This is a genomic window from Corynebacterium sp. 335C (assembly GCF_053525695.1).
Genome location: NZ_JASTTB010000002.1, coordinates 1 through 56,423 on the forward strand (window position 1 = coordinate 1; position 56,423 = coordinate 56,423).

The 56,423-nt window shown below is 74.0% G+C and carries 48 protein-coding genes, 1 tRNA gene and 1 pseudogene (1 of these 50 running past the window's edge); 23 read left to right on the plus strand and 27 right to left on the minus strand.

All coding sequences use genetic code 11. From position 1 onward, the window contains the following. Positions 1-379 precede the first annotated feature (379 nt). Positions 380-1,564 (minus strand): aminotransferase class I/II-fold pyridoxal phosphate-dependent enzyme, encoded by a 1,185-nt coding sequence (locus QQS41_RS07010; protein ID WP_448852009.1) that lies wholly within the window; start codon positions 1,562-1,564, stop codon positions 380-382. Between the two features lie 49 nt (positions 1,565-1,613). On the opposite strand from QQS41_RS07010, the gene QQS41_RS07015 reads away from it, so the two are divergent. After that, positions 1,614-2,816 (plus strand): alpha/beta hydrolase, encoded by a 1,203-nt coding sequence (locus tag QQS41_RS07015; protein WP_448852010.1) that lies wholly within the window; start codon positions 1,614-1,616, stop codon positions 2,814-2,816. 88 nt (positions 2,817-2,904) lie between these two features. Here the strand turns inward: QQS41_RS07015 and QQS41_RS07020 are convergent, their stop codons facing one another. From QQS41_RS07020 to QQS41_RS07030, 3 genes are all read right to left on the minus strand, one after another. Then, on the minus strand, positions 2,905-3,540 hold the full coding sequence (locus QQS41_RS07020) for a DUF3239 domain-containing protein (RefSeq protein WP_448852011.1): 636 nt from the start codon (positions 3,538-3,540) through the stop codon (positions 2,905-2,907). 116 nt (positions 3,541-3,656) lie between these two features. Beyond that, complete coding sequence (locus tag QQS41_RS07025) at positions 3,657-5,345, minus strand: DNA repair helicase XPB (RefSeq protein WP_448852012.1); 1,689 nt, start codon at positions 5,343-5,345, stop codon at positions 3,657-3,659. 193 nt (positions 5,346-5,538) lie between these two features. Next, a complete protein-coding gene (locus tag QQS41_RS07030; protein ID WP_448852013.1) occupies positions 5,539-7,905 on the minus strand; it encodes a helicase-associated domain-containing protein in 2,367 nt (788 codons plus the stop codon). 73 nt (positions 7,906-7,978) lie between these two features. Between QQS41_RS07030 and QQS41_RS07035 the strand changes: the two genes are divergently transcribed. Further along, a complete protein-coding gene (locus QQS41_RS07035) occupies positions 7,979-8,164 on the plus strand; it encodes a hypothetical protein (protein WP_448852014.1) in 186 nt (61 codons plus the stop codon). Between the two features lie 352 nt (positions 8,165-8,516). On the opposite strand, the gene QQS41_RS07040 is transcribed toward QQS41_RS07035, so the two are convergent. Then, a complete protein-coding gene (locus QQS41_RS07040) occupies positions 8,517-9,212 on the minus strand; it encodes a transglycosylase family protein (protein ID WP_448852015.1) in 696 nt (231 codons plus the stop codon). A 484-nt stretch (positions 9,213-9,696) separates the two neighbouring features. Between QQS41_RS07040 and QQS41_RS07045 the strand changes: the two genes are divergently transcribed. Further along, on the plus strand, positions 9,697-10,140 hold the full coding sequence (locus tag QQS41_RS07045) for a cold-shock protein (RefSeq protein ID WP_448852016.1): 444 nt from the start codon (positions 9,697-9,699) through the stop codon (positions 10,138-10,140). Positions 10,141-10,265: 125 nt separating this feature from the next. Here the strand turns inward: QQS41_RS07045 and QQS41_RS07050 are convergent, their stop codons facing one another. Continuing rightward, on the minus strand, positions 10,266-10,787 hold the full coding sequence (locus tag QQS41_RS07050; protein WP_448852017.1) for a DUF2771 family protein: 522 nt from the start codon (positions 10,785-10,787) through the stop codon (positions 10,266-10,268). Between the two features lie 96 nt (positions 10,788-10,883). Then, positions 10,884-11,819, minus strand: a complete 936-nt coding sequence (locus QQS41_RS07055) for a glutaminyl-peptide cyclotransferase (RefSeq protein ID WP_448852018.1) — start codon at positions 11,817-11,819, stop codon at positions 10,884-10,886. A 14-nt stretch (positions 11,820-11,833) separates the two neighbouring features. On the opposite strand from QQS41_RS07055, the gene QQS41_RS07060 reads away from it, so the two are divergent. Then, entirely contained in the window at positions 11,834-12,562 is a 729-nt protein-coding gene (locus tag QQS41_RS07060) for a DUF3027 domain-containing protein (RefSeq protein ID WP_448852019.1), read from the plus strand. Positions 12,563-12,697: 135 nt separating this feature from the next. Here QQS41_RS07060 and QQS41_RS07065 read toward each other — a convergent pair whose 3' ends face one another. Beyond that, positions 12,698-13,051 carry a DUF2530 domain-containing protein gene (locus tag QQS41_RS07065; RefSeq protein ID WP_448852020.1) on the minus strand — a complete coding sequence of 118 codons (354 nt, stop codon included), beginning with the start codon at positions 13,049-13,051 and terminating at the stop codon, positions 12,698-12,700. A 99-nt stretch (positions 13,052-13,150) separates the two neighbouring features. On the opposite strand from QQS41_RS07065, the gene QQS41_RS07070 reads away from it, so the two are divergent. Beyond that, the gene (locus tag QQS41_RS07070) at positions 13,151-14,653 is read left to right on the plus strand and encodes an NCS2 family permease (RefSeq protein WP_448852021.1); all 1,503 of its coding nucleotides are present in this window, start codon (positions 13,151-13,153) and stop codon (positions 14,651-14,653) included. A 10-nt stretch (positions 14,654-14,663) separates the two neighbouring features. Then, the gene (locus QQS41_RS07075; protein WP_448852022.1) at positions 14,664-15,569 is read left to right on the plus strand and encodes a TrmH family RNA methyltransferase; all 906 of its coding nucleotides are present in this window, start codon (positions 14,664-14,666) and stop codon (positions 15,567-15,569) included. A gap of 194 nt (positions 15,570-15,763) precedes the next feature. Here QQS41_RS07075 and QQS41_RS07080 read toward each other — a convergent pair whose 3' ends face one another. From QQS41_RS07080 to serC, 3 genes are all read right to left on the minus strand, one after another. After that, positions 15,764-16,663 carry a DUF6928 family protein gene (locus QQS41_RS07080; protein ID WP_448852023.1) on the minus strand — a complete coding sequence of 300 codons (900 nt, stop codon included), beginning with the start codon at positions 16,661-16,663 and terminating at the stop codon, positions 15,764-15,766. Positions 16,664-16,720: 57 nt separating this feature from the next. Beyond that, positions 16,721-17,716 (minus strand): septation protein SepH, encoded by a 996-nt coding sequence (sepH, locus tag QQS41_RS07085; RefSeq protein ID WP_448852024.1) that lies wholly within the window; start codon positions 17,714-17,716, stop codon positions 16,721-16,723. A gap of 197 nt (positions 17,717-17,913) precedes the next feature. Beyond that, on the minus strand, positions 17,914-19,053 hold the full coding sequence (serC, locus tag QQS41_RS07090; RefSeq protein WP_448852025.1) for a phosphoserine transaminase: 1,140 nt from the start codon (positions 19,051-19,053) through the stop codon (positions 17,914-17,916). Positions 19,054-19,774: 721 nt separating this feature from the next. On the opposite strand from serC, the gene QQS41_RS07095 reads away from it, so the two are divergent. Together QQS41_RS07095 and QQS41_RS07100 are read left to right on the plus strand one after the other, a co-directional pair. Beyond that, the gene (locus QQS41_RS07095) at positions 19,775-21,070 is read left to right on the plus strand and encodes a citrate synthase (RefSeq protein WP_448852026.1); all 1,296 of its coding nucleotides are present in this window, start codon (positions 19,775-19,777) and stop codon (positions 21,068-21,070) included. A gap of 177 nt (positions 21,071-21,247) precedes the next feature. Beyond that, positions 21,248-21,607, plus strand: coding sequence for an FKBP-type peptidyl-prolyl cis-trans isomerase (locus QQS41_RS07100; protein WP_448852027.1), 360 nt, complete (start codon positions 21,248-21,250; stop codon positions 21,605-21,607). A gap of 199 nt (positions 21,608-21,806) precedes the next feature. Here QQS41_RS07100 and QQS41_RS07105 read toward each other — a convergent pair whose 3' ends face one another. Further along, complete coding sequence (locus tag QQS41_RS07105; RefSeq protein ID WP_448852028.1) at positions 21,807-23,300, minus strand: carboxyl transferase domain-containing protein; 1,494 nt, start codon at positions 23,298-23,300, stop codon at positions 21,807-21,809. Between the two features lie 156 nt (positions 23,301-23,456). On the opposite strand from QQS41_RS07105, the gene QQS41_RS07110 reads away from it, so the two are divergent. Genes QQS41_RS07110 through QQS41_RS07120 form a run of 3 tightly spaced genes read left to right on the plus strand, consistent with a single transcriptional unit; the run spans position 23,457 to position 25,935 of the window. Beyond that, on the plus strand, positions 23,457-24,401 hold the full coding sequence (locus QQS41_RS07110; RefSeq protein WP_448852029.1) for a nucleoside hydrolase: 945 nt from the start codon (positions 23,457-23,459) through the stop codon (positions 24,399-24,401). Next, entirely contained in the window at positions 24,398-24,955 is a 558-nt protein-coding gene (locus tag QQS41_RS07115) for a hypothetical protein (protein ID WP_448852030.1), read from the plus strand. The genes QQS41_RS07110 and QQS41_RS07115 overlap by 4 nt, the downstream gene beginning before the upstream one ends. Then, entirely contained in the window at positions 24,952-25,935 is a 984-nt protein-coding gene (locus tag QQS41_RS07120; protein ID WP_448852031.1) for a ribokinase, read from the plus strand. Before QQS41_RS07115 ends, QQS41_RS07120 begins: the two co-directional genes overlap by 4 nt. Before the next feature lie 172 nt (positions 25,936-26,107). Here QQS41_RS07120 and QQS41_RS07125 read toward each other — a convergent pair whose 3' ends face one another. From QQS41_RS07125 to QQS41_RS07140, 4 genes are all read right to left on the minus strand, one after another. Further along, positions 26,108-27,385 (minus strand): ABC transporter permease, encoded by a 1,278-nt coding sequence (locus tag QQS41_RS07125; RefSeq protein ID WP_448852032.1) that lies wholly within the window; start codon positions 27,383-27,385, stop codon positions 26,108-26,110. After that, positions 27,382-28,299 (minus strand): ABC transporter ATP-binding protein, encoded by a 918-nt coding sequence (locus QQS41_RS07130; RefSeq protein WP_448852033.1) that lies wholly within the window; start codon positions 28,297-28,299, stop codon positions 27,382-27,384. Before QQS41_RS07130 ends, QQS41_RS07125 begins: the two co-directional genes overlap by 4 nt. A gap of 79 nt (positions 28,300-28,378) precedes the next feature. Further along, on the minus strand, positions 28,379-28,984 hold the full coding sequence (locus QQS41_RS07135) for a hypothetical protein (protein WP_448852034.1): 606 nt from the start codon (positions 28,982-28,984) through the stop codon (positions 28,379-28,381). Position 28,985: 1 nt separating this feature from the next. Next, complete coding sequence (locus QQS41_RS07140; RefSeq protein ID WP_448852035.1) at positions 28,986-29,252, minus strand: helix-turn-helix transcriptional regulator; 267 nt, start codon at positions 29,250-29,252, stop codon at positions 28,986-28,988. Between the two features lie 332 nt (positions 29,253-29,584). Between QQS41_RS07140 and QQS41_RS07145 the strand changes: the two genes are divergently transcribed. From QQS41_RS07145 to QQS41_RS07185, 9 genes are all read left to right on the plus strand, one after another. Continuing rightward, on the plus strand, positions 29,585-31,195 hold the full coding sequence (locus tag QQS41_RS07145) for an FMN-binding glutamate synthase family protein (RefSeq protein ID WP_448852036.1): 1,611 nt from the start codon (positions 29,585-29,587) through the stop codon (positions 31,193-31,195). A gap of 139 nt (positions 31,196-31,334) precedes the next feature. Then, entirely contained in the window at positions 31,335-32,177 is an 843-nt protein-coding gene (locus tag QQS41_RS07150; RefSeq protein WP_448852037.1) for an aldo/keto reductase, read from the plus strand. 177 nt (positions 32,178-32,354) lie between these two features. Beyond that, complete coding sequence (locus QQS41_RS07155) at positions 32,355-32,783, plus strand: hypothetical protein (protein ID WP_448852038.1); 429 nt, start codon at positions 32,355-32,357, stop codon at positions 32,781-32,783. Between the two features lie 74 nt (positions 32,784-32,857). Further along, positions 32,858-33,649, plus strand: a complete 792-nt coding sequence (locus QQS41_RS07160) for an enoyl-CoA hydratase (RefSeq protein ID WP_448852039.1) — start codon at positions 32,858-32,860, stop codon at positions 33,647-33,649. An 85-nt stretch (positions 33,650-33,734) separates the two neighbouring features. After that, complete coding sequence (locus tag QQS41_RS07165) at positions 33,735-36,260, plus strand: HAD-IC family P-type ATPase (RefSeq protein WP_448852534.1); 2,526 nt, start codon at positions 33,735-33,737, stop codon at positions 36,258-36,260. A gap of 276 nt (positions 36,261-36,536) precedes the next feature. Further along, entirely contained in the window at positions 36,537-36,911 is a 375-nt protein-coding gene (locus tag QQS41_RS07170; RefSeq protein ID WP_448852040.1) for a DUF485 domain-containing protein, read from the plus strand. Between the two features lie 3 nt (positions 36,912-36,914). Next, positions 36,915-38,567: a solute symporter family protein gene (locus QQS41_RS07175; protein ID WP_448852041.1), complete on the plus strand. Its 1,653-nt coding sequence runs from the start codon at positions 36,915-36,917 to the stop codon at positions 38,565-38,567. A gap of 192 nt (positions 38,568-38,759) precedes the next feature. Then, positions 38,760-39,932, plus strand: a complete 1,173-nt coding sequence (gene gcvT, locus QQS41_RS07180; RefSeq protein WP_448852042.1) for a glycine cleavage system aminomethyltransferase GcvT — start codon at positions 38,760-38,762, stop codon at positions 39,930-39,932. Next, entirely contained in the window at positions 39,929-41,095 is a 1,167-nt protein-coding gene (locus QQS41_RS07185) for an aminomethyltransferase family protein (protein ID WP_448852043.1), read from the plus strand. Before gcvT ends, QQS41_RS07185 begins: the two co-directional genes overlap by 4 nt. Positions 41,096-41,287: 192 nt before the next feature. Here the strand turns inward: QQS41_RS07185 and QQS41_RS07190 are convergent, their stop codons facing one another. Both QQS41_RS07190 and QQS41_RS07195 read right to left on the minus strand, forming a co-directional pair. Beyond that, a complete protein-coding gene (locus QQS41_RS07190; protein ID WP_448852044.1) occupies positions 41,288-41,605 on the minus strand; it encodes a hypothetical protein in 318 nt (105 codons plus the stop codon). A gap of 192 nt (positions 41,606-41,797) precedes the next feature. Next, positions 41,798-42,328, minus strand: coding sequence for a hypothetical protein (locus QQS41_RS07195; protein WP_448852045.1), 531 nt, complete (start codon positions 42,326-42,328; stop codon positions 41,798-41,800). 452 nt (positions 42,329-42,780) lie between these two features. Here QQS41_RS07195 and QQS41_RS07200 point away from each other — a divergent pair. Continuing rightward, positions 42,781-44,549: pseudogene (locus QQS41_RS07200) on the plus strand (BCCT family transporter). 48 nt (positions 44,550-44,597) lie between these two features. Here the strand turns inward: QQS41_RS07200 and QQS41_RS07205 are convergent. Then, positions 44,598-44,670 (minus strand) — tRNA-Arg (locus QQS41_RS07205). Positions 44,671-44,740: 70 nt separating this feature from the next. On the opposite strand from QQS41_RS07205, the gene cobF reads away from it, so the two are divergent. Next, a complete protein-coding gene (gene cobF, locus QQS41_RS07210) occupies positions 44,741-45,511 on the plus strand; it encodes a precorrin-6A synthase (deacetylating) (protein WP_448852046.1) in 771 nt (256 codons plus the stop codon). A gap of 74 nt (positions 45,512-45,585) precedes the next feature. Here the strand turns inward: cobF and glpK are convergent, their stop codons facing one another. From glpK to QQS41_RS07250, 8 genes are all read right to left on the minus strand, one after another. Further along, complete coding sequence (gene glpK, locus QQS41_RS07215; protein ID WP_448852535.1) at positions 45,586-47,100, minus strand: glycerol kinase GlpK; 1,515 nt, start codon at positions 47,098-47,100, stop codon at positions 45,586-45,588. A gap of 207 nt (positions 47,101-47,307) precedes the next feature. Continuing rightward, a complete protein-coding gene (locus tag QQS41_RS07220) occupies positions 47,308-47,712 on the minus strand; it encodes a hypothetical protein (protein ID WP_448852047.1) in 405 nt (134 codons plus the stop codon). Between the two features lie 187 nt (positions 47,713-47,899). Then, positions 47,900-49,678 (minus strand): acetyl/propionyl/methylcrotonyl-CoA carboxylase subunit alpha, encoded by a 1,779-nt coding sequence (locus QQS41_RS07225; RefSeq protein ID WP_448852048.1) that lies wholly within the window; start codon positions 49,676-49,678, stop codon positions 47,900-47,902. Positions 49,679-50,044: 366 nt separating this feature from the next. Then, positions 50,045-50,974, minus strand: a complete 930-nt coding sequence (locus QQS41_RS07230) for a sulfurtransferase (protein WP_448852049.1) — start codon at positions 50,972-50,974, stop codon at positions 50,045-50,047. A gap of 138 nt (positions 50,975-51,112) precedes the next feature. Further along, positions 51,113-51,784 carry a Maf family protein gene (locus QQS41_RS07235; protein WP_448852050.1) on the minus strand — a complete coding sequence of 224 codons (672 nt, stop codon included), beginning with the start codon at positions 51,782-51,784 and terminating at the stop codon, positions 51,113-51,115. A gap of 216 nt (positions 51,785-52,000) precedes the next feature. Beyond that, positions 52,001-52,252: an acyl-CoA carboxylase subunit epsilon gene (locus tag QQS41_RS07240; RefSeq protein WP_448852051.1), complete on the minus strand. Its 252-nt coding sequence runs from the start codon at positions 52,250-52,252 to the stop codon at positions 52,001-52,003. Further along, positions 52,249-53,877: an acyl-CoA carboxylase subunit beta gene (locus QQS41_RS07245; protein ID WP_448852052.1), complete on the minus strand. Its 1,629-nt coding sequence runs from the start codon at positions 53,875-53,877 to the stop codon at positions 52,249-52,251. Before QQS41_RS07245 ends, QQS41_RS07240 begins: the two co-directional genes overlap by 4 nt. A gap of 270 nt (positions 53,878-54,147) precedes the next feature. After that, positions 54,148-55,782: an acyl-CoA carboxylase subunit beta gene (locus tag QQS41_RS07250; RefSeq protein ID WP_448852536.1), complete on the minus strand. Its 1,635-nt coding sequence runs from the start codon at positions 55,780-55,782 to the stop codon at positions 54,148-54,150. Positions 55,783-56,235: 453 nt separating this feature from the next. Here QQS41_RS07250 and QQS41_RS07255 point away from each other — a divergent pair, with 453 nt between their 5' ends. Next, a protein-coding gene (locus QQS41_RS07255; RefSeq protein ID WP_448852053.1) for a biotin--[acetyl-CoA-carboxylase] ligase crosses the window boundary here: on the plus strand, positions 56,236-56,423 show its 5' portion. The gene runs 649 nt beyond the window's last position; 188 of the gene's 837 nt are visible here — the first part of the coding sequence; its start codon is at positions 56,236-56,238; its stop codon lies off the right edge, out of view.

The window sequence follows — 56,423 nt, forward strand, 5'->3', positions numbered from 1 at the left end:
AGCCTGCCAGCGCCGATGGTACTGCACTCGGGAGGGTGTGGGAGAGTAGGTCACCGCCGACAATTTAAATTTCATGTTGGAGGGTCGGGAATCCTTGGTTCAGCTTCGGCTGGGCCGGGGGTTCCCGGCCCTCCTATTTTGCGTGCAGCGCGTTTTCGGCGCCGCGCCTGCCGGACACAAGCTCATTGCGGTGTCCTGCCGACATGAGGTGCCCTTGCCGGAGCAGATGACGAGGAGTTTGTCGGCCACCCTCCTCCGTGCAGCGGCCGCGGCTCAACTGAGTGCCCCCTCCGCCGAAAGGAACCGCCCGGCCGGCCCGTCATCGGGGCCCTCCGGGCGGCGTCACCGGGGGAGGGGAGCGTCGTCACGCACCGCGGCGTCAGCCGCGCACGCGCTCCAGATGCTCCTCGAGGCGGTCGAGCGCCTCCTCCATCGACTCGCGCTTCTTGCAGAAGGCGAAGCGGATGCCGTGGCGCCACCGCTCGTCCTCCGGGTCGTCCACGAACGCGGAGACGGGGATGCCCGCCACGCCCGCGGCCTCCGGCAGCGCCAGGCACGCCTCCATCGCCGACCCGTAGCCCAGCGGTCGGCCGTCGGCGACGACAAAGTAGCCGGCCTCGGCGCCGAGGACGTCGATGCCCATGCCGCGCAGGCGCTCCAGCAGGTAGTCGCGGTTGCCCTGCAGCGTCTCGCGGAGGTCGGCGATCCAGTCGCCGCACTCCGTCAGGCCCTTCGCCACCGCAGGCTGGACGGGGCCGCAGCCGACGCACGTGATGAACTGCTTCGCCGCGACGATGCCCTCCACGAGGTCCGCCGGCGCCAGCGCCCAGCCGGTCTTCCAGCCCGTGACGTTGAACGTCTTCGCGGCGGACGACACGACGATGGACCGCTCGCGCATCCCCGGCTGGTCGACGATGGAGCGGTGCACGCCGCCGTCGTAGATGAGGTGCTCGTAGACCTCGTCGGAGAACACGATGGCGTCCGCGCGGCGCGCGGCGTCGGCGATCGCGGCGAGGTCCTCGTCGTGAAGCACGGTGCCGGTGGGGTTGTGCGGGGAGTTGACGATGATCATCGCCACGTCATGCTCCTCGACGACGCGGGCCATCGCCTCGCGGTCCAGGCGCCACGACTCCTCGCCGCGCACGAGCGGCACGGACACGTGCTTCGCGCCGGCCAGCACGACGGCGGCGAGGTACGAGTCGTAGTACGGCTCGATGAGCACGATGGTCTGGCCGGGCTCCACGAGGCCGAGCAGCGCGGCGGTGATGGCCTCCGTCGCGCCGACGGTGACGACGCACTCCGTCTCCGGGTCGTAGACGTGGCCCAGGCGGGCGGCGCGCTCGGCGCAGATCGCCTCGCGCAGCACGGCGTGGCCGGTGTCCGGCGGGTACTGGTTGTTGCCGTCGGCGATCTGGCGGCGCGCCTCCTCGAGGACGGGCGCGGGGCCGTCGAAGTCGGGGGCGCCCTGGCCGAGGTTCACGGCGCCGTGGGTGCGGGCCAGGTTGCTCATGGTCGAGAAGATGGTCTCGCCGAGCGGGCGGAGTCGGGCGACGGTTCTGGTCATGTCACCGCATCGTACGGGGTGCGTCCGGGTGCTCCGTACAATGGCCGCCATGACCGACGGATTCACGCCCATCACGACCGACGACCAGCGGCTGCGGCAGCTGGTCGACTACCTGGAGGAGCACGTCACGGCGTTCGCCCCCGGGGCGGTCGCCGGGTTGCCGCCGCGCCCCGCCGACGGGGCGTCCGCCGCGGAGCTGTCGGCGTGGCGTGACGACGTCGCGGCCGCCCGGGCGGAGGCCAACCGCACCGTCGCGCGCCAGGACGACGCGGTGGTGCATGCGGCGATGCTCGTGCTCGGCGCGGGCCTGAACCACACGCTGCCGTTCACCGCCTACGGCCGTCCCGGCACGTCGTGGCGCGGCGTCTCCATCTCTGTGCCGGCGGAGCCGTCGTGGGCGGTGCCCGCGCTGCGCCGCGCGGACGGGGGCGAGGACGACCTCCCCGTCGCCGCGCCGCCGGCCGGCGTGGAGCCCGTCCCCGCCGTCGCCGCCACCGTCTACGTCCCGGAGCAGCCGACGGGCGCCGCGGTCGTGGCCGCGCACGGCGGCGGCTGGTGGATGGGCGACGGCGACGTCCGCGACACCTGCTTCGGCCCCGACTGCGCGGCGCTGGCGGAGCGCTCCGGCGCCGTCGTCGTCGACGTCGACTACCGCCTCGCCCCGGAGCACCCGCTGCCGGCGGCCGTCGCGGACCTCACCGCCGCGGTCGACTGGGTGCGCGCGAACGCGGACGAGCTCGGCGTCGACCCGTCGTCCATCGTCCTGTGGGGCGTGAGCTCCGGCGGCCACGCCGCGGCGCTGGCGGCGCTGACGGGCGCGGACGTCGCCTCCGTGGCGCTGACCATGCCCGCCCTCGATCTGCGCGGCGACGACCGCGCGGCGGCGCTCGCGGAGCTGATGTTCGGCGCGCCCGCCGACCCGGCGTCGGCCGCCGCGTCGCCGGTGGTCGCCGACGTCTCCGCGCTGCGCCGCGTCCACGTGCAGACCGCGTCGCATGACGACGTCGCCCGCGGCGGCGCCGAGTTCGCCGACGCCGTCCGCGCCGCCGGCGGGGAGGCGACGACGGCGGAGTTCCTGGCCACCCACATGGTCACGGCCCCGGCGGAGCGGCGCCGCCGCATCACCGATCTGGCCCGCCACGTCATCGACGTCGCCGGCGTGCCGCGCGAGGTGCCGGAGGACCCGGCCGGCGAGTACGACAAGGAGGCCGTCGACCGCGCCAACGAGGAGTCCTGGGGCCGCGGCCGCTAGGCCGGGGCGGCGGACGTCGTCACGCGAAGAGACGCCGGCCGCGCGCACCCCGCAGGTGCGCGCGGCCGGCGTCGGCGCGCGGGGCCGGCTACAGCTCCAGCAGCCCGCGGCGGGTGCCCCTGACCTCCGGGGCGCGCTCGGCGAGCGACTGCAGGCGCAGCCAGTCGTCGCGCGGGATCTCGGCCTCCGCGGCGGCGATGACCTTCTTGTCGCGGGTGCCCCACGCCAGCGGCACCGGCGTCACCTCGTCCCACACCTCGCCGCCGGCGGCGTGGCGGCCCGACACCGCGACGGACGGCACGCGGGCGCCGGTGCGGCGCGGCACGCCGGGGATGGAGGTGACGGTGCGCACCGCCAGCGCCGGGCGGGGCCGGTCGCCCTCGGCGGCGACGTCGACGAGGGCCAGCAGCGTCATGTCGCGTGGGTTCACCTCCGCGACGAGCGCGGGCGCCAGGGGCCAGCGGTCGTAGAGCTCCTGCGGGGTGCCGATCTGCTTCGGCAGCGCCACCAGCACGTACAGGCAGGACAGCGCGAAGAGGGCGAGGATCGCGGCGGCGATCCACGTCCACACGCCGGAGCCCCACAGCGCCACCACGGCGACGGCGGCGGCGATGGACAGCACCGCCATGATGGCGGCGGAGGTGCGCAGCCGGCGGCTGTCGCGGAAGTACTCGTTGGTGGCCTTCGCGTGGGCCTCGTCGACGGTGAAGCGGAAGCCGTCCATGGGGTGCGGGTCCTTCCCGGGGTCGCGGTGGTGGCGGTCGTGGAGCGGGCGGCGGCGCGGCGGCCGGAGCGGCGTGGCGATGCCCCGGGCCGGCGGCCGGCGCGCCGCCGCGGGGCCTAGGCCCCGTCGATGGCGTCGCCGGGCAGGGACGGGCCCAGCAGCTCGTCGGCGTCGACGATGCGGTAGGCGTAGCCCTGCTCGGCGAGGAAGCGCTGGCGGTGCGCCGCGTACTCGGTGTCCAGCGTATCCCGGCTGACGACGGAGTAGAACACGGCGCCGCCGCCGTCGGCCTTGGGGCGTAGGAGGCGTCCGAGGCGCTGCGCCTCCTCCTGGCGGGAGCCGAAGGTGCCGGAGACCTGGATGGCGACGGACGCCTCGGGCAGGTCGATGGAGAAGTTCGCGACCTTCGACACCACGAGCGTGGAGATCTCCCCGGAGCGGAACGCCCCGAACAGCTCCTCGCGCCGCCTGTTGCTGGTGGAGCCGTCGACGACGGGGGCGCCGAGGGCCTCGCCGAGCTCCTCGAGCTGGTCGAGGTAGGCGCCGATGATGATCGTCGGCTCGCCGGCGTGGCGGTCGACGAGGCGGCGGACGACGGGCAGCTTCGTGGCGGCGCAGGCGGCGAGGCGGTAGCGGTCGGAGGCCTCGGCGGTGGCGTAGACCATGCGCTCGGATTCGGTCATGGTGACGCGGACCTCGACGCATTCGGCGGGGGCGATCCAGCCCTGGGCCTCGATGTCCTTCCAGGGGGCGTCGTAGCGCTTGGGGCCGATGAGGCTGAAGACGTCGCCCTCGCGGCCGTCCTCGCGCACGAGGGTGGCGGTGAGGCCGAGGCGGCGGCGGGACTGGAGGTCGGCGGACATGCGGAAGACGGGGGCGGGCAGGAGGTGGACCTCGTCGTAGATGATGAGGCCCCAGTCGCGGGAGTCGAACAGCTCGAGGGCCCGGTACTCGCCCTTCGTCTTGCGGGTGACCACCTGGTAGGTGGCGATGGTGACGGGGCGGATCTCCTTCTTCTCGCCGGAGTACTCGCCGATCTCCTCCTCGGTGAGGGTGGTGCGGCGCAGCAGCTCGTCGCGCCACTGGCGGCCTGCGACGGTGTTGGTGACCAGGATGAGGGTGGTGCGCTGGGCGTCGACCATGGAGGCGGCGCCGACGAGGGTCTTGCCGGCGCCGCAGGGCAGGACGACGACGCCGGAGCCGCCCTCGCGGAAGGAGTCGGCGGCGTGGCGCTGGTAGTCGCGCAGCTCCCACTCGTCGCCGGCGGAGACGTCCCAGGCGATGGCGTGGGCCTCGCCGTCGACGTAGCCGGCGACGTCGCGGGCGGGCCAGCCGACCTTGAGCAGCTCCTGCTTGACGCGGCCGCGTCCGGAGGGGTGGACGGTCCAGGTGTCGCCGTCGATCCGCTCCCCGAGCATGGGGCGGATCTTCTTGTGCCGGACGATCTCGGCGAGGACGGCGGGGTCGGAGGACTCGAGGACGAGGCCGTGGGCGGGGTGCTTGGCCAGGGTGAGGCGGCCGTAGCGGTCCATGGTCTCGGCGACGTCGACCAGCAGGGGCTGGGGGACGGGGAAGCGGGAGTACGTCTCGAGGACGTCGACGACCTGCTCCGCGTCGTGCCCGGCGGCGCGGGCGTTCCACAGCGCGAGGTTGGTGATGCGGTAGGTGTGCACGTGCTCGGGGGCGCGCTCGAGCTCCGCGAAGGGGGCGAGCGCGGCGCGGGCGGCGTCGGCGTCGCGGTGCGCGGTCTCCAGCAGCACCGTCTTGTCGGACTGGACGATGAGCGGTCCGTCGCCGAACGTCACGGTCAATCACCTCTCACGGGGTCGTGGGGCCGCGGTGCGCGGCGGTCGTGGCCCGGGTCGGGCCGAACCTCCATTATGGCGCCCGCCCGCGGGGCGCGTCGAGGTGCCCGCGTCCGTCCGCCGTGCGCGTCATGCGTGACGACGTCCGCACGCGCTGCGGTCCGCCGCCCGACGGAGCCGTCGCCGGCCGCCGCTAGTCGGCGGGCTCGACCTCGGTGACGCGGTGGAGGAGGAAGCGCAGGACGTCGCCGCCGGCGGGGTCGATGGCGTCGACCTGCCCGCCGGTGACGGTGACGGGGCGGACGCGGCGGCGGGCGGCGCGGCCGTTGCGGTCGACGTAGCCGATGATGACGTCGCGGCCGGCGCGGGCGGAGCGCTGGAGCAGGGCCTGGGCGGCGGCGCCGGTGGCGGGGTCGTCGTCCATGCCGATGCGGCCGGAGCCGTCGCCGGCGGCGCGGTCGCCGCGGCGCAGGGCCTCGAGGGCGCGGGAGACGGGGCCGTCGTCGGCGCGGTGGTCGGGGGCGGGCCGCCGGGGCGGATCCTCGACGCGGCAGGGGGCGGGGGAGAGGTCGAGGGTGGCGCCGCCGGCGTCCTCGGCGACGGCGGCGTGGCCGGCGGCGCGCAGCGCGTCGATGAGGCGCGCGGGCGCGACGGGGGAGACGACGACGGTGTCGGCGATGCGGCGCAGGCCGAGCGCCTCGGCGACGGGGGCGGCCATGACGGCGGCGAGCAGCGCGGCGTCGTCGCAGCGCAGGTAGGAGGAGGCGGGGCCACCGCGGAGGCGGCCGTGGCGCCGGGCGACGTCGTCGATCAGGTAGGTGAGCGACTGGGGGACGTCGCCGAAGGAGCGGTCGACGAGGAAGGAGTGGATCTCCGCGGCGGTCATGCCGCCGTCGAGGGCGGCGCGGACGGAGTCCTCGGTGACGCGGTGGACCGTCGCCAGGCCCTGGGACTCGGGCTCGGCGAAGCGGGCGAGCGGGCCGGTGAGCTCGGGGCCGGCGGGACCGGGCACGAGGATGGTGAGGTCGGCCTGGGGGATGAGGATGGTCGTGGGCGCGGGCAGGAGCGGGGCGAGAGCGTCGGCGAGCTCGTCGCCGCGGGCGTCGCGGGCGGCGCGCCAGGCGGCGGAGGCGGCGACGGCGTCGCCGTCGCGGACGGCGAGGCCGAGGGCCACGAGGTCGTCGACGGCGCCGCGCAGCACGGCGGCGGGGGTGCGCACGGCGACCAGGGGCCGGCGGCGCAGCAGTTCGCCGGCGGGGTCGGCGAGCGCCTCGCCGGGGTCGAGTTCGCCGCACAGCAGGTCGCCGAGGACGCCGCGCAGCCGCGGCAGCCCGGCCCGGGTGGCGCCGGCGGTGAGCAGCATGACGGTGCGGCCGTCGGGGCCGGGGGCGCCGACGCGCCAGGGCGCCTGCTCGGAGGAGCGGAGGCCGTCGACGAGCATCGCCCAGCGGGCGGGGTCGGCGGCGGCGAGGAACGCGTCGGCCGTCTCGGTGGGGGCGAGGGAGTCGCCGCCGTCGTCGTCGGCGGGCAGCGGGTGCGGCGTGCCGGCGGCGATGAGCCCGGCGGCGGTGCACAGGGCGACGAGCCGGGCGAGGCCGGGCAGGTCGAGCCCGGTGGCCTCGAGGAGGCGGCGCTGCTCGCGGACGCCGATGGCGCCGTCCTTCAGGGTGGAGGCGGGCCGCTCGCCCAGCAGCTCCAGGAGGTCGCGGACGCCGAGGATGGTCTCCAGGGCCGCGCCGGCGGCGGTGCCGTCGACGTCGCGGGGCTCGGTGGTCTCCGGCGCGCCGGGCCGCAGCGGCACGGGGCCCTCCGGCAGCGGTTCGCCGCGCAGGAGGGAGCGGACGCGGCCGGGGAGGCGGACGGTGCGGTCGTCGACGCGGTCGAGCAGCCCGGCGGCGAGGAGGCGCGGCACGGGCGCGGCGGGGTCGGCGTCGGGCGCGGCGTCGCGGGTGACGCCGAGGCCGCCGGCCTCCACGAGGGTGCCGAGCATGCGGCGCTGCCGGTCGTCGACGGCGTCGAGGGCGTCGCGCAGCTCCGCGGCGGTAGGCTCCCCGGCGCGGGGCAGCAGGCGCCAGCCGGCGGGGAGGGACTCCCAGGCGCCGTCGACGACCATGAGCCGGTCTGCGTGGTCGCCGGGGTTGGCGCGGGCGCGGCCGGAGAAGGCGCCGCCGGCGGCGGGGCCGTCGCCGTGGACGAGCGCCGCGGCGCGCAGGTCGTCGAGGGCGGCGCGGACGTGGGCGACGGTGGGGCGTTCGCGGGCGGGGACGCCGGCGTCGGCGAGGGCGTCGCGGAGGGACGCGGCGACGTCGGCGGCGGTGACGGGCTCCAGTTCGGCGCCGGCGTCGACGGCGGCCTCGAGGACGGCGAGGGCGGTGGCGTCGAGCTCCGGGAGGATGCGCTGGACGGAGGCGCGCAGCTGCAGCCGGGCGGCGAGGACGTCGGTGCTCTTCGGCGGCGGGGACACCGCGTCGGGGCGGGCGCGCAGGAGGTCCTCCAGGAAGGAGTCGGGGCGCGCGGCGAGCCACCGGCGGAACGGGGGGAACCGGTCATCGGGGGACATGATGGGGTCATCCTACCGCCGGGGGTGCCCCCGGATTATGGTCCGGGGCCGGGCCATGGGGCACAATGTGCGCATGGCTAACGTCGACAAGAAGAAGTTCGTGGATCCGGCCTGGCCGGAGGTCGCCGAGGGCGAGCACGCCGTCACCGAGCTCATCGCGCGCCACGCGGGCGCCGACTCCCCGTTCGGCGAGATCGAGTTCCCGGTGGACCCGAAGACCCTGGGCTACGTCCACCCGCACACCGTCATCGGCAAGTAGCGGTCCGCGACCGACGCGGGGCATGCGGCCCCGCCTCCGCCGGTGCGCCCTGCGCGCATCGGCGTTTCGTCGTGTCCCGGGGCGCCTGCGGGGGATTCGCGTGACGACGCGCCCCGCGCCGCGCGTGCCCCGGGTGCGCGTGCGGGGACGCGCGGGGGAGGGGATGCGCCCCGCGCGTGACGACGGCGCCCGCGCCGCGGCGGCGCGGATGCCGCGGGCGGCCGCGCCACCCCGCGCATGGCCGCGCCGGTCCCGCGCATGACGGAGGGCCCCGCCGACCGCGATGGTCGGGCGGGGCCCTTCGTCGTGCCCGCCGCGCCGGGGTGCGGCGCGGGAGGCGTGTCCCGGGTGCTTAGGCCGGGAGGGAGACCAGGAGCTGGTCGGCGATCTGGGAGACGCCGGCCGGGAGCTCGACGCCGGCCTGGGCGGCGGCGGACTCCAGGGCCTCCAGGATGGCGGTGACGTCGGCCTGCTTGGCGGCGCCGAGGAGGGCCTCGATGGCCTTGGCCGGGTCGGTGGCGTAGGCGGCCGGGTCCTCGAGGATGCCGCGGATGATGGCCTCCGGGCCGGCCTGCTCCTCCGGGGAGGTGGTGGTGGAGGAGGCGCCCGGGGTGGCGGTCTCGGCGGCGACGTTGGTGCCGAAGGAGCCGGAGACCGGCTTCGGGCGGTCGGTGTTCGGGGCGGAGCTCAGGCCGAGCTTCGCGGAGCAGGCGGGCCACGCGCCCCAGCCCTGGCCGGCCAGGACCTTCTCGGCGACGTAGATCTGCTGGTCCTTGGTGGCCAGGTCGGCGCGCGGGGCGAACTCGCCGCCGCCGAAGCCGGTCCAGGTGGAGGCCGAGAACTGCAGACCGCCGTAGTAGCCGTTGCCGGTGTTGATCTGCCAGTTGCCGCCGGACTCGCACTGCGCCAGGCGCTCCCAGTCGGAGAGCGGGGCCGCGCCGGCGGACGGGGCCAGGGCGGCGGCGCCGGCGCCGAGCAGGGCGCCGGTCAGGGCGACCTTGGCGGTCGCGGAGGCGGTGGAGCGGGTCTTCTTGGCGTGACGGGCCATGTGGATGTTCCTTCTCGTCGGTATGTGCATCTGCGCCGGAGCGGGCGCCGCGCGGTCGCGCGCCGCCGGTTGTGGTCCGGCCGTGTCCCCGACCCCGTCCGCGGTCAGGATGTCCTGTGGAGTTGTCTCCGCGATGTCCCGGCCTCCGTTGCCGCCCCGGACGGGGTGGGCGTTGGCGGCGTGGCATGGCCGGCGCGTTCCGGGGCAACGCTAGCCGCCGGTAACGGATTAGTCACATCGGATCGCCGATCTCGGCGCCGGGCGTGCGGCGGGGAGCGGCGCGGGAATCGTCGAAAAGTGCTGCAATTATGCAGGTCCGGGACGTGGCGTGACGCGTGTGACGGCAGTGGTTCGCCGAAAATGTGACCAAGGTCACGTTATGCAACTGTTACGGAACGGTGTTTCCCGTGGTCGGGTACAGTGTTCCATTCAATCCCGGCGGCGCGGCACACGGCCGCGCCGGAGAAGAAGGAGGGTGTGCACCGTGCCCATCGGCAAGGTCAGGTGGTACGACCGCGAGCGCGGCTTCGGCTTCGTGTCCAACCCGGGCGGCGAGGACGTCTACGTCGGCAGGAACGTCCTGCCCGACGGCGTCGACGAGTTGCACAAGGGGCAGCGGATCGAATACGACTACGCCGACGGCCGCCCCGGCCCGCAGGCCCTGCGCATCAACGTCGTCGAGGAGGCGCCCCGCGCCCGCGACGACCGCGCGCACGGCCGCGGCGGACGCGGGGGCCGCGGCCACGGCCAGGGCCACGGGGGCGGCGCCCGCCGCAGCCCGGCGGAGCTGAACTCCATGATCTCCGACGTCATCTCGATGCTGGAGGACGTGCAGGGCGAGCTCGACCGCGGCCGCCACGCCGAGCGCCGCCACGGCCGCCAGGTCGCCGAGGTGCTGCGGGCCATCGCCCGCGAGCTGGACCGCTAGGCGCCCGCCCGGGGGCGGGGACGGCCCCGCCCCCGGGCCCGCGCACGCGCAACGGGGCCCGCACGTCACGTCGACGTGCGGGCCCCGTTTCCGCGTCCGCGGGCGGCGAACCCCGGCCCGCGCCGCTAGGCGGCGTCGTTGGCCACCGACCAGGTGACGCCGTAGACCGTCTCCTCGCCCGCGTCGTCGACGCCGACGATGCTGGCGCTGGAGACCTCCATGACCGCGAGGTTGGAGCGCTTGCCGGCGACGGACTCCGAGCCGGAGACCTTCACCGTCGTCGCGGAGCCCGCCTCGTGGTTCTCGGCGCCGTTCATCGCCTCGTCGGCGTAGAAGCGCTGCAGGACCCAGGCGCCCTCGGCGACCTCGTCCGGCACGGTGACCTCCGCGACGTCCTGCGGGCCGACGGCGACGGAGGCGATGTTCGCGTCGTCGGTCTCGCACTCCGCGCCGAGCTCGCACACGCGGTAGGGGCGGACCGTGATCTCCTCGCCGCCGACGGAGACGGTGAGCTCCAGTGCCGACGGGTCCTCCACCGCGTCGTCGCGGAAGTACTCCACCGCCACGACGATGCCGGTGATGACCAGGCCCACCGCGACGATGACCGCCAGGAGGGTCAGCCCCTTCGCCGTCGACTTCCTCGCCATGCCGCGCGTCCTTTCCGCCGTGGCCGCCGTGCCCGGTGCATCCGCCGCGGCCGCCGTTTCCGCCGGGCGCCGGGGCCCGGATTGACGCGTCGCAGTCTACCGGCCGCCGTCGGCGGGCCGGAACCGCACCTCGAACAGCGTCGGCCAGCGCTTGCCCGCCAGCAGGAAGCGGTCGGTGCCGGGCACGTGCGCGATGCCGTTGAGCACGTCCGCCTCCTCCGAACCCTCGGCCGGCAGCATGCCGCGCAGCGCCGACGCGTCGGCGGTCGCCCGCACCGCGCCGGTCGCCGGGTCGATGAGCAGCAGCTCCCCGGTGGGCCACCGGTTGGCCCACGTCCCCGCGAGATCCCCGGCCCCCGCGGGCAGGTCCGCGGCGGCGACGCACTCCAGCTCGTTGAGCTTGCCGACGTCCCCTCCATCGCCCCGGGCGACCTCCACCGCGGTGCGGGCGGAGAGATCCGCCGGGTCCCGCAGCGTCAGCGTCCCGGTGCCGTCCGACATCACCAGCACGTCGTCGGGCGCGTGGTGGCAGAGTCCCCAGCCCTCGCCGTCGTAGCGCGCCCCGCCGTCGGGCCGCAGATCGGCGCCGGTGCTGCGGTGGGCGACGCCGGCGTGCCAGGTCAGCTGCCAGATGGACGCGCCCGCGACGGTGATCCCCTCGCCGAAGTGCTCCGCCGGCAGCGGGCGCTCCGCCAGCACCCGCGGCGGGCCCGGGGGAGCGGTCACCCGCATCAGCGCGGACTCGCCGTGCAGGCCGGTGCCGACCAGCAGGTCCGGGCCGTCGAACTCCAGTCCCTGGGTGAACCACGCCGGGTTCCACGGGTGCTCGGCGAGGACCTCGACCTCCACCCGCCGCGGCGGGGCGGGGTCGGCGGCCGCGATGGTGGAGGGCGCCGCGGCGGCCCCGGCGGCGCCGGCGCTGGGGCCCGCCGTGTCCGCGGTGCAGCCGGCCAGCGCCGGAATCGCCGCGCAGGCGCCGGTCGCGAGCGCCGCGAGGGCGCGCCGGGCGGGCGGTCGTCGACGGGCGGGCATGCGCACATCCTAGAATGGCGGCCGTGACGGAGAACCGGAGACGAGGCAGCAGGCGGCGCCGCCGCGGACGCGGCGGCGGGCCGCTGACGCGCCCGGCGGCCATCGACCTGGCCCGCCGGGCCGTCGAGGAGCTCGACGAGGGCCCCGTCGGCGACCACGCCGGCGTGACCATGGTCGGCCGCGGCGTCGCCGTCCACCGCTTCGCCACCGACCTGCCCGGCTACCGCGGATGGGAATGGCACGTCGTCCTCGCCTGCGCCGAGGGCTCCGACCACGTCACCGTCAACGAGGTCGCCCTCGTCCCCGGCGACCAGGCCCTGCGCGCCCCGGAGTGGGTGCCCTACGAGGACCGGGTCCGCCCCGGCGACCTCGGCCCCCGCGACCTCATGCCCCCGGCCGACGACGACCCCCGCCTGACCCCCGGCGAACCCGGCGAGCGGAAGCTCACCGGCGAGGGCGCCGGCGAGGCCGCCGCCCGCTGGCGCGACGGCGGCAACGGCCCCCGCGGCGAATTCGCCCGCGAGGCGCTGCACCACTGCGACACCTGCGCCTTCCTCGTCCCCCTCCAGGGAAAGCTGGGCCGCGACTTCGGCGTCTGCGCCAACGAGTGGACCTTCGACGCCGAGGTCGTCCACCGCGACCACGGCTGCGGCGCCCACTCCGCCACCCCCGCCGTCGGCGGCGAGGGCAACCCGTCCGGCGAGGCGTGGAGCGACGCGCCCGCCGACCGCCCCGGGGAGTAGGGGAGCGCCCGCGCCGGGCGTCGGCGCAGCGCACGCGACGGGGAGCGGCGCAGCTCCCGTGCCGGGCATGACCGCGCCGGGCGCGGCTGGGCCGCCGCGGCGGGGACCGTCGTCACGCGAATCCCGCGCGCACCGCTACCCGTCGGCGCGGATGCCGACCTGCGCCGTGCGCGACCCGCGCCGCACCGCGGCGCGCTGCCACGCGTAGACGCCCCATCCCGCGGTCCCGACCACCGCGCCCGTGACGCACGTCCAGCCCGCCTGCGGGCCGGCCGCGGCGAACGCGGCCGGGGCGCCGAGCGCGAACGCGGCGATGCCCGCGGCCAGCGCCGGACGCGGATCCTCCGCCCAGCGCGGCAGCTCGGGGGCCTCGGCCGGCTCCGCGGAGGCCGGCTCCGCGGGCTGCGCCGCATCCCGCGCCCGCGGCGCGTTGACCGGCGGCGATCCGGGGTCGCCGGGTGCGTCCTGCATTTGCTCGCGCGGGTCCATGTTTGGGACTCTACGTGTGCGCGCGGGAGCGCGCGGCGGCGGCCGGGCGCGGATTCCGGGCGCCGCCCGCAGTTTTCTCAAACCGGGATCGGAGCGTCCATGAGCGAGACCAACCGGGCCACCGCGGTGCAGCAGGGCACCGCGGGCGCCCCGAGCGGAGGGGGCGCCCGCGGCGCGCTCGACCGCTACTTCAGCATCACGGAGCGGGGATCGAGCGTCCTGACGGAGGTGCGGGGCGGCGTCGTCTCGTTCTTCGCGATGGCGTACATCATCCTGCTCAACCCCCTCATCCTCGGCACCGTCGCCGACTCCGAGGGCACCGTCCTCGGCGTCCCCCAGGTCGCCGCCGCCACCGCCTTCGCGGCCGGCGTCATGACCATCCTGTTCGGCCTGTGGGCCCGCTACCCGTTCGGCCTCGCCGCCGGCCTGGGCATCAACACGCTCGTCGCCGTGACGTTCGTGTCGGTCGAGGGGCTGACGTGGCCGGAGGCGATGGGCCTCGTCGTCCTCGACGGCGTCATCATCGTGGCGCTGGCCATCTCGGGCTTCCGCTCGGCGGTCTTCGACGCGATCCCGCCGTCGATGAAGTCCGCCATGACCGTCGGCATCGGCCTGTTCATCGCCATGATCGGCTTCGTCGACGGCGGCCTCGTCTCCCGCGTCCCCGACGCCGCCGGCACCACCGTCCCGGTGCAGCTCGGCTCCGGCGGCCAGATCGCCTCCTGGCCGACCGTCGTCTTCGTCCTCGGCGTCTTCATCTGCGGCGTCCTCGTCGCGCTGAAGGTGCCGGGCGGCCTGTTCATCGGCATCGTCGCCAACACCATCATCGCGCTGGTCGTCGAGGCGCTCACCGATTCCGGCCCGTCCTTCGTCGACGGGAAGCCGAACCCGGGCGGCTGGTCGATGGGCGTGCCGGAGCTGCCGGACGCCTTCGGCGGCCTGCCGGACCTGTCCATCCTGGGCAACATCGACCCGTTCGGCGCGTTCCTGCGCGTCGGCGTCGTCGGCGCCACGATGCTGCTGTTCACCCTGGTCCTGGCGAACTTCTTCGACGCGATGGGCACCATGACCGGCCTGGGCAAGCAGGCCGGGCTGGCCGACGAGGACGGGGTGCTGCCGGACATGCGCCGCGCCCTGGTCGTCGAGGGCGCCGGCGCCATCGTCGGCGGCGCGTCCTCCGCCTCCTCCAACACCGTCTTCGTCGACTCCGCCGCGGGCATCGCCGACGGCGCGCGCACGGGCCTGGCCAACGTCGTCACGGGCCTGATGTTCCTGCTGGCGATGTTCTTCACGCCGCTGTACGAGATGGTGCCGATCGAGGCCGCCGGCCCCGTCCTGGTCGTCGTCGGCGTGCTGATGATGGGCCAGATCAAGGACATCGACTTCTCCCGCATGGACATCGCCCTGCCGGCGTTCCTCACCATCGTGATCATGCCGTTCACGTACTCCATCGCCAACGGCATCGGCGCCGGCTTCGTCGCCTACGCCGTGATGGGCCTGGCCACCGGCCGCGCGAAGCAGGTCCACCCGCTCATCTACGTCCTCGCGGTGCTGTTCATGGTCTACTTCGCCGTGGACCCGGTCACCGAGCTGCTGACGTAGGGGAACGGCCATGACGACGCATGACGGCACCGCGGCGGGCGCCGTCGCCGAGCCCGGCGACGGCTGGCGGGTCCTGCCCGCCCCCGCCGTCGTCCGCGACGCGGCGGACCCGCGGCTGGACGACGTCCGCGACCTCAACCACTCCGACAACCGCCCCGATCTGCCGGGCGGCAAGGGGCTCGTGGTCGCCGAGGGCGCGCTGGTGGTCCCCCGCCTCGTCGCGTCCCGGTTCCCGGTCCGCGTCATCGCGGGCACGGATCGCCGTCTGCGGGAGCTTGACGACGCCCTCTCCGCCGCGGGCGTCCGGCTGCCCGCGGGCGCGTCGGTCGTCGACGTGGACCGGCCGACGCTGGCCGGCGCCGCGGGCTTCGACCTGCACCGCGGGCTCGTCGCCGCCGCGGACCGGGCGCCGGAGCCGTCCGTGGCCGACGTCGTCGACGGCGCCCGCACCCTCCTGGTGCTCGAGGGCGTCGGCGACCACGAGAACATCGGGTCGCTGTTCCGCAACGCCGCCGGCATGGGCGTCGACGGCGTCCTGTTCGGCGCCGCCTGCGCCGACCCGCTCTACCGCCGCGTCGTCCGCGTGTCCATGGGCCACGTGCTGCGGCTGCCGTTCGCGCACCTGCCCGGCACCACGACGACGTGGCAGCGCTCCCTGGGGGAGCTGCGGGAGCGGGGCTTCCGCATCGTCGCCATGACCCCCGGCGACTCCGCCGTGGAGCTGTGGGAGGCGATGGACGCCGACCGCGTCGCCGTCCTCGTCGGCGCCGAGGGGCCCGGGCTCACCGAGCACGCCATGCGGGCCTGCGACGTCCGCGCCCGCATCCCCATGGCGCCGGGCACCGACTCGCTCAACGTCGCGACGTCGGCCGCCATCGGCTTCTACGAGCGGCTGCGAGGCCTCTCCGCCCGCTGACCCGGGGAGGCCGAAAAGGGGCCCCGGCGCACGACTGTGCCGGGGCCCCTTTCTTCGTGTCCGGGTCCGCATCTTCGCGTCCGGGTCCGCACCGGGGAGCGCCCGACCCGCGCCGGGCGCGCGCCGGGCGCGCGCCGGGCGCGCGCCGGGCGAGCGCCGGGGAGTGCCGGACCCGCGCCGGGGGAGCGCCGCGGTCAGGAGCGCAGCCTGCGCCGCACCGCCTCGCGCAGCCCGCGGGCGCCGCGGCCGGCCGCCCGGCCCGCCGCACGGGCGCCCGAGACGACGCCGCGGCCGATGGCCCGGGCCCGCTCGACGGCCGCGGAGCCGTCGTCGGACGCCGCCGCCTCGTAGTCGTCGTAGTCCGCCGTGCGCACCGGCGCCGGCGCCTGCGGGGCCTTCCCCCGACGCGCCGCCGCCCGCGGGGCGGGGCGGCCGTCGACGGCGAACGCCGCCACCGGCACGTCCGGGCCGTCCCCGCGCGGATCGAAGCCCAGCCAGCCCGCCACCGCGCCGGCGGCGAGATCCGCCGGGTCGAACGGCAGCTCCACGCCGCGGCCGTAGATCTCGCCGGGGCGGTCCCCGTCGTCACGCACCGGACGGTGGGCACCCGCCCAGTAGGGCCCCTCCGCGGGCGACGGCAGCCCCTCGTCCTGCAGGATCTTGTCCGGCACCGCCGCGAACGCGCGGCGGACCTCCCCGTCCGCGAAGTGCGCGAACGCGCCGAAGCCGCGGCCGTCGACCGCCGTGACGTACACGTCGTCGGCGGCGATGCCCGCCATGTAGCGCGGCGACAGCTCCGTCGGCAGCGTGAACCCGTCGACGACGGTCTGCACGACCGCCAGGCCCGGGTAGCCGCCGACGTAGAACTCGCCGGGGCCGGCCTCCGTCGACCGGTTCAGCGGGAAATCCGCGAACGACTCCGCCGGCAGCGACGGATCCAGCTGCGCCAGGTACTTGCGGCCGAAGCCGCGGTCCGGGCCCGGCTCCGCGCGCAGCACCGCGGCGGGGTCCGCCGCGGAGACGAACCAGAACGTGACGACGGCCCGGCGGCCGGCGATGCCCGCGCCCCGGGGCGCTGCGTCGGCGTCGGTCATTGCGGTGGCTCCCCTCCACTCACCGCGGCGGTCCCGTTCCCGGGCCGCCGCGTCACGTTACTTCCGGTCGGTGGGCCGCACGCCCAGCAGCACGTCCTCCCAGGACGGCATCACGGTCTTGCGGCGGCGTCGGCGCGGCTCGTCGTCGTCCGGGTGGCGCAGGAACTCCTCCGGCACCTCGTCGTCGTCATCCCGGTCGTCGGCGATCTCGTCGCGCCGCGCCCCGAACGGGGTCGAGCGGGCGTAGTCCGGGTCCACCAGCTCCGCGGCCAGCGCGTTGCGCGACACGGCGGCGGACTCGCCGGCGGACGCCGGGTGGAAGCTCCACTCCGCGGTGTTGTCCGACAGTCCGGCGGTCCAGGAGACCGAGACGATCCACTGGCCGGCCGGGTCGCGGCGGGCGTCCCAGCGGGCCTCCGCCGGGTCGAGGTCGCGGGCGGCGAAGGCGGTGGCGACGACCTCCGCCAGCGTCAGCGGCGCCGGGCCGTCGGAGCGCTGCGGGTGGGCGTCGCGGCCCAGCTGGGCGATGCGGTGGCGCTCGCCGAGCACCGGCCAGGCGAACGGCTCCACCTGGCGGGCGTCCATGCCCGTCTCCTCCACGATGTCCTGCACGGACGCGCCGGCGCGGACGCGGTCCTGGATCTCGCGGGGGCGCAGGCGGCGCACCGGGCGCTCGTCGCGCACCGCGGCGATGGCCGGGCGGGGCGGCGCGGGGTCGGCGGGCGCGGCCGGGGCGGGGGAGTCCGCCGGGGCGTCGCCCGGGCGGGGCCCGGGAGCCCGGGAGATGCCCGGGGCGTCGGCCGCGTCGCCGTCGTCGGCGCGGTGGGCGGCGCCCGCGGGGGAGTCCGCGGCGCCGCCCGGGGCGGCCTGGGCGGCCTGGTCCGCGCCGGAGGCGGAGTCGCCGGCGGGCGCGGCGCCGGCGGAGCCCCCGGAGGCGGCGACCGCCTCGCGCAGGGCGTCGCCGAGGGGGACGCGGAAGCGCTCCCCGTCGGCGTCGGCGAACACCAGCTCGCCGTCGCCGCCCGCACCCGGGATGAACTCCAGCTCGCGCATCGCGTGCCCTCCTGTGCCTGCCGACGTGGACGATGTCATTCCATGCTAAACGACGCCGCCCCCGCACCGCGGGCATCCGGCGGGATGCGGCGTGTGCGGGGGCGGGGCGGGCCGGGCGGCCTCCCGGGCGGCGGGAGGGACGCGGCGGCGCGGCGCCGGCGGGGCGCCGGGGAGGTCCCCGGCGGGCCCGGCGGGTCCTACTCGGCGGCGTGGCCGTTGTCGAGGACCCAGTCGATGGCGCCGGTCAGCTTCTTCACGTCCTCCGGTTCGATGGCCGGGAACATGCCGATGCGCAGCTGGTTGCGGCCGAGCTTGCGGTACGGCTCGGTGTCCAGGATGCCGTTGGCGCGCAGCACCTTGGCGATCGCGGCGGCGTCGACGTTCTCGTCGAAGTCGATGGTGCCGACGACGAGGGAGCGCTTGGCCGGGTCGGCGACGAACGGGGTGGCCTCCGGGCGGGCGTCGGCCCACTCGTACAGGGCGGAGGAGGAGGCGGTGGTGCGCTCCACCATGCCGTCGAGGCCGCCGTTGGCGTTCATCCACTTCACCTGGTCGTCGAGCATGAGCAGCGTGCCGACGGCCGGGGTGTTGTAGGTCTGGTTCTTGCGGGAGTTGTCGACCGCGGTCTGCAGGTCGAGGAACGCCGGGATGAAGCGGTGCTCGTCGGCCTTCAGCTTGGCGATGCGCTCGATGGCCGCCGGGCTCATAGCGGCGAGCCACAGGCCGCCGTCGGACGCGAAGCACTTCTGCGGGGAGAAGTAGTAGACGTCGGCCTGGGACATGTCGACGGGCAGGCCGCCGGCGCCGGAGGTGGCGTCGATGGCGACGAGCTGGCCCTCGGAGCCCTCGGGGCGGACGACCGGGACCATCGCGCCGGTGGACGTCTCGTTGTGCGCCCAGCCGATGAGGTCGACCTCGTCGCCGCCGGCGACCGGCTCCGGGGCGTCGCCCGGCTCGGCCTCGATGATCTGCGGGGCCTTCAGCCACGGGGCCATCTTGGAGGCCTTGGCGAACTTCGAGGAGAACTCGCCGTAGGACAGGTGCGCGGAGCGGCGCTCGATGAGGCCGAAGGTCGCGGCGTCCCAGAAGGCGGTCGCGCCGCCGAGGGACAGGATGATCTCGTAGCCCTCCGGGAGGGAGAACAGCTCGGCGAGGCCCTCGCGGACCGAGCCGACGACGTTCTTCACGGCCGGCTGGCGGTGGGAGGTGCCGATGACGTTCCGGGCGCCGTCGACGACGGCCTGGATCTGGGAGGGGCGGACCTTGGACGGGCCGCAGCCGAAGCGGCCGTCGCCGGGGAGGAACTCGTCGGGCAGGGTCGGGAACTCGGCGCTCATGTTGAGGTGCGCAACCTTTCGGGCAAGCGAACAGGGGCTGGTGTCCACCATATCGGCCCGTCCCGGCCCTCCGCCCCCGGTTTCCGCCCCCGGGCCGGGCGTCGCCCCCGTGCGGGGTCCCCGGGGCCGGGTGGGCGGCGGATCGCGGCGCGAATACGGCGCAACGAAATTCGCAAACTTCGCAAAATGATATGTTCGCCTAGCGACGTTTGTGGCGGCCGCGACCGCGTGCACCGCCGCGTTCGCCCCGGTCGCGGGCCTGGCGCGCCGGCCCGCCCGCGACCGTCCCGGCCTGCGGCGAAGCGGTGCGGGGGTACCCGCGGAAACCCTGTTCCGCGCCCCGCCCGCCGGCGGCCGCCGACGCGCCCCGGAGGTGCGTCGGCCATGCCTGCCTGCGCGAATGCACCCTTTGCATGCTTTCCCCGGCCGGGCGTACAGTGTTGCCGGGACCGTCGGGCCCGCGCCTGCACGGGTGGGGCTGTTGCCTGCCTCACATTCTTTGCTAACGTGTGCCCCAATCCACTGCTGGCGGTCGGGACGCCCCCGGCCGGACCGGAACGCGACGCGAGCCTCGCACCCGAGGGCCCGGCGTGAAGGTCGCTGTCCCGGCGCGTGCTCGCGCACCGGTATAGCGTGGTCCGTGGTCGGCGACACCGCCGCAGATCCGGGCGCCGCGGCGCCCGGACGGTCTGAACGACGACAATTCAGCGAAAGGGAAGTTGTGGCTACTGAGAACGACAAGGCCGTGCTCCACTACCCCGGTGGCGAGTTCGAGATGGACATCGTCAAGGCCACCGAGGGCAACGACGGTATCTTCCTGGGCAAGATGCTCCAGGAGACCGGTCTGACCACCTTCGATCCGGGCTACACCGCCACCGGCTCCACCGAGTCCAAGATCACGTACATCGACGGCGGCAACGGCATCCTGCGCCACCGCGGCTACAGCATCGAGGAGCTCGCGGAGAACGCCACGTTCAACGAGGTCTCCTTCCTCCTCATCAAGGGCCACCTGCCCACCCAGGAGGAGCTGGAGCAGTTCAACTACGACATCCGCCACCACACCCTGCTGGACGAGGACTTCAAGCGCGCCTTCTCCATCTTCCCGCGCGGCGCCCACCCGATGGCGACCCTGGCCTCCTCGGTCAACATCCTCTCCGCCTACTACCAGGACGAGCTGGACCCGAACGACCCGGAGAAGCGCGCCCTGGCCACCTCCCGCCTGATGGCGAAGGTCCCGATGCTGGCGGCCTACGCGTACCGCGCCTCCAAGGGCGAGCCGACCATGTACCCGGACAACAAGCTGAACGCGCGCGAGAACTTCCTGCGCATGATGTTCGGCTACCCGACCGAGGACTTCGAGATCGACCCGGTCCTGGTCAAGGCCCTGGACAAGCTGCTCATCCTGCACGCGGACCACGAGCAGAACTGCTCCACCTCCACCGTGCGCATGGTCGCCTCCTCCGGCGCCAACATGTTCGTCTCCATCGCGGCCGGCATCAACGCCCTGTCCGGCCCGCTGCACGGCGGCGCCAACCAGGCCGTCCTCGAGATGCTCGAGGACATCCAGAACAACCACGGCGGCGACGCGACCGAGTTCATGAACAAGGTCAAGAACAAGGAGGACGGCGTCCGCCTGATGGGCTTCGGCCACCGCGTGTACAAGTCCTACGACCCGCGCGCCACCATCGCCAAGAAGACGGCCCACGAGGTGCTGGAGCACCTGGGTGGCGACGAGCTGCTGGACCTGGCCATGAAGCTCGAGGAGATCGCGCTCGCCGACGACTACTTCGTCCAGCGCAAGCTCTACCCGAACGTCGACTTCTACACCGGCCTCATCTACCGCGCCATGGGCTTCCCGACGGACTTCTTCACCGTCCTGTTCGCCCTCGGCCGCCTGCCGGGCTGGATCGCCCACTTCGAGGAGCAGGTCACCGACCCGGCCTCCAAGATCAACCGCCCGCGCCAGATCTACACCGGCGAGGCCGAGCGCGCCTTCGTGCCGCGCGACCAGCGCTAGCACCGGCGTGAGCCGCGTCCGCACCGCGGCGTGACGACGGGGCGCGCGGCGCCCGCACCGACCATCCGGTGACTGCGCCGGGGGACGGGGCAGGGCCCGCGCGCCCCGTTCGCGTACCCTGGTGTGGACCGACGGCGAAGACCGAGGAAACGAACCCCCACCCAGGAGGAGCGACACATGTCCAAGCCCACCATCGACGCCCAGACCGGCCCGGCCCCGTCCGAGCTCGTCATCAAGGACCTCGTCGAGGGCGACGGCGCGGAGGCCACCCGCGGCGCCGTCGTCGACGTGCACTACGTCGGCGTCGACTACGAGACCGGCGAGGAGTTCGACTCCTCGTGGGATCGCGGCGAGTCCATCACGTTCCCGCTGGACCGCCTCATCGCCGGCTGGCAGGAGGGCATCCCGGGCATGAAGGTCGGCGGCCGCCGCCAGCTGACCTGCCCGCCGGAGCTGGCCTACGGCCCGGCCGGCGCCGGCCACTTCCTGTCCGGCAAGACGCTGGTCTTCATCATCGACCTGCTCGGCGTCGAGTAGCCCGACCGGGAGCCCGCGCCGCCGCGGGACCGCACGGTCCCGCCGCCCGCGCATGACGACGGCCCCGGCCCGCCCCGCGAAGGGGAGGGCCGGGGCCGTCGCCGCGTCCGGGGCCCGCCGGGGCGGGGCGCTGCCGCGCACGCCGCGCACGGTGCGCCGCCGGGCCGGGCCGCACGCCGCCGGCCGGCCCCCGGGCGCGTCAGCGCCCGAAGGCGAAGGCGCGGTAGCGGTCGAGGCGGCGGGCGCGGCGGCCGGCGGGGTCGGCGTCGTCACGCTCCAGCTCCCACAGGGCGCGGTCGATCGCGGCGAGCGCGACGCGCGGCAGCGAGGCCGGGCCGTCCGGCTCCGCGATGACGGCGTCGACGACGCCGGCGGCGTGCATCGCCTCGGCGGAGACCTCCTGGGCCTCCATCATCTCGGGGGCGTGGTCGACGTCGCGGTGGATGATGGCGCTCGCGCCCTCGGGCGGCAGCGGGGACATCCACGCGTCGTGCATCGCCAGCGTCCGGTCGGCGGGCAGCAGGCACAGCGCGCCGCCGCCGCAGCCCTGTCCGAGGATGAGCGACACCGTCGGCGTCCCCGCGCCGAGCAGCGCCGTCAGGGTGCGGGCGATCTCCCCTGCCATGGCGTGCTCCTCCGCGTCCGCGGTGAGCTCCGCGCCGGGGGTGTCGATGACGGTGGCGACGGGGATGCCCAGCTCCCCGGCGACGCGGATGGCGCGCTGCGCGAAGCGGAGGGCGCCGGGGCCCATCGGGTCGTCGCCCAGCGGGGGCTGGCGGTGGCGGTCCTGCACGACGAGCATCACCGGGCGGCCGCCGATGCGCGCGACGCCGGCGCGCACCGAGTGGCAGCGGTGGCCGTCGCCGGTGCCGGACAGCGGCGCGAAGCCGTCGTCGAGGGCGCGGAGCACGTCGCCGCCGCCGGGGCGGGAGGCCTCGCGGGTGCGCAGGATGGACCCCCACGCGGACCGGCCGTCGGGCTCCGCCGCGGCGGGGGCACCCGGCTCCGGGCGGTCGCCCGACGCCGGGGCCAGGCACTCCACCAGGATGCGGGTCGACTCGCGCAGCTGCTCCAGCGTGACGACGCCGTCGATGATGCCGCGCTCGTGCAGGTGCTCCGCCAGCTGCACGCCGTCGGGCATGGGCTCGCCCGTCGTCAGCTCCACGACGCGGGGGCCGAGGAAGCCCAGCAGCGCGCCCGGCTCGCCGTAGGTCAGGTGGCCGGAGGAGCCCCACGACGCCATGACGCCGCCGGTGGTGGGATGGCGCAGGTAGACGAGGAACGGCAGGCCCGCCTCCTTGTGGCGCGTCACCGCGGCGGTGATGGAGATCATCATCGCGAACGCCGGGGTGCCCTCCTGCATGCGCGTGCCGCCGGAGGTCGGGCTGACCAGCAGCGGCAGCCCCTCGGCGGTGGCGCGCTCGATGCCGCGGATGAGGCGGCGGGCGGTGGCGGCGCCGATGGAGCCGCCGAGGAAGGGGAACTCGGAGCAGATGACGCCGACGCGGTGCCCGGCGACCTCGCCGGCGCCGGTGACGACGGCCTCGTCCTCCCCGGTCTTCGCCCGCGCCCGCTCCAGGCTGTCGCGGTAGGCGGCGTCGACGTCGCCGTGGTCGGCCGGGTCGTCCCAGTCGGAGAAGGTGCCGGCGTCGAGGACGGATTCGATGAGGTCGCGCGCGCTGATGTGGGCCATGGACATGAATGTATTCCGTTTTCCCGGCCGGGATCTGGCGGGACCCCCGCCCCGGGGAGCACAATCGGGGGGCCCGACCGCAGGAGAACCCGACCGGGCGACGGGGCAGGTGCCCCCGCCGGCAGGCGCGCCCGGCCAGACCGAAAGGCCCTCATCATGAAGATGATCCTCGACATCGACACCGGCATCGACGATGCCCTGGCCATCGCCTACGCCGTGGGCTCCCCGGAGGTGGAGCTCATCGGCGTGACCGGCACCTACGGCAACGTGCTCATGGAGACCGGCGTCGCCAACGACCTCGCCATCCTCGACCTGCTCGGCGAGTCCGGGGTGCCGGTTCACCGCGGCCTGCCGCACGCCTCGGAGAAGGACGGCTTCGAGGTCCTGCCCATCTCGGCGTTCATCCACGGCGACGACGGCGTCGGCGAGGCCCCGCTGGCGGCCTCCGACCGGGAGCCGTCGGAGGAGTCTGCGGTGGACTTCCTCGTCCGCTCCGTGAAGGAGCACGGCGACGACCTGGTCATCGTCGCCACCGGCCCGATGACCAACGTCGCCGCGGCCGTCGCCGCCGACGAGGGCTTCCGCGACAACGCCCGCATCGTCGTCATGGGCGGCGCGCTGACCGTGCCGGGCAACGTCAACGCCTGGTCCGAGGCGAACATCAGCCAGGACCCGGACGCGGCCGACCGCCTGTTCCGCTCCGGCGCGGACGTCACCATGATCGGCCTCGACGTCACGCTGCAGACCCTGCTGACCTACGAGCACACCAAGCAGTGGCGGGAGCTCGGCGGCACCGCGGCGGAGTTCTTCGCCGACATGACGGACTACTACATCAAGGCCTACGAGACGACGGCCCCGCACCTGGGCGGCTGCGGCCTGCACGACCCGCTGGCCGTCGGCGTCGCCGTCGACCCGTCGCTGGTCACCCTCCTGGACATCAATATGAAGGTCGACGTGGAGGGCGAGACCCGCGGCCGCACCATCGGCGACGAGACCCGCCTCAACGACCCGGAGAAGACGATGAAGGTCGCCGTCGGCGTCGACGTCGAGCGCTTCGTGTCCGAGTTCATGGAGCGCGTCACCGCGGCGGTGAAGCCGTGAGCGCGGACGGCGGCGCCGTCGCCCCCGTCACCAAGATGCAGCGCCACGCGATGAAGGCGCTGCCGGCGCTCATCGCCATCTTCGTCTTCGGCATCCTGTGCCTGCAGGCGTTCAACCTGGTCTTCTCCACCATCGGCGAGGACGTCGGCGCCCCGGAGAAGGCGTCGCTCATCACCGCGATCCCGGGCGTCGTGCTGGGCATCGTGTGCGTCATCTACGGCTCGCTGGGCGACTTCGTGTCGCTGCGGAAGATGACGATGGTGGGCATCGCGCTCATCGGCCCGTGGACGGCGACGATGCCGTTCGCGGAGGTCGCGGTGCCGGGCGTGCCGGAGGGCGCGCCGGCGAACTTCGCGGTGCTGTTCCTCATCGTCGCCGCGGTGGCGCTGCTGGGCATCGCGTGGTTCCTGCTGGTGCGGCCGAAGCTGTACTCCGACGCGTGGGGCCGCTCCACGGACGCGGAGACGGTCGGGGAGCCGGAGGATGCGGTCGCGGGTGCTCCCGCGGATGCGCGTGACGACGGCTCCCGTGCCAGCGGGGAGGGCCCCCGATGAGCCGCGCGGACCGCGTCCGGGAGCTGCTGGACCGGGTCGATGGCCCGGTCGCGGTGGTGGGGTCGGCGAACGCGGATCTGACGGTGAAGGTCCCGGCGCTGCCGAAGCCGGGGGAGACCGTCGCGGGCGGGCCGCTGGAGGTCCTGCCGGGCGGCAAGTCCGCGAACCAGTCCGCGGCGGGCGCCCGGCTGGGCGCGCGGGTGTCGTTCATCGGCTGCGTCGGCGACGACTCGAACGCGGACGTGCTGGTCGCGGCCCTGGAGGACGCCGGGGTGGACCTGTCGGGCCTGGATCGGGCGGCGACGCCGACGGGCACGGCGCTCATCACGGTGGACGACGACGCGGAGAACTGCATCGTCATCTCGGCCGGCGCGAACGGGGAGGTCACCCCGGAGATGGTGCGCCGCCACCGGGGCGCCATCGAGTCGGCGCGGACGCTGGGCCTGTGCCTGGAGGTGTCGCTCGACGCGGTGACGGAGGCCGCGCGCATCGCCCATGACGCGGGCGTGCGGGTGGTGTTCAACCTGTCGCCGGTGGGCGACGCCCCGGCGGAGCTGCTGGGCCTGGTCGACGTGCTCATCGTCAACGAGCACGAGCTGGCGCACCTCGCCGGCGACGCCGCGGTGGCGGCGGGCCGGGAGGGCGACTGGTCGGTGGCCGCGGCGGCCCTGGCGGAGCGCTACGGCATCCCCCACGCCGTCGTCACGCTCGGCGGCGCGGGCTCGGTGGTCATCGGCGCGGAGGGCGAGCACCCGATCGACGCGTGGCCGGCGGACGTCGCGGACACGACCGGCTGCGGCGACTCCTACATGGGCACGCTGCTGGCGGGTCTGGCGTCGGGGCTGACGCTCGCGGAGTCCGCGGAGCTGGCCTCCGCCGTGTCGGCCTACGCCGCCACCGGCGTCGGCGCGCAGTCGTCGTACGGCACCGCGGAGCAGATCGCGGAGTGGGCGCGCGGCGCGGAGTCCGCGGGCACCTGATCGCGCCGGGCCCGGGTGTCGCGTGACGACGCCCCGGGCCGCGGCCGGGATCGACGGCGGCGCCGGGTCCCTCCCGGGTGGGGAGGGGCCCGGCGCCGTCGTCGTGCGCGGGGATGCGCGGGCGGGGAGCCCGCCGGAGCGGGGCCGGACCGGCCCGACTTCGCCCGTCCGGTCAGCGGCGCAGGGCGTCGCGCCAGCGGACCTTCGCGCCGGTGCGCAGGATGTTGCGCGGGTAGATGATCGACGCCAGCCAGGTCACGATGGCCGCGGCGACGAGCAGCAGGGCCAGGGCGCCGAGCATCTGCAGGTCGCCCATCTCGCCGGCGGCGTACTGCAGCGGCGCGGCCGTCGTCGACGTCGGCGGAATCCACGCGAAGACCCGCATCAGCGTGGAGTCCGTCCGCGACCAGCCGAACGCGGGGACGTAGATGGTGAGCATGGACAGGAGCATCACGGGCCACTGCGCGCCCTGGAAGTCCTCCATGCGGCTGACCAGCGACGCCGCGGCGGCGTACAGGGAGCCGAAGAAGAGGTAGGCGGCGACGAAGAACGGCAGCAGCCACAGGACGGTGCCGGGCGGCAGGTCCAGGTCGCGGCCGACGCCGGTGGCGGCGAGCGCCGCGGCGGCCGTGCCGACGATGGCGACGGCGAAGACCATGCCCGCGGCGCCGGCGCCGAGGATCTTGCCGGCCAGCAGGTGCAGCGGGCGGACGGTGGCGAGCATGATCTCGACGACGCGGGAGGACTTCTCCTCCACCACGGACATCGCGATCATGCCGCCGAACATCATGATGAGGGTGATGATCACGACCGATCCGATCATCGCGACGATGATGCCGCCCACGTTGACGGCCTCGATCGACTCGACGTCGAGGGTCGCGCCGGCGGCGGCCCGCGCGATGGCGGCGGGGTCGACGCCGGCGTCGGCCAGCGCCGCGTCGCGGGCGGAGCCCTGCAGCAGCTCCCCGATGACGGAGGTGAGCGCCGGATCGGGGGCGCCCTCGACGATCATCGTCCAGGAGGAGCCGTCGCCGGGGACCAGCGCGGCGTGGACGTCGCCGGACTCCACCAGCGCGCGGGCCTCGGCGGCGTCGGCGGCGGGGCGGGCGTCGACGGTGAGTGGCAGCGCGTCGGCGCCGGGCGCGTCGGGCGCGACGGGGGCGAGGAAGCCGGCGTCGCCGACCACGGCGACGTCCTCGGTGTCCGGGCCGCCGTCGCCGCCGCCGAACGCCTGGACGGCGAAGATGCCGCCGACGACGCTGGCGAGCATGAGGACGAGGGTGATGATCGTGGACTTGCGCATCATCGTCGCCCGGAACTCGCGGGCGGCGACGATGGCGACGGGGGAGCCGGCGCGGCCGGTGGTGCCGCGGCCGGTGCCGTCGGCGCCGGCGGGGGAGCGGTCCCCGTCGACGGCGGTGGCGGCGGTGCCGGTGGTGCGGGTGCTCATGAGCGGACGACCTCCTGGAACAGCTCGGTGAGGGGGACGGTGACGGGGGCGAATTCGCGGACGGGCCCGTGGGACTGCGCGGCGCGCAGGATGGCCTGCTCGGCGTCGAGGTCCGGCCCGCCCGCGCGGCGGCCGAGATGCAGGACGTGGCGGCCGCGGCGGTCGTGCTCGGCGCGCTCGACGCCCGGCAGGCCGTCCGCCCAGCCGCCGGGGGCGTCCGGGCAGTCGACGCGCAGGATGCGGGGGCCGCCGGCCTGCAGCTCCTCGACGGTGCCCTCGGCGAGCATGCGGCCGTCGCGGATGATGCCGACGCGGTCGCACAGGCGCTCCACCAGGTCGAGCTGGTGGGAGGAGAAGATGACGGGGACGCCGGAGCCGGCCCGCTCGCGCAGGACGCGGGACATGACGTCGACGGCGACGGGGTCGAGGCCGGAGAACGGCTCGTCGAGCACGAGCACCGCCGGGTCGTGGACCAGGGCGGCGGCCAGCTGGACGCGCTGCTGGTTGCCCAGGGACAGCGTGTCGACGGCGTCGCCGGCGCGGTCGGCGATGCCGAGCGTCTCCAGCAGCCCCTCGACGTTCCGGTCGGCGGCGGCGGGGGTCAGCCCGTGGAGGCGGGCGAAGTAGCGCAGCTGCGCGCCGACCTTCTCCTTGGGGTACAGCCCGCGCTCCTCCGGCATGTAGCCGACGGTGCGGCGGGCCTCGTCGTCCATCGGCCGTCCGCCGAGGCTGACGGTGCCGCCGTCGGAGGCCAGGACGCCGAGCGCGATGCGCATGGTGGTGGTCTTGCCGGAGCCGTTGGCGCCGACGAAGCCGTAGATCTCGCCGGGTGCGACGGAGAGGCTCATGCCGTCGAGCACGAGCCGGTCGCCGTAGGACTTGCGCAGCCCGTCGAGGACGAGGGAGCCGGTCATGGGGCTCCTCCTTCCGGTGGTCGGTGTTCGGTGGTCTGGGGGACGGGGAGGGCGGGCGGCGGCCGCGCCGGGGCCCGGGTCAGTCGTCGGGCCGGGTCCAGGCGATGTAGGCGTCGGGGACGCGCTGCATCACCAGGGCAACGAGCAGCAGGGTCGTGCCGGAGAGGTACGCGGCCGCCGGGGCCCAGTCGGGCTCGTTGACCAGCGCCCACGTGCCGGCGCAGACCATGATGGCCGCGAGCGCCGTGACCAGCCAGGTGAACAGCTGGTAGGCGAGGGCTCGGATGCCCTCCACCTGCGCCCGCTCGTACTCGTCGAGGAGGGCGAGCGGGGCGTCGGCCATGTGGTCGGTGACGATGCCGAGCATCGTCCCGACGACGATGAGCAGGACGACGCCGGCGGGATAGCCGACGATGCCGGCCGTCGCCCAGGCGCGCCCGCCGCCGCCGGCGGAGGCGACGCCGAGGGCGACGATGGACAGCGCCATGAGGGCGAAGACGGCGCCGAGCGCGATGACGAGGCCGCGCCGGGCCCGCCGGGTGCGCAGGCCCCGCAGCTTGCCGGAGTCCCGCTCGACCTCCCCGAGGTGCGTGGCGATGCGCGGATCCCGGAGGGGCCCGTCGTCGCCGGCATGAGCCCGCCCGCGGGCGCCGCCGTCCGGCGCGTGGTCGTCGTGGACGGTCACGTCAGTTCTCCTTCCCGTACAGCTCCGCGGACATCGGGGTGAACTCCTCGCGGGAGAACACCGCCTCCACGGGCAGGTCGAAGACCCCGCAGATGCGGAACGCGAGGTCGAGGCTGGGGTAGTGGTCGCCGCGCTCGAGGGCGCCGATGGTCTGGCGGTTGACGTCGATGAGCTCCGCCAGCTGAGCCCGGCTGAGGCCGCGTTCGGCGCGTAGCGCGGCGATGCGGTTGAAGATGGGGCGGCTGGGCCCCCGTCGGACTGGGCTCATGCATCCAAGTGTTGGGAAAACCCAACACTTTGTCAACCGTTGCGGACGGATTGACCGTGAACCGGCCGCGTTTGGCCTGGCCGGCCCCGTGTCGCCGGGCGGCGGTCCGGCACTGCGGCGGGGGCCGGCCGGCGCCGCCGGGGCGCCGTCCCCCGCGCGCCGCGCGGAAGGCGCCCGCGCCGCGGGAGGCTCCGTCGCAACGCTCCCCGGAGGCGACGCCGCAGGCGCGCGCCCACCTCGCCGCCGCACCCCCGTCGTCGCGCATCCGCGCAGGTCGAGCGGCCTCCGGGCCCGCCCCGGCGGCGCGTCGTGACCGGCGATAACCTGGAGGGGTGATCACCCGGCCCTACATCATCCTCATCCTCATCGGGCTCAACATCCTCGCCGCGCTGGCGGTGTGGGACAGGGGCCCCTGGTGGTGGATCGCCATGATCGCGGTCCTCTTCCTCGACGTCGTCTGCGTCCATGACCTGACGCAGAAGAAGCACTCCATCCTGCGGAACTTCCCGGTCCTCGGCCACGCCCGGTACATGCTGGAGTCCATCCGCCCGGAGATGCAGCAGTACTTCATCGAGCGCAACTTCGACGGCACGCCGTTCGATCGCGACACCCGCACCGTCATCTACGAGCGCGCGAAGGGGCTGAGCAACAAGAAGTCGTTCGGCACCGAGCGCGACGTGACGGAGCCCGGCTACGAGTACGTCCGCCACTCCATGGCCCCCGCCCGCGTCGTCGGCGACGCGCCGCGCGTGCGCCTCGGCGGCCCGGACTGCACGCAGCCGTACGACGCGTCCATCTACAACATCTCCGCGATGAGCTTCGGCTCCCTGTCCCCGAACGCCGTGCTGGCCATGAACAAGGGCGCGGCGATGGGCGGCTTCGCGCAGGACACCGGCGAGGGCGCCATCAGCCCCTACCACCTGAAGTACGGCGCGGACCTGTTCTGGGAGCTCGGCTCCGGCTACTTCGGCGCCCGCACGGAGGACGGCGACTTCGACCCGGAGCTGTTCCGCGAGAAGTCCGCGATGCCCGAGGTCAAGGCCACGTACCTCAAGGTCAGCCAGGGCGCGAAGCCCGGCCTCGGCGGCATGCTGCCCGGCCACAAGGTCAACGAGGAGATCGCGGCGACGCGCCACGTCCCCGTCGGCAAGGGCGTCATGTCCCCGCCGTACCACCGCGTGTACTCGACCCCGCGCGAGCTGGTGCGGTTCATGGCGACGATGCGGGAGCTCTCCGGCGGCAAGCCGGTCGGCTTCAAGCTGTGCGCCGGCTCGACCGTCGAGTTCCTCGCCGTCTGCAAGGCGATGATCGAGGAGGACGTAACGCCGGACTTCATCATCGTCGACGGCTCCGAGGGCGGCACCGGCGCCGCGCCGCTGGAGTACTCGGACCGCTTCGGCCTGCCGCTGACCGACGGGCTCATCATGGTCCACAACGCCCTCGTCGGCTCGGGCCTGCGCGACCGCATCAAGATCGGCGCGACCGGCAAGATCGTCACCGGCTTCGACATCGTCAAGCGCATGTGCATGGGCGCGGACTTCGTCGCCGCCGCCCGCGGCATGATGATGGCCGTCGGCTGCATCCAGGCGCAGAAGTGCCACACCAACGAGTGCCCGGTCGGCGTCGCGACGCAGAACCCGAAGCTGTGGAAGGCCCTCGACGTCGACGTGAAGGCGGAGCGCGTCCGCAACTTCCACGCCGCGACGGTGGAGGAGGCGTGCCAGATGCTCGCCTCCACCGGCCTGGAGGACTTCCAGGATCTCGGCCCGACGTACCTGCTCAAGCGCACGTCGGAGGATCTCGGCGAGACGTACGCGGAGCTGCACAACTGGCTGGAGCCGGGCGAGCTGCTGCGCGGCACCCGCTTCCACAACTGGGCGGCGGACTGGGCCACCGCGGATCCGGACACCTTCCGGTATCCGGACATCCACCGCGCGGCGTAGCGTCGCCGGTGGCGGCGCGGGCCGCGGGTGCGCGGGGTTCGCGTGACGACGGGGCCCGCGCGGCCCGCGTGCCGGACGCCGGCGGCCCCGGCGGACATTCGCCCTTGCGGAAGCGGGGGAGCGCATGCATAATGTGGACATGACAACTTATGATGTCCCCTCCCTGACCATGAACGACGGCGCCCTCATCCCCCAGATCGGCCTGGGCACCTGGCGCATGGGCGACGAGGTCGCCCGCAGCGCGGTCCGCGGCGCCATCGAGCTGGGCTACCGACACATCGACACCGCCGCCATCTACGGCAACGAGGTCGGCGTCGGCCAGGGCATCGCCGACGCCATCCGCGACGGCGTGGTGGAGCGCTCCGACCTGTTCGTCACCACCAAGATCTGGCACACCGAGAACGCCCGGGACAAGGCCCGCGCCTCGGCGGAGGCGTCGCTGAAGCGCCTCGGCCTGGATTACGTCGACCTGCTGCTGGTCCACTGGCCGGCGGAGAAGAAGGACCTCTACCGCGAGGCCTACGACGCCATCCTGGAGCTGCGCGGCGAGGGGAAGACGGTCTCCGCGGGCGTGTCGAACTTCTACCCGGAGGTCCTGGACAAGCTGCCGGAGGCCCCGGCCATCAACCAGATCGAGCTGCACCCGGGCTTCCCGCAGGACGACCTGGTCGCCGACGCGAAGGAGCGCGGCACCATCGTCGAGGCCTGGACCCCGATCGGCCGCGGCTTGCACCTCGGGGATCCGGCCATCACCGGCATCGCGGAGGAGGTCGGCGCCACCCCGGCCCAGGTCGTCCTGGCCTGGCACCTGCGCCGCGGCCTGGTGCCGATCCCGAAGTCGGCCGACGCCGGCCGCCAGGCGGAGAACCTCGGCGCCGTGGACGTCCAGCTGACCGACTCCCACATGGCGCGCATCGCGGAGCTGGGCGCCGGCGGCGGCAAGCGCCAGTTCGACGACCCGATGCTCATGGGCAACGACTAGCCGCAGGCGGCTGCGGAATCCGGGCCGGGGCGGGGAACCCACGTGGTTCCCCGCCCCGGCCCGTTCGCGTCGGATGCGCCGACGGCCCGGGGGGGGGTCGGCCGTCCGCACCGGATCGGGCCGGCGCCTGGAGGGACGGGGGTAGCCGTCGGCGCCCGGAGTTGAGACGCTGGATCCATGATGATGCTTTCGCAACAATTGGCGGCCGCCCCGGTGGGCTGGCAGGAGATGCTGATCCTCGTCGTCACCGGGCTGCTCGTCCTCGCGGTCCCCGTCCTCCTCATCGTGGTGATCGTGCTGCTGGTGAAGGGGAACGGCGGCAACCGGCCGCCGCAGCAGCCGGGCTGGGGTCCGCCACCGGGCCCGAACGGGCCGGGGCAGGCGCCGTACCCGCCGCAGGGCCAGCCCGGCCAATACCCGCCGCAGGGGCAGCCGGGCCAGCCCGGCCCGTATCCGCAGCAGGGGTGGCCCGGCCAGTACCCGCCGCAGGGCGGCCCCGTGCAGCAGCCGCCGCAGGCGCAGGCCCCGGGCGCCCCGGACGCCGGGCCCGGCGAGTCCGGAGAGGCCGCCGATGGGGAGGCCGGCGGGGAGCGCGGGGACCGCTGACCCGGCGGCGCACCGCCCGATCCGTTCCCGGAGACCCCGCTCGGCGCGCCGGGCCGCCGCGTAACCTGGGGGTCATGAGCGACTCCAGCGCGGCCCCCGGCGTCCCCGTCTCCGACGACCACACGGAGGAGGTGCTCGTCCACGAGGACGGGCACCTCACCGTCGTCACCATCGACCGGGACCACAAGCGCAACGCCCTGTCCGCGGAGGTCTGCCGCGCCATCGCCGACGCCGTCATCGCGGCGCCGTCGCGGGACGACGCCCGCGTCGTCATGATCCGCGGCGCCGGCCGCGCGTTCTGCGCGGGCGCCGACCTGGGCGGCGGCGCGCACGGCTCCGGGGACTTCCACGTGCAGCTGGCGCGCATGCTGCGCGCCATCCAGGAGTGCCCGGCCATCGTCATCGCGGACATCCAGGGCCCGGCCGTCGGCGCGGGCACGCAGCTGGCCATGGCGTGCGACCTGCGCGTCGTCGGCGAGCGCGGCTGGTTCCAGGTGCCGCCGGTGAAGCTGGGCATCGCGGTCGACGCGTGGACCATCCGCCGCGCCCGCGTGCTGCTGGGCGGCGCCCGCGCCCGCACCGTCCTGCTGGCGGCGGAGCGCATGGACCGCGACGAGGCGGTGGCCTGCGGCTTCGCCTCCTACGCGGGCGATTCGGCGCTGGCGGACGAGGTCGCGGGCCGCATCGCGGGCTACGCGCCGCTGAGCCTCGAGTACCACAAGATGGTCTTCAACGACGACGAGACCCACATCGAGCCGAAGCCGGAGCAGCAGGAGCTGTACCGGCGGGTGTGGGCGTCGGAGGACGCCGCCGAGGCCGGCCGGGCCCGGGCGGAGAAGCGCGACCCCGTCTTCCGTGGCCGCTGAGGCGGGCGGGCCCCGCGGCGCGGGCGAGGCCGCCGTCGGTTCCGGCGCGCAGGCCTCCGCCGTCCCGCCGACCCCGCCGGAGGGCCTGACCTCCGCGGAGGTCGCCGATCGGACGCGCCGCGGGCTGGTCAACGAGCTGCCGCCGTCGTCGGGCCGCACGGTCGGCCAGATCATCCGGGCGAACGTCTTCACGCGCATCAACACGATCCTGGCGGTGCTGTTCGGCATCGTCCTGTTCACCGGGTCGATCATCAACGGCGCGTTCGGCCTGCTCATCGTCGCGAACTCCATCGTCGGCGTGGTGCAGGAGCTGCGGGCGAAGCGGACGCTGGATCGGCTGTCCATCGTCGGCCGCGCCCGGCCGCGCGTCATCCGCGACGGCGGGCCGGCGCGGGAGATCGACCGGGAGGAGGTCGTGCTCGGCGAGCTCGTGGAGGCCGGCGCGGGCGATCAGGTCGTCGTCGACGGCGTCGTCCGGTCGGCGCGCGGCCTCGAGGTCGACGAGTCGATGCTGACGGGCGAGTCGGATCCGGTGGCGAAGTCGGAGGGCGACGAGGTCTTCTCGGGCTCCGCCGTCGTCGCGGGGCAGGGCGCGTACCAGGCGACGAAGGTCGGCCGGGAGGCCTACGCGGCGCAGCTGGCGGCGCAGGCCAGCAAGTTCACGCTGACGCGGTCGGAGCTGTTCGGCGGCATCAACCGCATCCTCAGGGTGATCACGTGGCTGCTGGTGCCGACGGGCCTGCTGACCATCTGGACGCAGCTGTTCCGCACGGGCGAGCGCGACATCCGCGAGGCGCTGCTGGCGATGGTGGCGTCGCTGGTGCCGATGGTCCCGGAGGGCCTGGTGCTCATGACGTCCATCGCGTTCGCGCTGGGCGTCATCCGCCTGGGCCGCCGCCGGGTGCTGGTCAACGAGCTGCCGGCCATCGAGGGCCTGGCGCGCGTGAGCGTGGTGTGCGCGGACAAGACGGGCACGCTGACGGAGAACCGCATGGTGCTCGGCGAGGTGATCGCGCCGGGGCCGGCCGCAGGTGGTTCCTCCGTGTCGCGTGACGACGCCCCGATCCCCGCCGCGCCCTCCGCCCCCGCGGGCGGGGCGGATGAGCCGGAGGGGCGGGCGCCGGAGATCGACGCGGCGGCGGACCCCGCGGCGCTGCGCGCCCTGGCGGCGATGATCGCCCTGGACGTCCGCCCGAACGCGACGGCCGTCGCCATCGCGGAGGGCCTGGCCGCGGCGGGCGTGGAGCCCGACGCGCGCGCGGAGGTCGCCGCGGACGTGCCGTTCACCTCGGCGCGGAAGTGGCAGGCGGCGACGTTCCGCGGCGGGTCGACGTGGGTGCTCGGCGCCCCGGACATCCTCGCGGCGCCGGATCATCCGGCGGCGGAGCTGGCGGAGGACCGCCAGTCGCGGGGCCTGCGCGTGCTGCTGCTGTGCCGATCGGACTCCGCCGCGGGGGAGCTGGACGCCTCGGGCCTCGGCCCGGAGTCCCCGGCGGAGGAGCACCCGGGCCTGGTGGAGCCGGCGGCCGTGCTGGTGCTGGAGCAGAAGATCCGCGACGACGCCCGCGACACCCTCGACTACTTCGAGGCCGAGGACGTGCACGTGAAGGTCATCTCCGGCGACAACGCCGGGGCGGTCGGCGCCGTCGCCCGCACCCTGGACCTGCCGGGCGCGGAGAGCCCCGTCGACGCGCGCGACCTGCCGGACCCGGAGGCGGGGGAGCGGCAGCGCGAGGAGTTCGACCGGGCGGTGGCGGAGAACACGGTCTTCGGCCGGGTCACCCCGGAGCGCAAGCGCCAGATGGTCCGCGCCCTGCGGGACCGCGGCGAGGTCGTCGCCATGACCGGCGACGGCGTCAACGACGTGCTGGCGCTGAAGGACGCCGACATCGGCGTCGCCATGGGCACCGGCGCCCCGGCGACCCGCTCGGTCGGCCAGCTGGTGCTGCTCGACGACCGGTTCGCGGCGATGCCGCCGGTGGTGGCGGAGGGCCGGCGCGTCATCGGCAACATCGAGCGCGTCGCCAACCTCTTCCTCACGAAGACCATCTACTCGGTGGTGCTGGCCCTGGCCGTCGGCATCATCGGCCACCAGTACCCGTTCGAGCCGATCCACGTCACCGTGACCGGCTGGTTCACCATCGGCATCCCGGCGTTCGTGCTGTCGCTGGCGCCGAACCACGAGCGGGCGCGGCCGGGCTTCGCGTCGCGGGTGCTGCGGATGGCGGTGCCGGCGGGCGTCATCGTCGGCGCGCTGACGTTCGCGTTCTGGTTCCTGCACTACCCGAAGGGGGAGCGGGCGGTCGCCTCGGCGGAGGTGACGTCGACGGCGACGCTGGTGGTGCTCATCGTCTCCGCGTTCTGGGTGCTGGTGTGCATCGCGCGGCCGTACCGGTGGTGGAAGGTGCTGCTGCTGGCGACGTCGGCGACGGCGTACGTCCTCATCTTCACGGTGCCGCCGCTGGCGGAGCTGCTGCGCCTCGACATCGGCGGCGCGGCGGAGCGGCCGCTGTTCCTGAGCGCCCTCGCCTGGGGCGCGGCGGGCGCGGCGCTGGTGGAGATCGTCCACCACCTCCGCCGGAAGTCCCAGTTGAACGCCGATAACCGGTAGTTCCGGGCCGCGTTCCGCCGGGGGAGCGGACGCGCCCGGGGTCCTGGGCTCCTGAATCGGGGGTAAGAGGCGCTTAAGGGACGATGCAGGTCACGGCATGGCCGGGGGTGACGGTGTTCGCCTTTTTCATCGTGTGAGTCGAAACCATTTTTCCGTGAGATGTGGCGCATGTAACTTTGTCGGCAATCGCAATCCGGATACGGCGCCCCCGGGACGGGCCGCCGGCTCCGGCGATCCACATCCACGCACATCCGCTTCACCGGAAAGGCACACAGAGTGACCGCACATCCCGCGCCGGCCACCCGGCACAAGCCCACCGCGGCGGAGTACCGCTACGTGCAGGGCACCGAGGAGTTCGAGGGTCTCCGCAAGACCTTCCGCTCGTTCACCATCCCCCTGACCGTGGCGGGCCTCGTCTGGTACATCGCCTACGTCCTGTTCGCGACGTTCGCTCCCGACCTGATGGGGACCCCGATCCTGGGCAACATCAACCTGGGCATCATCCTCGGCCTGCTGCAGTTCGTGACCACCTTCCTCATCACCTGGTGGTACATCTCCTTCGCCAACAAGAAGCTGGAGCCGATCCAGGCCTCCATCCGCGAGGCGATGGAGACCGGCCAGATCGCGCAGAAGCTGAAGGAGGGCAAGTAGGCCATGCAGAACCAGATGATCCTGGCCGCCGAGGGGGCCTCGGCCGGCAACCCGATCCTCAACATCGCGGTCTTCGTCGCCTTCATCGTGGTGACGATGTTCATCGTCACCCGCGTCGGCAAGGGCGGCAACAAGGGCGCCTCCGACTTCTACACCGGCGGCGCGCAGTTCTCCGGCACCCAGAACGGCCTGGCCATCGCCGGCGACTACCTGTCGGCGGCGTCCTTCCTGGGCATCGTCGGCGCCATCGCCCTCAACGGCTACGACGGCTTCCTCTACTCCATCGGCTTCTTCGTGGCGTGGCTGGTCGCCCTGCTGCTGGTCGCCGAGCCGCTCCGCAACGTCGGCAAGTTCACGATGGCCGACGTGCTGTCGTTCCGCCTGAAGCAGAAGCCGGTCCGCACCGCGGCCGCCATCTCGACCCTGGCGGTCACGCTGTTCTACCTCATCGCCCAGATGGCCGGCGCCGGCTCCCTGGTCGCGGTGCTGCTGAACATCCACGACACCACCCAGCAGGCGCTCGTCGTCGTGGTCGTCGGCGTCATCATGGTCGCCTACGTCCTCATCGGCGGCATGAAGGGCACCACCTACGTCCAGATGATCAAGGCCGTCCTCCTGGTCGCCGCGGTCATCATCATGACGCTCATCATCTTCTGGGGCGTCAAGGGCAACTTCTCCCAGCTGCTGCAGAACGCCGTCGACGCGCACCAGGGCTCCGAGTACCGCGCGGAGCAGGGCTACGAGGCGACGGCCATCCTGGAGCCGGGCCTGCAGTACGGCGCGACGTTCGTCAAGCAGCTCGACTTCGTCTCCCTGGGCCTCGCGCTGGTCCTCGGCGTCGCCGGCCTGCCGCACGTGCTCATGCGCTTCTACACCGTCCCGACGGCGCGCGAGGCCCGCAAGTCCGTGACCTGGGCCATCATCCTCATCGGCGGCTTCTACCTGCTGACCCTGGTCCTCGGCTACGGCGCCGCCGCCCTCGTCGGCCCGGACCGCATCATGAACGCCCCGGGCAAGGCGAACGCCGCGGCCCCGCTGCTGGCCTTCGAGCTGGGCGGCTCCATCTTCATGGCCGTCATCTCGGCCGTCGCCTTCGCCACCGTCCTCGCGGTCGTCGCCGGCCTGGCCATCACGGCCTCCGCGTCCGTCGGCCAGGACCTGTACCAGGCCGTCCTGAAGAACGGCACGGCCACCGAGGCCCAGCAGGTCCGCGTCTCCCGCATCACGGTCGTCGTCCTCGGCGTCGTCGCCATCGTGCTCGGCATCCTGGCGATGTCCCAGAACGTCGCGTTCCTGGTGTCGCTGGCCTTCGCCGTCGCCGCCGCCGCGAACGTCCCGACCATCCTGATGTCCCTGTTCTGGCGCCGCTTCAACACGGCCGGCGCGGTCGCCTCCATGTACACCGGCGTCATCGCGTCCCTGGTCCTCATCACCTTCTCCCCGGCGGTGTCGGGCTCGAAGACCTCGATGATCCCGTCCGCGGACTTCGCCTGGTTCCCGCTGACGTCCCCGGGCCTGGTCGCCATCCCGCTGGCGTTCCTCGCCGGCATCATCGGCGCCTACGTCGGCAAGAAGGACGACTTCGCGGACCTGGCCGCGGAGATGGAGGTCCGCTCGCTGACCGGCGTCGGCACCGAGGCCGCCGTCGACCACTAGTCCGCGGCACCGCCCGTCCCGGCGCATCCCCGCCCCCGGGGACCTCCCGAAGGAGGTCCCCGGGGGCGTCGCCGTGCGCGGGGACGTAGAATCGGCTGACGAGAGGCCGCGCCGCCGCGCGGGACCGCGCCACCTCGCGGGACCGGGCCGGCGCGACCGGTGCACGACGCGTTCCAGGAGGTACCACCGCCCATGTCCGATTCCACCGCCGAGGCTCCCCGCCGGAGCCACCTGCACGACCAGCACATCGCCCTCGGGGCGGAGATGAGCGCCGTCGGTGGCTGGGAGGTTCCGCTGAAGTACGAGTCGGAGCTGGAGGAGCACCGCGCGGTCCGCGAGGACGTCGGCATCTTCGACCTGTCCCCGATGGGCGAGATCCGCGTGACGGGCCCGGAGGCCCCGCAGTTCCTGGCGCACTCCCTCATCTCCGCGATGAAGCCGATCGCGCTGGGCAAGGCGAAGTACACGATGATGGTGCAGGAGGACGGCGGCATCATCGACGATCTGATCGCCTACCGCCTGGGCGTGGAGGACTACCTGCTGGTGCCGAACGCGGGCAACTCCCGCGAGGTGCTGGAGACGCTGCGCGAGCGCGTCGGCGGCTACGAGGTCGACATCGCCGACCAGTCGAAGGACACCGCCCTCATCGCGGTGCAGGGCCCGCGCGCCGGCACGCTGCTGCTGCGCCTCATCCCGGAGGACTCGCACGACACCCTGCACGAGCTGCGCTACTACTCCTGCACCTCGATGGAGATCGCGGGCGCGGAGACCCTCATCGGCCGCACGGGCTACACCGGCGAGGACGGGTTCGAGATCTTCGTCCCGGCCGCCGACGCCGCCTCCGTGTGGGAGTCGCTGCTGGCCGCCGGCGCGGAGCGCGACGACGAGGAGGGGCTGCCGGAGGGCGACGACGGCCGCGATCTGCGCGTCCGCCCCTGCGGCCTGCTGGCCCGCAACACCCTGCGCATCGAGGCGGGCATGCCGCTGTACGGCCGCGAGCTGACCCGCGAGCGCAACCCGCTGGAGGCGGGCTTCGCCTCCCTCATCAGCCCGTCGAAGGGCCAGTTCACGGGCCGCAAGGCGCTGGTGAACCAGCCGGAACCGAAGCAGCGCCTGGCGGGCGTGAAGATCGCGGGCCGGAAGGCCCCGGAGCGCGGCGCGGGGCTGCGCGACGCGGACGGCAACGCCGTCGGCGTCATCACGTCCACGACCGTCTCCCCGACGCTGGGCTACCCGATCGCGATGGCGTACATCGACCGCTGGCTCGCGGTGCCCGGCACCGCCCTGACAGTGGAGGTCGAGGGCGCGGAGAAGAAGGCCGAGGTGACCCCGATCCCGTTCTACAACCGCCGGAAGCGGAAGTGACCACGGGCACGGTCACCGCGGGCGCGGGGGAGTCGCGCCCGTCCGGCTCGGCCGTCGCCACGCGGTCCCTGCGGGGGCCGCTGCACGACCGGCACCGCGCGCTCGGCGCGGTGTTCGCCGATCACGGCGGCTGGCTGATGCCGGAGTCGTACGGCGACCCGGTGGGGGAGCACCGCGCCACGCGCGCGACGGCGGGCCTGTTCGATCTGTCGCACCTGGGCGGCGTCCAGGTCATCGGCCCGGAGGCCCGGGAGGCGCTGGACTACGCGCTGATGGGCGACATGTCCCGCATGTCGGCTGGCGCGGCGCGCTACACGCTGATGCTCGATCCGGCGGGCGGCATCATCGACGACATGGTGGTGTACGCCCCGACGACGACGGAGATCCTCGTGGTGCCGACGGCGGCGCGCGCCTCCGTCGTGGCGGATGAGCTGGTGGCGCGGACCGCGGAGTTCCAGGTGGAGATCGCCGACGTCGCCGCGGCGTCGTTCCAGCTGGCGGTGCAGGGCCCGCGGGCCCGCCGCATCCTCGCCGACGCGGGCGCCTGGCGGGAGCCGGGCACGGAGCCGGCGGCGGAGCGCACCTGCCGGTTCACGCTGGTGGGCGGCTGCCCGGTGCTGGTCGGCTCGATGTCGTACACGGGCGAGGAGGGCTTCGAGATCATCGGCCGCGTCGGCGACGCCGGCGCGGTGTGGTCGGCCATCCTCGCCGTCGGCGCGGGCCATGGCCTGCGCCCGGCGGGCCTGCTGGCGCGGTCGACGCTGCGCATCGAGGCGGGCCGGCCGCGCGTCGGCGCGGAGATGGACCGCACCACCACGCCCTACGACGTGGGCCTGCGCCATCTGGTGCCGCAGGCGAAGGAGGAGCAGTACGTGGGCCGCGAGGGCCTGGTCGCGGCGCTGCAGGACGGGGAGTCCCGCACGGTGGCGGGCCTGGTCGGCGACGGCCGCATCGCCCCGGCGGCGGGCGCCGTCGTCGCGATGCCTGGCGACGGTCGCCCGGTCGGCTCCGTCACGTCGGCGTGCATGGGCCCGTCGGCGGGCGTGCCGGTGGCGCTGGCGCACCTGGACGCCGACGTCGCCCGCGAGGGCCGCTGGGTGCTGGTCTCCGGCGAGCCGATGCGGGTCACCGCCCCGCCGTTCCACCCGGCCGAGCGCGCCTGACGCCGCGGGCCCCGGGTGCCCGCGGCCGGCGCCGCGTGTTCCGCATGTCCCGCGGGGTGCCGCGGTGCGTGACGACGCCTCCCGCCCGGCCCGGGAACGGCGAAGGCCCGGCCGGATCGGCCGGGCGCGGGAGGGGACGCCGAGGGGCCCGCGGCGCGCGACGACGGCGCGGCGCCGGGGCCGGCGGGACGGCTACTCGGCCTTCTTGGCCCTGTCCTCCGCGGCCTCCTCCTTGAGCGCCGCCTCGATCTCGTCGAGCTCCTCCTCGAACATCTCCGACCGGTCCTTCGGGGTGGTCGGGGCGCCGACGCCGGCCAGGTTTTGGCCGTAGCGCTGGCCGAGGAACAGCTTCACGGCCGCCTCGAGCTGCTTGGCGTCGTAGAAGTTGAGCAGCAGCACCGCCTCGCCGTCGTCGGTCAGCTTCAGGCGGAGCTTGTCGTCGACCGTCACCAGATCGGCGTAGATCTTGCGGCCGTTGACGTCGGTGAAGATGGGCTTCTTGGTGGACATGGGACCCTCCAATCGGTGTGATGCCGGATGCGCGACGCATCGGCTTCCTGCGCCCGATCCTACTGGTCGCCGGGGGTTTCGGCGCCCGGTGGAATCCGTCCACCCCCGCGGCGCCGCACCCCGCCGCGGCCCTCGCGTGCGGAAACGCGTTCGCCGGAGGTGATCCGGTCCGGGGGAGGGGCGGGGGTGCGGTCAGTATCCGCCGGCGGCGTCGCCGGGCAGGTCGCCGTCGCCGTGCGAGGGGGCGGGGCCGTCCCATGCGGGCGCCGTGTCGTCGTACGCCGGCTCCTCGTACGTCGGCTCCGGCTCCCACGTGTCGGCCGGCGGCGGGCCGTCGTAGAACCGGTCGGCGCAGTAGGTGGTCCACCCGGAGGTGCCGTCGGTGAACCACGTCGTGCCGACCTCGTAGACCCCGTCCGACTGCTTCGCGCACCGCGCGATGGTCTTGTTGATCCGCGTCGGCTCGCCGAAGTTGCCGTCGGTGAGCCCCACGGGCCGGTCGTCGGCGGAGGTGGTCGCCGTGGAGCGGGCCTCGTCGCGGCCGGATTCGCGGGATTCGGGGGATTCGCCGGCGTCCCCGTCGTCGCCCGGCTTCGCGCGCTCGGGCGCGTTGGACTCCTGCGGGGCCTTCGGGACCTCCGGGGCATTCGGCTCGCCGGCGCCCGAGCAGCCGGCGGCGAGGAGCAGGAGGGGGATGGCGGCCAGGGCCGTGATGCGCTTCATGCCCCCGATTATCCGCCGCCGCCCGACATCCCGGTCCCGTCATCGGCGCCGGTCACCCCCGGGTTTCGCACGCGTGTGCGAGGCTCCGGCGGAGGAACCGGCGAGGCGCCGCCGCGGGGGTTCGCGGGACGCCGCCCGGGGTGCCCGCGAGGCGCCGCCCGAGGGGCCCGCGGGGCGCCGCCGCGGGGCCGGGGCGCGGGGCCGGGGAGGGTGCCGTCGTCACGCGACACGGCGAAACCCGGTGCGGCGGGCGGCCTCCCCGCGCATCCCCCGAACCTGGGGTGAACCTCCGGGGGAAACCGGCGGGCGGGCGACATCGGCGCGCCCCGCCCCTATCGTTGACACGCGAAACTATCCCCGACCCAGGAGAACACCATGAGCTCCGAGAAGCCGGACCACCCGCCGTCGGTCGACGCCGACGCCAACGGACCCCGCCCAAACGGTTCCTCGGTCTGCGCACCGACCCGTTCATCTTCCTCGTCGCCGCCGGATTCATCATCGTCTTCGTCGCCGGCACCCTGGCCTTCGGCGAGTCCGCCCGCACCGTCTACGGGACGGTGCCCGGCTCCATGATGGAGCACCTCGGGTGGCTCTACATCGGCGGGGTGTCGGCGATTTTCGTCTTCCTCGTCGTGATCTTCGTGTCCCGCTACGGGAACCTGAAGCTCGGCGACGACGATGACGAACCCGAGTACTCCACGCCCGTCTGGTTCGCGATGCTCTTCGCCGCTGGCCTCGGCGCGACCCTCATGTTCTGGGGCGTCGCCGAGCCGCTGCACCACTCCTTCAACCCGCCGCGCGGGGACATGGAGCCGATGTCGCAGGAGGCCGTCCGCCAGGCGTTCGAGTACACCTACTACCACTTCGCCGCGCACATGTGGGTCGTGTTCGCCCTGCCCGGGCTGGCCCTCGGATGCTTTATCTATAAACGCAAGATGCCCCCGCGGCTGTCGTCCGTGTTCGCCCCGCTGCTCGGCGGCCACCTGTACCGCTGGCCGGGCAAGCTCATCGACGCGCTCGCCATCATCGGCACCACCTCTTCAGCATCGCCGTCTCCGTCGGCCTCGGCGTGCTGCAGATCAACGCCGGCATGAACATCCTGTGGGGCGTGCCCGTCGCGTCCTGGATGCTCCTGGCGATCATCCTGTTCATCACCGCCGTCGCCTGCGTCTCCGTGGCGACCGGCCTGGACAAGGGCATCAAGATCCTGTCCAACGTGAACATCGCCCTGGCCGTGTTCCTGATGCTCTTCATCCTGGCGTTCGGCCCGACGATGACGCTGCTGGAGCAGACCGTCGAGTCGTTCGGCATCTACGCCTCGTCGCTGCCGGAGCTGTTGTTCTGGGTCGACAGCTTCAACGAGAACCCGGACTTCCTGGGCACCTGGACCGCCTTCTACTGGGCGTGGACCATCTGCTGGGGTCCGTTCGTCGGCATGTTCATCGCCCGCATCTCCCGCGGCCGCACCATCCGCCAGTTCATCGGCGGCGTGCTGGGCCTCATCTCCGCGTTCGTGCTGGTCTGGTTCTCCATCTACGGCCGCGCCGGCCTGGAGATGGAGCTCGCCGACCCGGGCGTGCTCACCGGCCCCGTCGTGGAGGACGGGCGCACCGAGGTGGCGCTGTTCTCCCTGCTGGAGCAGTACCCGCTGTACGCGGTGATCGGGCCGCTGGCGCTGCTCATCATCGTCATCTTCTTCATCACCTCCATCGACTCCGCGGCGCTGGTGATGGACATGTTCTCCACCGGCGAGGAGGCGGTCACCCCGGTCATCTACCGCATCGGCTGGGCCGTCGGCGTCGGCGCCGTCACCGCGGCGCTGGTGCTCATCGCCCCGGATTCCGGCATCGCCGCGATCCAGGAGGTCGTCATCATCGTGGCCTTCCCGTTCTTCCTCATCGAGTTCCTCATGATGTGGTCGCTGCTGAAGGCGATGAACGACGACCGCGCCGCGGAGCGGCCGGCCCGCACCCGCCGCTGGGACCGCGCCTACGACCCGGAGGAGCTGGAGCGCAACGAGAACCGGCCGGCGCCGGGCTACGACGCCGACGGCAACCAGGTCCCCGCACCGGAGTGGGAGTACGACGGCGACGGCGCCTGGACCCTGTCGGGCGACGTCCGCGTCGACGGCGACCTCGCGGTCTCCGGCGACATCGACGACGGGTGGGACGGCCAGGACGCCGGTTCCGGCGCGGACGCCGGCCCGTCACCCCGGGCATGACGCGGGGCCGGGAGGGGCATCGCCTGCCCCGCCCGGCCCCGCCGCGCGTGCCCCAGAGAGGAATCGAACCTCCGACACCGGCTTTAGGAGAGCCGTGCTCTATCCACTGAGCTACTAGGGCCTGACGGGGAAACGATACCGCATCCGGGGCGCCGCGCCGGAAGGCCCCCTCGGTGGGGGACAATGGCGGCATGCGTCATCTGGAGGTCATCGGCATCGGCGCGGGCGATCCCCGCCACGTCACCGTGGAGGCGGCGGAGGCCCTGCGAGACGTCGACGTCGTCATCGCCCTGGACAAGGGCGCGGCGAAGGACGACCTGCTGGCCGTCCGCCGCGCCATCCTGGCGGAGCACGCGCCGGACGTCCGGCTGGTCACCGTGCCCGACCCGCCGCGCGACCGCGATCCCCGCGACTACGGCGCCACGGTGCGGGACTGGCATCGGGCGCGCGCGGAGCTGCTGCTCGCCGCCATCGAGCGGGAGCTTGACGACGGCGGCACCGCGGCCTTCCTCGTCTGGGGCGATCCGTCGCTCTACGACTCCACGCTGCGGATCATCGACCGCATGCGCGGCCTCGGCCTGGAGGCAGACGTGACGGTGCGGCCCGGCATCACGGCGGTGCAGGCGCTGACGGCGGCGCACGCCGTGCCCCTGAACCGCATCGGCCGGCCGGTGCTGACGACGACGGGCCGCCGGCTCGGGGAGCGCCCCGCCGGGACAGACGCCGTCGTCATGCTCGACGGCGGCGCGGCGTGGCTGGAGCACGCGGAGCCGGACGAGGAGATCCTGTGGGGCGCCTACCTGGGCACCCCGCACCAGGTCATCCGGCGCGGCGTCGTCGGCGAGATCGGGGAGGAGCTGGCGGAGCTGAAGCGGAGCCTGCGCGCCGAGCACGGCTGGATCATGGACGTCTACCTGCTGCGGCCGGCGGAGTCCGGGCCGCAGCACGGGCCCGCCACGTAGCCCGGGGCGTCGTCACGCACCGCGGCGCGCGACCACGCGCGGCGCCGCACCCGCGTGCCGCACCCCGCGCCCGGCTACTCCCAGTCGAGGGTGCGGGCGACGGCGTCGCCGTAGCGCGCGAACAGCGCGTCGCGGTCCGCGGCGGTCATCGACGGGCGGAACGTCGTGTCCTCCTGCCACATGTCGCGGATCTGGTCGGTCGACTCCCAGTACCCGACCGCCAGGCCGGCGGCGTACGCGGCGCCCAGCGACGTCGTCTCCGTGATGACCGGGCGCGTCACCGGCACACCGAGGACGTCTGCCTGGAACTGCATGAGCAGGTCGTTGACCGTCATGCCGCCGTCGACGCGCAGGGTGGTCAGCTCCACCTCGGAGTCGGCGTTCATCGCCTCGACGACCTCGCGGGTCTGGTACGCCGTCGCCTCCAGCGCGGCGCGGGCGATGTGGCCCTTGTTGGAGTAGCGGGTCAGGCCCGCGATGATGCCGCGCGCGTCGGGCCGCCAGTGCGGCGCCAGCAAGCCGGAGAACGCGGGGACGATGTAGACGCCGCCGTTGTCGTCGACCGTGCGGGCCAGCGCCTCCACGTCCGAGCTGGAGCGGATGAGCCCCAGGTTGTCGCGCAGCCACTGCACCAGCGAGCCGGTCACGGCGATGGAGCCCTCCAGCGCGTACACCGGCAGCTCGTCGCCGATGCGGTAGCAGACCGTCGTGATGAGCCCGTGGTCGCTGCGCCGCGGCACCGTGCCCGTGTTGAGCAGCAGGAAGTTGCCCGTGCCGTAGGTGTTCTTCGCCTCGCCCGGCTCCAGGCACGCCTGGCCGAACGTCGCGGCCTGCTGGTCGCCGAGGATGCCGGCCAGCGGCACGCCGTGGACGGGGCCGTGATGGCGGACCTTGCCCAGGTACTGGGAGGAGCTGACGATGCGGGGCAGCATCTCCATGGGGATGCCCATCGCCTCGCACAGCGACGCGTCCCACTCCAGCGTCTCCACGTTCATGAGCATGGTGCGGGAGGCGTTGGTGACGTCGGTGACGTGCAGGGCGCGGCCGTCGCGCCGGGTGAGGTTCCACGTCAGCCACGTGTCGACGGTGCCGAACAGCAGCTCGCCGCGCTCGGCGCGCTCGCGGGCGCCCTCCACGTTGTCGAGGATCCACGTGACCTTCGGGCCGGAGAAGTACGTCGACACCGGCAGTCCGGTGATGCGGGTGATGCGCTCCTCGCCGACCTCGTCCGCCAGCCGGCGGCAGATGTCCTTCGTGCGGGTGTCCTGCCAGACGATGGCGTTGTACACCGGCTCGCCGGTCTTCCGGTCCCAGACGATGGTCGTCTCGCGCTGGTTGGTGATGCCCAGCGCCGCGATGTCGTTCGCCGGGTGCTCCAGGTCTGCGGTGATGTCGGCGATGACGCGCCGGGTGTTGGCCCACAGCTCCCGCGGGTCGTGCTCCACCCAGCCGGGCCGCGGCATGATCTGGCGGTGCTCCAGCTGGCTCATGCCCAGGCGGTGGCCCTCCCGGTCGAACAGGATGCAGCGGGTCGACGTCGTGCCCTGGTCGACGGCGGCGACGACGGTGCGCCCTCCGCGGGTGAACAGGGCGCGGGCCTGGGTCTCGAGTTCGCTCTGCAGCTGGCCGGGGATCCTCACCCGCCCGATTCTACGGGGGCGGGCACCCGCCGCGGACGCCCCCGCCGCAAGCCGCGGGGGATTTCCGGGGAGGCGGGTGCCCCCGCGCGGTGCGCGGTGCGCGGGGCCGGGCGGGGCGGTGCGGGACGGGGGAGGGGCCGCGACGCGGTCGCGGGGTCAGGCGCGGTCGCGCGTCTGGCGGCCCAGCGCGCCCTGCGCGAAGCGCGTGACGACGTCACGGGCCGCCCGGCACGCGTCGCCCACCGTGACGGGCTCGACGTCGGGGTCGTCGACGGGGATGACCCGGGCGGCGTCGCCGGCGGGCAGCACCTCGACGACCGCGGAGCCGTCGCCGTCGACGAGCGTCACGGCCGCCTCGGCGACGAGGTCGACGTGGGTCTGCTCGGCGACCGCCCACCGGTAGGCGCGGTCGGCGGCCCAGTCGGCGGCGGCGCGCTCGACGTGGGAGGCGTCGACGTCGTCGCCGTGGACGAGGCGGAGGGCGGGCACGTCGTCGACGCGGCCGTCGTGGCGCAGCGGGCGCAGGTGGAAGCGGCCGGCGTTGAGTTCGAGGGGTTCCATGGTGCTCCTGTGGTGCGGTTGCGCGGTGGTGCGGTTGCGCGGTGGCGTGGTCGGGGAGGGGCGGGCGGGGGCCCGCCCCCGCGGCGGCCCGTGCGGGACCGCCGCCGGCCCGGGACGGGCGCGGCCCCCGCGTCCGTGGCGGACGCGGGGGCCGGGGAGGCGCGCGGCGGTGCCGCGGCGCGCCGGGCTACTTGATCTCGAGCAGCACGTCGCCCTTGCCGACGCCCTGGCCGGCCTCGGCGGCCAGGCCGGTGACGGTGCCGGACTTGTGCGCCTTGACCGGGTTCTCCATCTTCATGGCCTCGAGCACGACGACGGTGTCGCCCTCGTTGACCTCCTGGCCCTCCTCGACCTGGACCTTGATGACGGTGCCCTGCATCGGCGCGACGACCGCGTCGCCGGAGGCGGCCTTCTTGGCGCCGCCGGAGCGCTTCTTCTTCGCCTTCTTCTTGGCGCCGCCGGCGCCGCCGCCCAGCGCCAGGTCACCCGGCAGGGCGACCTCGACGCGGCGGCCGTCGATCTCGACGACGACCTTCTGGGACGGGACCTGCTCGTCCTCGTCGACCTCCGCGTTGCCCGCGTACGGCTCGATCGGGTTGTCCCACTCCTCCTCGATCCACTTCGTGTAGACGTCGAACTTCTCGCCGTCGCCCACGAACGCCGGGTTCTCGACGATGTGGCGGTGGAACGGGATGACGGTGGCCAGGCCCTCGACCTCGTACTCGGCCAGGGCGCGGGCGGAGCGGCGCAGCGCCTCGTCGCGGTCCTTGCCCCACACGATGAGCTTCGCCAGCATCGAGTCGAACTGGCCGCCGATGACGTCGCCCTCGCGGACGCCGGAGTCCATGCGCACGCCCGGGCCCGACGGCTCGGCGTACTTCGTGATGGTGCCCGGGGCCGGCATGAAGTTGGTGCCCGCGTCCTCGCCGTTGATGCGGAACTCGAAGGCGTGGCCGTTGTACTCCGGATCCTCCTTGATGGAGATCTCGTCGCCCTCGGCGATGCGGAACTGCTCGCGGACCAGGTCCAGGCCCGTGATCTCCTCGGTGACCGGGTGCTCGACCTGCAGTCGGGTGTTGACCTCGAGGAAGGAGATCAGGCCGTCGCTGCCGATCATGTACTCCACGGTGCCGGCGCCGTAGTAGCCGGCCTCCTTGCAGATGGCCTTCGCGGACTCGCGCAGGCGCTTGTCCTGCTCCTCGGTGAGGAACGGCGCCGGGGCCTCCTCGACCAGCTTCTGGAAGCGGCGCTGCAGGGAGCAGTCGCGGGTGGAGGCGACGATGACGTTGCCGTGCTGGTCGGCGACGACCTGGCACTCCACGTGGCGGGCCTTGTCCAGGTAGCGCTCGACGAAGCACTCGCCGCGGCCGAAGGCGGCGGTCGCCTCGCGGACGGCGGACTCGAACAGGTCCTCCACCTCGTCCATCGTGTGGGCGACCTTCATGCCGCGGCCGCCGCCGCCGAACGCCGCCTTGATGGCGATGGGCAGGCCGTGCTCCTCCGCGAACTTCACGACCTCGGTCGCGTCCTTCACCGGCTCCTTGGTGCCCGGGGCCATCGGGGCCTCGGCCTTCAGGGCGATGTGGCGGGCGGTGACCTTGTCGCCCAGGGCGCGGATGGACTCCGGCGACGGGCCGATCCAGATGAGGCCGGCGGCCTCGACGGCCTCGGCGAAGTCGCCGTTCTCCGACAGGAAGCCGTAGCCCGGGTGGATGGCGTTGGCGCCCGACTTCTTCGCGGCGTCCAGGATCTTGTCGAAGACCAGGTAGGACTCGGCCGAGGTGGTGCCGCCCAGGGCGAACGCCTCGTCGGCCATGGTCACGAAGGGCGCGTCCTTGTCGGGGTCCGCGTAGACGGCCACCGACGGGATGCCGGCGTCCTTCGCGGCGCGGATGACGCGCACGGCGATCTCGCCGCGGTTGGCGACGAGGACCTTCGTGATCTTTCCGGTGGGATGAGTGGACACGAAACCCTCCTGTTTTCGTGGCGAACGGCGTACCCCGCCTACGCGGGGCGAGGATCCGCGCCCGGGCGGGGAGCGGATCGGCCCTGTTCTCTCGATTGTGTTGTTGTGCGACAGTTCACTGGGATTTCCGTCGCCCGCGGGCGGGCGCAGGGGAGATTCCCAACGGGTCCATTCTTGCACAGGACGACGAGGGGGAGCCGCCGCGTCACCCCGTCGCAGGGGTGATGACCTGGCCCTGAACGCCGATCAACGGTTATGTCCCGGGAACCGACGCGCCCGCGCCCCCGGTAAACCGGGGGGCGCGGGCGGGGGTGGCGGGGCGCCGTCGCCGCACGCGCGGCGGCGTGGCGGGGGAGGGTGCCGTCGTCAGGCGCCCCGCGGGGGACGCGCACCGCCGGCCGGGGCCTCGCCCGGCTCCTTCCCGCGCGCGATGGGCACGCGGATCATGTTGCCCCACTCGACCCAGGAGCCGTCGTAGTTGCGGACCCGGTCGACGCCCAGCAGGTGGTGCAGCACGAACCACGTGTGGGCGGAGCGCTCGCCGATGCGGCAGTAGACGATGGTGTCGCGGTCGCCCGACGCGTCGTCCAGCACGGAGGAGTAGATCTCCTCCAGCTCCTCGCGCGAGCGGAAGCGGGAGTTCGGGTGCACCGACTGGTTCCACGGCACGTTCACCGCCGTCGGGATGTGGCCGCCGCGCAGCACGCCCTCCTGCGGGTAATCGACCATGTGGGTCCGGTTGCCCTCGTACTCCTCCGGCGTGCGGACGTCGATGAGCTCCGCCTCGCCGAGCGACTGCCACACGTCGAACGCGAACGCGCGCTGCGCCGCGTCGTCGCGCTCCACCACCGGGTAGTCGGTGCGCGGGTACTCCGGCACCTCGAAGCTGGTGTCGCGCTCCTCCGTCATCCACGCGTCGCGGCCGCCGTTCAGCAGGCGCACGTCCGGGTGGCCGAACAGCTCGAAGACCCACAGCGTGTACGCCGCCCACCAGTTGGACTTGTCGCCGTAGATGACCACCGTGTCGTCGCGGGAGATGCCCTTCGACCGCATCAGCTCGGCGAACGCCTCCGCGTCGATGTAGTCGCGCAGCACCGGGTCGTTCAGATCGGCGTGCCAGTCGATGCGCACCGCGCCCGGGATGTGGCCGATGTCGTACAGCAGGGCGTCCTCGTCGGACTCCACCACCCGGAGGCCGGGCGTGCCCAGGCGCGCGGCCAGCCACGAGCTGGACACGAGCCGCTCGGGGTGGGCGTACTGCTGGAACTGGGGGTGCGGGTCATGGGGCGCCGCCATCGTCGTCTCCGGATCTCCTTGTCGCGCATGCGCGCGTCGCGGTCGGGTTCTGGGTACAGCCTATTCTGCCCGCCGCGGATTCGCGGAAAGTCCGGCGTCGCGCGGCGGGGAGGGCGGGCCGATGCGGGGACCGGCCCGTCAGGCGCGCGCCGCGCCCGAGGCGGTGTTCCAGAACGCCGAGACGTCCAGGCCCCACCCGGCCAGCGTGCGCCGCAGGAACGGCAGCGACAGGCCCAGCACGTTCGACGGGTCGCCGTCGACGCCGTCGATGAACCAGCCGCCGAGCGCCTCCAGCGTGAACGCCCCCGCGCAGCCCAGCGGCTCGCCGGACTCCGCGTAGGCGCGCACGTCCGCGTCCGACGGCTCGCCGAAGCGCACGGTCGCCCGCACGGCGCCGGCCTCCGTGCACGGCTCCCCGCCGCCGGCGGGCAGCCAGGTGACGCAGTGGCCGGTCACCAGCTCCGCGTCGCGGCCGCGCTGCAGGCCCCACCGGCGCACGCACTCGTCGACGGTGTGCGGCTTGCCGGACAGCTCTCCGTCGAGCAGCAGCATGGAGTCGCGGGCGACGACCACGACGTCGTCGTCCGCGTCCCCGATGGCGCGGGCGGCGCTCTCCCGCGCGTGGTCGGCGGCGGCCGCGGACTTCGCCCGGGCCAGCGCGGTCACGGTCTCCGCCGGGCCCTCGCCGCGCATGCGCTCCAGCGCCGCGTCCTCGTCGACGTCCGGCGGCGCGACCACCGGGTCGACGCCGGCGTTGCGCAGGACCATCAGGCGGGACGGGGAGCTGGAGGCGAGGACCATCACGGGCATGCGGCCAGGGTAGCGCCCGCGCCGCGCACGCGACTGCGCCCGGGTGCGCGTGACGACGGCCCCCGCCCCGGCGGGGACGCCGCCGGGGACGCGCCCGCGCCGGGCGCGGGGAACGTCGTCGCGCATGACGACGGCCCGGACCGCCACGCGGGCGATCCGGGCCGGGTGCCGCTGCCGCGGCCGGCTCGGCGGGGCCGGGGAGCCCCGGCACCGGGCCTAGTAGAACTGGACGTTCATGAAGCTCGACGGGTTGTAGCTGGAGGGGCGGTGGAAGCCGTCCTCGTAGCGGCCCCACAGGTTGCGGGGGCCCGTCGGGCCGGAGTCGGCGGCGCCGTTGGCCATGCCGGCGAACAGCACGGTCAGCGCCGCGGTCTCCTGCGGGGTCGGGTTACCGGACAGCACCGTGAGGAAGGGCTTCTTCGCCTCCGCCTCCGGGGCGCCGGCCTCGGTCGTGTTCTGATCGGTCACAGCGGAATGTTCCCATGCTTCTTGGCGGGCACGTTGACGACCTTGCGGTCGAGCAGGCGCAGGCCCTCGATGATCTGGCCGCGGGTCTCCGACGGCGGGATGACCGCGTCGACGAAGCCGCGCTCGGCGGCGACGTACGGGTTGACCAGGGTGTCCTCGTACTCCTGCTCGTACTTCTTCTGCACGGCGGCCGGGTCCTCGCCCGCTTCGGCGGCGGCGCGGATCTCCTTGCGGTACACGAAGCCGACGGCGCCGGAGGCGCCCATGACGGCGATCTGCGCGGTCGGCCAGGCCAGGGCCAGGTCGGCGCCCATGTCCTTGGAGCCCATGACGCAGTACGCGCCGCCGTAGGCCTTGCGGGTGATGACCGTGATCTTGCCGACGGTCGCCTCCGCGTAGGCGTACAGCAGCTTCGCGCCGCGGCGGATGATGCCGTCGAACTCCTGGCTGGTGCCCGGCAGGAAGCCCGGCACGTCGACCAGCATGATGATCGGGATGTTGAAGGCGTCGCAGGTGCGGACGAAGCGGGCGGCCTTCTCGGCGGCCTTGATGTCCAGGCAGCCGGCGAACTGGATCGGCTGGTTCGCGACGAAGCCGACGGAGCGGCCCTCGATGCGGCCGAAGCCGACGACCACGTTCTGCGCGTAGTCCTCCTGGATCTCCAGGAAGTCGCCGTCGTCGGAGAGCCTGGTGATGACCTCCTTGATGTCGTACGGCTGGTTCGGGGAGTCCGGGATGATGGTGTCGAGCTCGAGGTCCGTCTCGGTGATGTTGTCCTTGATGGAGCCCTCCATGATGTCGGCCTCCACCCGCGGCGCCTCGGCGCGGTTGTTCGACGGGAGGTGGCCGACCAGCTCCTGGACGAACGACAGGGCGTCCTCGTCGTCGGCGGCGGTGTAGTGCGACGTGCCGGAGGTCGACATGTGGGTGCCGGCGCCGCCGAGCTCCTCCTGCGTGACCTCCTCGCCCGTGACGGTCTTGATGACGTCCGGGCCGGTGATGAACATCTTCGAGGTGCCGTCGACCATGACGATGAAGTCCGTCAGGGCCGGGGAGTACACGTGGCCGCCGGCGCAGGCGCCCATGATGAGGGAGATCTGCGGGATGACGCCCGAGGCCTGCGTGTTGCGGAAGAAGATCTGCGAGTACAGGCCGAGGGACACGACGCCCTCCTGGATGCGGGCGCCGGCGCCCTCGTTGATGCCGATGATCGGCACGCCCGTCTTGATCGCCAGATCCATGATCTTCACGATCTTCTCGCCGTAGACCTCGCCGAGCGCGCCGCCGAAGATGGCGCCGTCCTGGGAGAAGACGCAGACCTTGCGGCCGTCGATCGTTCCGTAGCCGGTCACGACGCCGTCGGTGACGGGTCGCTTGGCGTCGAGGCCGAAGTTCTTGGAGCGGTGGCGGGCCAGGGCGTCGATCTCGACGAAGGACCCGTCGTCGAGCAGGAACTCGATGCGCTCGCGCGCGGTGAGCTTGCCCTTGTCGTGGACCTTCTCGATGGCCTTCTCGCCCATGGGGGCCTGGGTCTCCGCGAGGCGCGCGCGGAGGTCCGCGAGCTTGCCCGCGGTGGTGTTCTTGGCCACCTCGGTGCTGGGGTTGTCGGTTGCGGCAGTCGTCATGGTTGCAAGTCTACGGCGTAATCCGGGGACTCCCCGGAAACGGGGGATGGTGGACGGGGGCGACGGGGGTTCGGCGGGGAGGAACCGGGCGCGCGGGGCGGCCGCCGTGCCGCGAAGCCGCGCCCGGCGCCACCCCCGCCAGGGGTGGCCGCCGGGGCGGTCGCCGTCGTCACGCGCACGGTGCGCGGAGGGTTCCGCGGGGCGCCGCGCGGTGCGCGATGCGGTGCCCCGGGAGGAGCTTTGCGACGGCGCCCGCCCCGGCCCGCGCGCCTACAGCGGCATGTTGCCGTGCCGGCGTGCCGGGCGGGCGACGCGCTTGCCCGACAGCAGGCGCAGGTGGCGCGCGACGCGGCCGCGGGTTTCGGACGGCAGGATGACCTCGTCGATGAGCCCGCGCTCGGCGGCGTTGTACGGGTTCAGCATGTGGTCCTCGTACTCCCGCTCGCGCAGCGTGATGAGCTCGGCGACCTGCTCCTCCGTCCAGCCGTCGTCGACGGCGGCGCGGATCTCGCGGCGGTGCAGGAAGCCGACGGCGCCCTGCGCGCCCATTACCGCGATCTGCGCGGTCGGCCACGCCAGGTTCACGTCCGCGCCCAGGCCCTTCGAGCCCATGACGCAGTACGCGCCGCCGTAGGCCTTCCGCATGGTGACGGTGATCTTCGGCACCGACGCCTCCGCGTAGGCATACAGCAGCTTCGCGCCGCGGCGCAGGATGCCGCCGTGCTCCTGATCCGCGCCGGGCAGGAAGCCCGGCACGTCCACCAGCAGCACGATCGGGATGCCGAACGCGTCGCAGGTGCGGATGAACCGCGCCGCCTTCTCCGCCGCGTCGATGTCCAGGCAGCCGGCGAAGTGCAGCGGCTGGTTGGCGACGAAGCCGACGGAGCGGCCGTCGACCCGGCCGAACGCGATGACGACGTTCTCCGCCCGGTCGGCCTGGATCTCCAGGTGGTCGCCGTCGTCGGTGAGCGCGTCGATGACCTGGCGGACGTCGTACGGCGTCGCCGCCGAATCCGGGATGAGCGAGTCCAGCGCCAGGTCTTCCTCCGACGGCTCCGACCACGACGGGTCGAGGGACGCGCCCGCGTCGTCGCCCGGCGGCGGGGACGCCTCGTTGTGGTCCGGCAGGTGATCGAGGAGGTCGGCGACCCAGTTGAGGGCGTCCTCCTCGCTGTCCGCCGTGTAGTGCGTGTTGCCGCCCAGCGTCATGTGGGCGTCGGCGCCGCCCAGCTCGTGCTGCGTGATCTCCTCGCCCGTCACCGTCTTGATGACGTCCGGGCCGGTGACGAACATGCGGGAGGAGTCCCGCACCATCACCGTGAAGTCCGTCAGCGCGGGGGAGTAGGCGTTGCCGCCGGCGCAGGCGCCGAAGATGACGGAGATCTGCGGCACCACGCCCGACGCCAGCACGTTCGAGCGGAAGGTGCGGGCGATGTAGTCCAGCGACACCGCGCCGTCCTGGATGCGGGCGCCCGCGCCCTCGTACAGGCCGATGATCGGCCGGCGCGTGGCGATGGCCAGCTCCTGCAGCTTCACCATCTTCTCGCCGTAGACCTCGCCGAGCGCGCCGCCGAAGACCGTGCCGTCCTGCGAGAACACGCAGACCTCGCGGCCGTCGATCGTGCCCCAGCCGGTGACGATGCCGTCGGTGGCCGGGCGGCGCGCGCCCATGCCGAACGCCTCCGTGCGGTGGCGGGCCAGGGCGTCGAACTCCACGAAGGAGCCCTCGTCCAGCAGGTGCTCCAGCCGGTCGCGGTTGGTCAGGCGGCCCTTCGAGCGCAGCTTCTCGTGGGCGGCGTCGCCCATCGGCACGTGCGCCTCCGCGCGGCGGCGCACCAGCTCCGCGTTCTTCTCCGCCGTCGTCTGCGGCGGGCGCGCGGCCTCGACCTCCGACGGCGTCGGCATCGCCGGCACCGGCGCCGACGCCCGCTCCGCGGAGGCGGAGTTCGGGTGGCGGTGCGCCGTCGCGGGCGCCTCGTGGGCGGTCTTCGCGGCCGCGGACGCGGGGGAGTGCGCGCCTGCGTGCGCGGCGTGCGCCTGGGTGGCGTGCGCGGCCGGAGCGTCCGCGGTGGCGTCGGCGTCGGGGCGGGGCTGGCTGTCGGCGACCAAACGTGAGGAAAGAGTCATGTTTGAGCAAGCTAGTGTTCGGTAACGAAAATGTAAAACCGTTGGGGATGTGAGAACGTTCACACTCCGAAACCGAAACGCGGGGGTGGTACGCGTGCGGCGGGTGCGGCCCATGCGCGGCCGCCGCTCCGGGCGGGCGTCCCCGTGCGGCCGGAGGTGCGCGGACGGTCACCGGGCGCCGGTCGTCCGCGCGGGAGGGCGGTGCCGGCCCCGCCGCTAGACTGTGACGCCATGGACGAGCAGCGAAACGATCGGCCGGCCGCGGGCGCCCTGCGGCTCGACGAGGCGCGGGTGCGGGAGTCCCTGCCGGGGTGGGACGTCGTCCTTCCCGATCACACGGGCTCCACGAACGCCGACGCCCTGGCGATGGCGCGCGCCGGGGCGGCCGCCCCCGCCGTCGTCGCCACCGTCGACCAGCG

What these genes read in the sequence shown, in the direction of transcription:
- QQS41_RS07190 (WP_448852044.1), bottom strand. Translation starts at nt 41,605, where the DNA reads ATGTCCACCAAGAAGCCCATCTTCACCGACGTCAACGGCCGCAAGATC.
- sepH (WP_448852024.1), bottom strand. Translation starts at nt 17,716, where the DNA reads ATGCGCGAGCTGGAGTTCATCCCGGGTGCGGGCGGCGACGGCGAGCTG.
- QQS41_RS07120 (WP_448852031.1), top strand. Translation starts at nt 24,952, where the DNA reads ATGAGCCGCGCGGACCGCGTCCGGGAGCTGCTGGACCGGGTCGATGGC.
- QQS41_RS07150 (WP_448852037.1), top strand. Translation starts at nt 31,335, where the DNA reads ATGACAACTTATGATGTCCCCTCCCTGACCATGAACGACGGCGCCCTC.
- QQS41_RS07230 (WP_448852049.1), bottom strand. Translation starts at nt 50,974, where the DNA reads ATGGCGGCGCCCCATGACCCGCACCCCCAGTTCCAGCAGTACGCCCAC.
- QQS41_RS07245 (WP_448852052.1), bottom strand. Translation starts at nt 53,877, where the DNA reads ATGACGACTGCCGCAACCGACAACCCCAGCACCGAGGTGGCCAAGAAC.
- QQS41_RS07140 (WP_448852035.1), bottom strand. Translation starts at nt 29,252, where the DNA reads ATGAGCCCAGTCCGACGGGGGCCCAGCCGCCCCATCTTCAACCGCATC.
- QQS41_RS07155 (WP_448852038.1), top strand. Translation starts at nt 32,355, where the DNA reads ATGATGATGCTTTCGCAACAATTGGCGGCCGCCCCGGTGGGCTGGCAG.
- cobF (WP_448852046.1), top strand. Translation starts at nt 44,741, where the DNA reads ATGCGTCATCTGGAGGTCATCGGCATCGGCGCGGGCGATCCCCGCCAC.
- QQS41_RS07195 (WP_448852045.1), bottom strand. Translation starts at nt 42,328, where the DNA reads ATGAAGCGCATCACGGCCCTGGCCGCCATCCCCCTCCTGCTCCTCGCC.
- QQS41_RS07030 (WP_448852013.1), bottom strand. Translation starts at nt 7,905, where the DNA reads ATGTCCCCCGATGACCGGTTCCCCCCGTTCCGCCGGTGGCTCGCCGCG.
- QQS41_RS07065 (WP_448852020.1), bottom strand. Translation starts at nt 13,051, where the DNA reads ATGGACCCGCGCGAGCAAATGCAGGACGCACCCGGCGACCCCGGATCG.
- QQS41_RS07220 (WP_448852047.1), bottom strand. Translation starts at nt 47,712, where the DNA reads ATGGAACCCCTCGAACTCAACGCCGGCCGCTTCCACCTGCGCCCGCTG.
- QQS41_RS07175 (WP_448852041.1), top strand. Translation starts at nt 36,915, where the DNA reads ATGCAGAACCAGATGATCCTGGCCGCCGAGGGGGCCTCGGCCGGCAAC.
- QQS41_RS07160 (WP_448852039.1), top strand. Translation starts at nt 32,858, where the DNA reads ATGAGCGACTCCAGCGCGGCCCCCGGCGTCCCCGTCTCCGACGACCAC.
- serC (WP_448852025.1), bottom strand. Translation starts at nt 19,053, where the DNA reads ATGAGCGCCGAGTTCCCGACCCTGCCCGACGAGTTCCTCCCCGGCGAC.
- QQS41_RS07020 (WP_448852011.1), bottom strand. Translation starts at nt 3,540, where the DNA reads ATGGACGGCTTCCGCTTCACCGTCGACGAGGCCCACGCGAAGGCCACC.
- QQS41_RS07080 (WP_448852023.1), bottom strand. Translation starts at nt 16,663, where the DNA reads ATGACCGACGCCGACGCAGCGCCCCGGGGCGCGGGCATCGCCGGCCGC.
- QQS41_RS07070 (WP_448852021.1), top strand. Translation starts at nt 13,151, where the DNA reads ATGAGCGAGACCAACCGGGCCACCGCGGTGCAGCAGGGCACCGCGGGC.
- QQS41_RS07250 (WP_448852536.1), bottom strand. Translation starts at nt 55,782, where the DNA reads ATGCCGACGCCGTCGGAGGTCGAGGCCGCGCGCCCGCCGCAGACGACG.
- QQS41_RS07035 (WP_448852014.1), top strand. Translation starts at nt 7,979, where the DNA reads ATGGCTAACGTCGACAAGAAGAAGTTCGTGGATCCGGCCTGGCCGGAG.
- QQS41_RS07100 (WP_448852027.1), top strand. Translation starts at nt 21,248, where the DNA reads ATGTCCAAGCCCACCATCGACGCCCAGACCGGCCCGGCCCCGTCCGAG.
- QQS41_RS07110 (WP_448852029.1), top strand. Translation starts at nt 23,457, where the DNA reads ATGAAGATGATCCTCGACATCGACACCGGCATCGACGATGCCCTGGCC.
- QQS41_RS07075 (WP_448852022.1), top strand. Translation starts at nt 14,664, where the DNA reads ATGACGACGCATGACGGCACCGCGGCGGGCGCCGTCGCCGAGCCCGGC.
- QQS41_RS07055 (WP_448852018.1), bottom strand. Translation starts at nt 11,819, where the DNA reads ATGCCCGCCCGTCGACGACCGCCCGCCCGGCGCGCCCTCGCGGCGCTC.
- QQS41_RS07040 (WP_448852015.1), bottom strand. Translation starts at nt 9,212, where the DNA reads ATGGCCCGTCACGCCAAGAAGACCCGCTCCACCGCCTCCGCGACCGCC.
- QQS41_RS07105 (WP_448852028.1), bottom strand. Translation starts at nt 23,300, where the DNA reads ATGGCCCACATCAGCGCGCGCGACCTCATCGAATCCGTCCTCGACGCC.
- QQS41_RS07235 (WP_448852050.1), bottom strand. Translation starts at nt 51,784, where the DNA reads ATGCCCGTGATGGTCCTCGCCTCCAGCTCCCCGTCCCGCCTGATGGTC.
- QQS41_RS07050 (WP_448852017.1), bottom strand. Translation starts at nt 10,787, where the DNA reads ATGGCGAGGAAGTCGACGGCGAAGGGGCTGACCCTCCTGGCGGTCATC.
- gcvT (WP_448852042.1), top strand. Translation starts at nt 38,760, where the DNA reads ATGTCCGATTCCACCGCCGAGGCTCCCCGCCGGAGCCACCTGCACGAC.
- QQS41_RS07125 (WP_448852032.1), bottom strand. Translation starts at nt 27,385, where the DNA reads ATGAGCACCCGCACCACCGGCACCGCCGCCACCGCCGTCGACGGGGAC.
- QQS41_RS07060 (WP_448852019.1), top strand. Translation starts at nt 11,834, where the DNA reads ATGGCGGCCGTGACGGAGAACCGGAGACGAGGCAGCAGGCGGCGCCGC.
- QQS41_RS07015 (WP_448852010.1), top strand. Translation starts at nt 1,614, where the DNA reads ATGACCGACGGATTCACGCCCATCACGACCGACGACCAGCGGCTGCGG.
- QQS41_RS07010 (WP_448852009.1), bottom strand. Translation starts at nt 1,564, where the DNA reads ATGACCAGAACCGTCGCCCGACTCCGCCCGCTCGGCGAGACCATCTTC.
- QQS41_RS07130 (WP_448852033.1), bottom strand. Translation starts at nt 28,299, where the DNA reads ATGACCGGCTCCCTCGTCCTCGACGGGCTGCGCAAGTCCTACGGCGAC.